The sequence below is a fragment of the Thalassospira sp. ABL2_045 genome (genome assembly GCF_056161285.1).
On the sequence record NZ_JBSWYV010000004.1, the window covers coordinates 57,672 to 114,219 of the forward strand.

Below are 56,548 nucleotides of genomic sequence, written 5' to 3' on the forward strand. Positions count from 1 at the left end.
CGTTTGCGCAAGCGGCTGATATAAAGCTCGACCGCATTGGCGCTGATATCGTCTTCAAACCCGGCAAGCTGATCGACAATCTGTTCCTTGCTGAGAACATGCCCCACCCGCATCAGCAGGATTTCAAGGATGTTAAGTTCTCTTTTTGGGATATCGACATCACTGCCATCAATCATCACCCGACGCGCCACAGTATCAAAACTGAGCTTGCCGCATTTAATCTGGGTGTTATGCGTCCCGGCATTGCGCCGCATCAGCGCCCTCACCCGTGCTTCAAGCTCCACAAGCTCGAACGGTTTTGCCAGATAATCGTCGGCACCAAGATCCAGTCCCTTGACGCGGTCTTCGATATCCCCGCGTGCAGTCAAAATAAGAACAGCACTTTCCGCTCCACGGTGCCGCAGTCGTTTGAGGATTTCCAGACCATCCAGTTTCGGCAGGTTCAGATCAAGCACCACAAGACCATATTCCTGGGTGCGCAATACGTCATCGGCTTCTTCGCCATCGGCAATCACATCAACCGCATAACCAGACTGGCGCAGGGAACCGGCAATGCCATCTGCCAGGGCCGCGTGATCTTCGACGACAAGGACTCTCATTGTTTGCGTAACTTTTCCCTGATAAACCTCGTCAGAGGCGTTTTGCGTGTCTCATTTTCCCGGCAAAGGCACGCGAGAACAAGCGATATCGTTGTTGCCGCCCCATATACCTATAACCATCCGTGACACAGAGTATTGCAGCATGAATTCGGGCCGTATCTGTATTGGTTTATGTGTCATCGCGCTTGCGATGCAAGTTTCTTCTGCCCTGGCCGAGGTTTTCACCTTTCGGGCTTTGCGTACAATACAGGCTTCCGACCCCGAACAATCCCTGCTGACCAACACGCAACCGACCGCCGTGATTTATGGTTCCGCTGATATCGGCGCCTTTGCCCCGGTGATCGAGGCATTTCAGGAAGACAACCCGTTTATCGCTGTCGATTACCATCAGCTGCAAACCCTTGAAATGTACGACATGACGCGAAGTCAGCGTAGCAATGGGGACGCGAATGCGGATCTGATCATCAGCTCTTCGATGGATCTGCAGATGAAGTTGGCCAATGACGGCTACGCCACATCGCATCAAAGTGCCGAGACCGATGCCCTGCCCCATTGGGCCCGCTGGCGCAACGAGGCCTTTGCGGTCACACAGGAACCCGCCGTCATTGCCTATAACAGGGCATTTTTCCGCGACAACGACCTTGAGCCGCCCAGAACCCGCGAGGACTTCATCGCCTTGCTGGCCCACCACGATGAATTACTGAGCGAGAAGGTCACGACCTATGATATCGAGCGCAGTGGGGTCGGTTTCCTGTTTCTGGCGCGCGATGAACGCTTTTTCCCCGGCATCTGGGATTTTGTCCGCACCCTTGGACAGGCAAAGGTGAAGCTCTATTCCAACACATCACCGATGCTTGAAAAGATCGCATCCGGCCAGGTAGTGTTGGGCTACAATCTTTTGGGATCCTACGCGGACACCTTTAATCAGCGAAATCCAAACCTTGGCGTCATCCTGCCCGACGATTTCATTGTCGTTTATTCGCGGATCGCCATCATTCCGCGCGGGGCACGCAACCCAGAGCTTGGCGGGCGTTTTCTTGATTTCATGCTCTCGATTAAGGGACAAAGCGTCCTGCAGAATGAAGGCAACTTCAACCCGGTGCGCGCGGATGTTCCGCCCAGCACATTCTCGTCGTTGGTTTTTGATCGATATGGCGAACGCGTGCGTTCCTTCCCGGTCGGTCCGGGGTTGCTGGTCTATCTTGATCAGGCCAAACGACAGCGCTTCTTGCGCCACTGGCAGGATGCGCTGCTGAACCGCAGATAACGCATCCTGCCCGTCTTGATCGAGTTAAAGGTTAGGACTTGGCGCTGTCAGGCACCGGGCGGCGATCCGGGCCGATATAGTTCCAGATCATTCGACGCGGGATTGGCCCTTTGTTCCGCCCACCCTGCTCGGTCTGTTCCCAGGCATGGGCAAGAATACCCACCGAACGCGACAGGCAGAAAAGCCCACGCGCCAGTTCGGCGGCAAAACCCAGTTCGGCATAAATCACAGCCGTCGCCCCATCAATATTCATCGGGATGCGCTTGCCCTTGCGCGCCAGTAGTTCCGCCTCAACTGCGCTTGCAATTTCACCAAAGCGCCCGGAAACGTGGCCTTCTTTGGCCGCATCGCTGACCAGTGCAAGCAACCGTGGCGCGCGCGGATCAACCGGATGGAACCGATGACCAAAGCCCGGAATATGTTTGCCATGTTCGGCAATCTGATGATCAAGCCCGTCTGAAACCGCCGCTGCCAGATCCTGACCGGCATCCATGCGCTTGGCAATATCGTGATAAAGGGCGACGGCCTGTTCACCGGCCCCACCATGTACATCACCAAGCACATTCACGGCACTGGCCATGGCATTGTTAAGACCCACACCGCAGGTCGCCGCCATACGGGCAATCGCAATACTGGGGGCTTGTGGGCCGTGATCAACGGCGGAAACAAGCGCTGCTTCAAGCAACTTGGCCTGCGGGGCCGATGGCAGTTCACCGCGCGTCATCAACCAGATCATGGTCGGAAAACTGATATTGCCGATCAGCTCTTCGATCGCGTATCCGCCGTAATGAATTTTGCCCGGCTCCATATCGATGATGCCGGTCTGCCACCAGTCGCGTACTTCGTTTTCAACGTCTTCAACGGTTTTTGAACTCACAGCACGCCCTCCTTGGCAAGGTTATCGATCTCGTCATTGGAAAAGCCCAGAGACGCCAGAATGTCATTATTGTCCTGACCCAGTTCGGGCGGCGGTGCATTCACCGACGGTGCATCGCCATCCATCTTGATCCCGGTTCGAAGAATTCGGATATCGCGATCAGCTCCCGGGACATTGTCAAATGATGCCATCATGCCCCGATCAGCAATCTGTGGCAGAGAAAGCGCCTGTGGCACGGTCAGAACCGCCCCGGCAGGAACCCCGACTGCATTCAGTTTTTCAACCCAGTAATCCGTTGGCTGCGTAACCAGCATTTCTTCCAGCAGCTCGGTCAGGCCGGATCTGTTTTCAAGCCGTTCCTTGCGGCTTACGAACCGTGCATCTTCCAAAAGCGGTTCAAGCCCAAGAACGCCACAAAGCGCTTCGAACTGTTCCTGCTTGTTGGCTGCGATATTGATCTGACCATCGGCCGTGGCGAACGCACCAGATGGCGACGAAGTGAAATTGTCATTGCCATTGGCCGTCGGTTCCTTGCCGGCAATCAGATAATTCGACACCACCCAGCCCATCGTGGCAATCACGGATTCCAGCATGGAGATATCAATGAAACTGCCCTTGGCGTCCGTGTTGCCCATCGCACGGCCCGCTAGTGCGGAGCTGATGGCAAAGGCCGCCGTCATGCCACCGATGGTATCCGCCATTGGATAGCCCACGCGATAGGTACCGGTATCTTCCTCGCCCGTGATGGTCATGATGCCCGAAAGACCCTGAACGATCTGATCATAGGCCGGGAGTTTCTTCATCGGACCGCTTTGACCAAAACCGGAAATCGCACAATAGACAAGCCCCGGATTGACCTTCGAAAGCACATCATAACCAAGCTCGAGCCGGTCCATCACACCGGGTCGGAAGTTCTCGACCAGCACATCTGCCTTCGCCACGAGTTTTTTAAGGATTTCCTTGCCGCGCGGATCTTTGAGGTTCAGCGTGATTGACCGTTTGCCGGCATTTTGCGCCATAAATGAAACGCCCATCAGCTTTTCATTGAGCTCCATATCCGCGCCCAATTGCCGCGCAAGGTCACCACGTCCTGGCGCTTCGACCTTGATGACGTCAGCCCCCATATGGGCCAGCTGATGACAGCAAAATGGTCCGGCCAAGACGTTGGTCAAGTCCAGAACCGTGATTCCGGAAAGAGAGTTTGGTCCGCTCATGGATATTTCCTAAATTCTGTCTAGTAGAATTATGTTCTATTATATAGAATTTCTGACTTCGGCAAAATGGTGTTCGCGCCGTTGCAATGTGCGCACATAAAACCAAAACGGATTTATCCATGTCAGAACAAAATGTTACGGCCGTCGAACGGGCCTTGGGAATTCTCGATGCCTTTACCGACCAGGACCCTGACTTGTCGCTGAAGGACCTGTCAGAACGCACCGGGATGTATAAAAGCACCATCTCCAGGCTGGCGGGAACGTTAGAGTCCTGTGGTTTCTTGATGGTCTCCGGGCGCGGCCGATATCGGCTTGGCCCTGCCCTTTGGCGTTTGGGGTCGATTTACCGGCGATCGTACCGCATGGATGACATTGTTCGCCCGCATCTCTCCATGCTGGTGTCAGAAAGCGGTGAAACCGCGTCTTTTTATGTGCCCGAAGGTCCGAACCGCCTGTGCCTGTTTCGTGAAAATTCACCCAGCAGCCTGCGCCATCACCTTGAAGAAGGTGCGATCCTGCCATGCGAATTCGGGGCTGCAGGCCACGTGATCCGGGCCTGGAGAGATGGTGTCGATGACAAGTCCCTGCAAGTTCTTGATGATGGATTCGCGCTGAGCGAAGGCGAACGTGACCCGGATATTTCAGCGATTGCCGTTCCGGTCCTTGATCGTCAGAACCATCTTCTGGGCGCACTGGCCCTGTCTGGTCCGATCAGTCGATTTACACCCAAAAAGAGACTCAAATGCTTGCAATCTCTACTTTCGCGTGCAGATGATTGCGGCAAACGCATGTCTTCCTGATCACAAGCGAACGCTTATTTTTGCCCTCAACGCATAAATCATGTGAACTTTTTTCACCCGATTTTTGCCGATGACAGGTTGGTGACAGGTTTGGCTGGTACCGTCCCGTCACTGCCGATCCGTGAGTCATAAATTGGCCCGGAACAAACAAGAATAATATTCGGCAAGGGAGGACAGTGAAAATTCCGGGGTCAGGCGGTCAGTTCCCTCTGAAAGCGGTATTCAGATTCCCCTTGCAGGATCTTTGTTCCTTACGGTCGGCTCGCCACCATTCGGGTGGCTGGGAAATTGCTTTAGTGTCTGGAGGAGACCCTGATGAACAAACTGTCGATGTTCTCGCGTCGCGGATTTATTGCAGCAGCCACGGCTGTTGCTGTTTCGACTGCTGCCTTTGGTGCAATGGATGCCAAAGCTGCAGAAATGGACGAAATTCACTTCGTCATTCCTGGCGGCGCAGGCGGCGGCTGGGATGGCACGGCACGTGGTACCGGTGAAGCCCTGACCAAATCGGGTCTGGTTGGCACCGCGTCCTACGAAAACATGTCTGGCGGCGGCGGCGGTAAAGCCATCGCCTACATGATCGAAGCTGCTGATCGTCTTGACAACACCCTGATGGTCAACTCCACCCCGATCATCGTGCGTTCGCTGACCGGTGTCTTCCCGCAGTCCTTCCGTGACCTGACCCCGATCGCAGCTGTTGTTGCCGAATATGCAGCATTCGCTGTTCCGGCTGACAGCCCGTATGAATCCTTCACCGATGTTGTCGAAGCGGTCAAAGCAGACCCGTCTTCGGTCAAGTTCGGTGGCGGTTCGGTTCGTGGTGGTATGGACCACATCGTTGCAGCCTACGCTGTTCAGAAAGGCGGCGGCGATGCCAAACAGGTTAAATACATTCCCTATGACGCAGGCGGCAAAGCAATCGCTGGCCTTCTGTCGGGTGAAACCAACGTTCTGTCGACCGGTCTGGGTGAACTGCTTGAACTTGCAAAAGCAGGTCAGGTTCGCATTCTGGCTGTAACCTCGAAAGAACGTGTTGAAGCTGCTCCGGACGTTCCGTCGCTTGGCGAGCTCGGCATTGATGCCGAATTCATCAACTGGCGCGGTTACTTCGGTTCGCCGGCCCTGTCGGCTGAAAAAGCTGATGCTTATGCTGCGATCCTCAAGGACGTTCAGGCAACCCCGGAATGGGAAACCGTTCGTACCCGCAATGGCTGGGAAAAAATCTACAAGCCGCGCGCCGAGTTTTCTGCCTTCATGGAAGAGCAGGAAAAAGTTGTCGGCGATCTGATGCGCGAACTTGGCTTCCTGAAATAAGCCACTGATACACAACTAAAAAGACCTCCGAAGGAAACCACGCCATGTCCATCAATCGCGACAAATTTGGCGCGCTGCTATTTCTTTGCCTCGCGCTGATTTATGGCTTTTATGTCGGTGACATTCCGCTGCTGTTTGGCGACGAGGATGCCCCGTTTAATGCCAGAACCCTCCCGAACGCCCTTGCATGGTTGCTTGGTGTGGTTTCCTTCCTTCAACTCGTACTGCCGACCAACAAAGAGGCCGGCAGTCTCGAACACGCGTTTCGTGGCCTTAAATGGAAACGCGTGATCATTCTTGCGGCTCTGATGGTTTTCTACGGCTTGACGATCCGCCAGATCGGCTTCCCGATTTCGACATCGCTCTTCCTGATGGGCGGTTTCTATACGCTTGGTGAGCGACGCCCGCTGGTTCTGATCCTGACGGCGGTTGGTGTCACGCTTGCCTTCTGGGGATTGCTTTATGCCATGGGCATCTACCTGACCCCGGGCGACTTCTTCTATTATCTCGGTTGGATGTCAAACGATGCTTGAGGGAATTTTCTCCGGTCTTTCGACCGCTGTCATGCCGGTCAACCTGTTGATGGTTGCTGTCGGCTGTTTCGCAGGCACCTTTATCGGGATGCTTCCCGGTCTTGGCCCAATCACCGCCATTGCCCTTATGATCCCGATCACCTATGGGTTTGATCCGTCCACCGGCCTGATTTTGATGGCGGGCGTGTATTACGGGGCCATCTTCGGCGGTTCAACTTCATCTATCCTGATCAACGCACCGGGTGTTGCCGGTACGGTTGCGACCGCCTTTGACGGCTATCCGATGGCGCAAAAAGGCCAGGCTGGCAAGGCTTTGGCCATTGCCGCCTACTCTTCTTTCTCTGGCGGTACGATTGCGGCGATCTTCCTGCTGGTTGCCGCCCCGGCACTGGCGTCCGTTTCACTTTCCTTCCAATCGGGTGATTACTTCGCCCTGATGGTACTTGGCCTGACAGCTGTGTCTGCCTTTGCGGGCAAGGGACAGGTTCTCAAAGCCATCACGATGACCCTGTTCGGGATCATGCTTTCGACCATCGGGACCGACCCGGCGGCTGGTGTGGCCCGCTTTACCTTTGGCAGCATGGATCTTGTTGATGGCATCAGCTTCCTTCTGCTGGCCATGTCGACCTTCGCCCTGTCCGAAGCCCTTCTTTCGATCCTGCGTCCAACCAAGGACACCCGCTCCGAAGAAGAAAAGGCGCTGAAAAGCCTGGGCTCGATGAAACTCTCGAAGGAAGAAGTAAAAACCATGGTACCGGTCATTGGCCGCTCCTCGGTTCTGGGCTTCTTCACCGGCGTTCTGCCAGGCGCTGGTGCGACCATCGCATCCTTCCTGGCATACGGCATGGAACGCAACATTGCGTCCGCCAAGGAAAAGCTTGGCTTCGGCAAGGGTTCGATCCGTGGGCTTTCAGCACCGGAAACCGCGAACAACGCAGCATGTTCCGGCTCGTTCGTGCCGCTTCTAACCCTTGGCATACCGGGTTCGGGGACGACAGCCGTCATGATGGGTGCGCTGATTTCCTATGGCGTACAGCCGGGACCTCGCCTGTTTGTTGAACAGCCCGATGTTTTCTGGTCGGTGATCATTTCGATGTATATCGGCAACATCGTGCTGCTGGTTCTAAACCTGCCGCTGATCCCGTATATCTCGCGTCTTCTCGCCCTGCCCCAGCAGCTTCTGGTTCCGTTTGTTCTGTTCTTCTCGCTGGTTGGTGTCTATCTGGTGACCTTTAACACCATGGACATCCACATGATGGTGATTGCAGCTGGCATCGCGATCGGCCTGCGTCTTCTGAACTATCCGATGGCACCGATGCTGCTTGGCTTCATTCTCGGCAAAATGATGGAAGAAAACCTGCGCCGCGCACTGGCCATCAGTGACGGTTCGATTTCCTTCCTGTGGGAACGCCCGATTACGCTGGTCATTCTGCTGCTGAGCCTGCTGTTCCTGTCAGCACCGCTGATTGCCAACCTGCGCAGCTGGTTGGCCAACCGCAAGGCAGCGGTTCCAAATGATGGTGAACTCTAAGCTCCGATATTGAGCGACGCGAAGGAAACTGGTTATGCGCTTTCTTGACAACCTCTCGATTGGTCCCAAAACCCTTTTGGTTCCGGTCTTCCTGATGATCGTCATCATCGCCATGGGGATTGCGACTGTCGCAACGCTTGAAAGCGAAAAGAACACACTTACCAGCCTTCGCGTTGAAGCCTATGAACGGCGATCCGATGCGCTAACGCTTAGCAACGCGCTGAACGAGGCGCACGGATCGCTGTTTCGCATTTTGACCTGGGATTCCAACGGCATTAATGCCGCCGTTGTCCCGGATCTCCGCGAAGAAGTCAGCAAACTTGAAGGCGAGCTGGCCCCGCTTGCTGAACGTCTTGCCACGGTTGGCGGTGACGCCTTCACCGAGAATTACGCCAATTACATGGAACAGGTCAGCCAGTTCCTTGTTGAAAGCGAAATGAACATCTATGGCGCGCTTGAAGTTATTGCGCAGGCCGATGAAACCTTTCAGGCCCTTCAAGCCCCGCTGAACGATATCCTTGCGCAATCCCAGGACATTGCCACCACATCATTTGCCGATGCCTATGCCCAGGCCGAAGCCCTGCAGCGCATCTTTGTGATTGTTGCCCTGATTGTCATTGTGGCAGCGGTCGCGGTTTCTGTGTTTGTATCGCGCCGTATTTCCCGCCCGATGACCGATCTTTCCGAACTGATCGAACAGATCTCCAATGGCGACCTTGATGTCGACATCCGGGGTGGCCAGCGCGGCGATGAAATTGGCAAAGTCGCGCGGTCTGTCACAGTCCTGCGCGATCAGTCCAAAGAAGCCGAAATGCTGCGTCAGGAACGCGAACGGGTGCGCGGCCTTGAAGGTCAGCGTCAGCAGAACCTGATTGATGCAACCCATCATTTCGAACGCGCGGTTCAGGAAGCACTATCGGGCTTTGATCAGGAATTCAGCTCGCTCAACGGCTCAGCCAGCGACATGGAACAGATTGCCACCCTGGCCAGCGAACGGTCCGCCGATGCCAATCAGCATTCCGAACAGGTCCTGCATCATATCGAAGCCGTATCGCAAACGACCGCCAGCCTGTCCGAAGCCATTGCTGAAATTGGCCAGCAGGCCCAGAATTCCGCCGAGGTTGCCGGTCGCGCCCGTACGGAAAGCGAACATTCCCGTGCCCTGTTTGAACAGCTGACCAACGCCACCCAGCGCATTGGGGATATCGTCGGCCTGATCGAAGAAATCGCAAGCCAGACCAACCTTCTGGCCCTGAATGCCACGATCGAGGCCGCGCGTGCTGGCGATGCTGGCAAGGGCTTTGCCGTTGTTGCCGGCGAGGTCAAAAACCTTGCCTCCCAGACGGCACGTGCGACCGAGGATATTGCAAATCAGGTCGAAGAAATCCGCGGGCTGACCGACAATGTTGTCAATGCCTTACAAGGTGTTGCCGATGTCATTGGCGAAGTCGATCAATCGGCTGCTGCCATCGCCGCTGCGGTTGAAGAACAACAGGCATCTACTGCGGGTATCTCTGACAGCATTCAGGATGCCAATGGCGGCATGCGTACCGTTGCCGAGGCCGTTGGCGCACTGGACGGTGAAACAGCACGCGTCCATAACGGATCTGCCAATGTGACGCGCGCCACAAGCACACTCAATACCGAGGCCACCAAACTGCGCAACGCGATTGATGGTTTCCTCGAGCAGATTGACAAGAACAAGGCCCAAGCATAATGACCAGAACACCGGACGATCCATCAAACAGCCGTTGGATCAATCAAATTTCCGGTGTTTTGACACCCCAGTTTTTCAAAAAACTGTCGGTCGCCTTGGGGATTGGCTTGATTGGCGGCCTGATTGCCCATTTCATCAATATGCCGCTTGCCTGGATGATGGGCCCGATGCTGGCAACCTTTGTCGCAAGCTTGCTTCGGGTTCCAATGGGCGTACCGATGCAGTTTCGCTCAGGTATTCTCGGCATTATCGGCATTTTTCTTGGCGCGTCCTTCACGCCCGACACACTTGATCAGGCGGCACGCTGGCCGATTAGCATGATCGCGGTGCTTCTTTATGTGCCGATCATTACCTTTGTCATTACCTGGTTCTATTCCCGCATCGCGCGCCTTGATCCTGCTACGGCTTTGTTTTCAGCTACACCCGGTGGCCTTACCCCGATGGTGGTTCTGGGTGCCGCCGCAGGCGGAAATGAACAGGAAATCGCCCTGACACAAGGGTTACGGGTTCTGTTACTGGTGATGTCAGCCCCTTTGATTGTTCTCATGATCACGGGTGTGGTCGCAAACGGACATGGCGACGGCGAAGCCGTTCAGATGACACTGGGCGAAGGTGTTTTGACGGCTGTCTGCGCCCTCCTCGCCGTTCTGGTATTTCGCAAGCTGCGCATCCCGGCGGCCTATATGACCGGCGCCATGGCTGCCAGCATGGTTTTGCATATATCGGGCGTGGTTGAGGGCAACCTGCCGGGCTGGTTGCTGGCAGGAAGTCTTTTAATCCTGGGGTCGGCGATTGGCAGCCGTTTTTCTGGGGTCAAGATGGCGGTTCTTGTTCGGCTTGCCGGCTATTCCGTGCTGGCGACCCTTGTGGTTCTGGCCTTTACCGGCGGTGTTGCGTGGTTCGTGTCGCAATGGCTTGATCTTGATTTTATCGCCGTTTTGCTGGCCTTTGCACCCGGTGGTGTGGCCGAGATGTCACTGATTGCACTTGCGCTCAATGTCGAACCAAGCTTTGTTGCCTTCCACCACATCGTGCGTATTTTCGAAATCGTCCTGCTGGCCCCGATCCTAGCCAAGTGGTTTCAGCGCCACATGCAAAAGAAAGCCGCCCAGCAGGATTTACACTAATCCTGCCGCGATCCCTTTGCCGGATCAGCCAAACATGTCCTTGGTGATCCCGTCATACCAGGCAATCGATTCCGCAAAAGTCTGCCTGCGGGTATCGGCACTTTCATCAGGCTGACTGATAAAGGACGATGTGCTGGCAATCGCGCCATCCACATTGGCATATTGCGCCCCCACCTTGATCCCGTCATTGGTTTCAACCAGGCTCCAGCAGGTATTAAGATAGCGTGCCGGGAACACCCGGGCATCGGTCAGGTCGCCCATGAGATGCATCACCACCACTTTCGCCTGACTGTTCGCTGCTGATCCCGACTTCGGCATGGCACCGGCAATAGATGCATCCCCGATGACGAAGATGTTTTCATCCAGTTTGGAGCGCATGGTTTCGGCGTCCACCGGGCAGAAACCACTGTCATCCGAAAGCCCTGCGCTGATGGCAATGCTCCCGGCCCGTTGGGCTGGAATGATGTTAAGCAACGCACCGCCAAAGGTATCAAAGTCGGTTTCAACAGTTCCGGCTTTAACATCCACACCCGTGATCCCGCCATGGATATTGGGGCCATACCATTCGACCATGCCCGGATAGTATTTTTCCCAACCGGCCGTAAAAAGCCCCTGTTTTGAAAACTTCTCCTTGGGGTCCAGAACCACGATCGTGCAGTCATTGAGCCCGCGGGCTTTCAGGGTATGGGCGATCATTGAAACACGTTCATACGGTCCCGGCGGGCAGCGATACGGATTGGGCGGCGCAACCATCACCACCTGATCCCCATTTTTAAGGCCATCAATCTTTGATTTCAGCAGCTGCGTTTGTGGTCCGGCCTGCCAGGCATGTGGTGCGATCTCGGCCAATTCCTTGGAATATCCCGGCACACTCTCGAAAATCAGATCAATACCGGGCGACAGGACCAATCGGTCATAGGGGATGGTTTCCCCGGTTGATGTGCGGACAGTCTGGGCCGCCCGGTCAATCTCCTCGGCCCGGGCGGTAATCTTGCGGATGCCATAATCATTGACCAGCCGGTCATAGCCATGTGTGATTGACGCAAAATCGCGGTAGCCGCCCAGATACAGGTTGGAAAAGAAGCAGGTCGTGTATTTTTCGGAATCCTCGATCAGGGTGATGTTAATGGCACCGCCTGCCTTTTCCGCCAGATGGCGTGCCACCGTCGCACCGCCTGCGCCGCCGCCGACAATCACGACATTCTTGCGGCCTTGCGCACGCAACAGCCCTGGCATCGCCATGGCGCCTGCACTGGCGCCAAGCAACTTGTTGAACGTTCTCCGTGTGACACTGCTCATTTTCTTGTTCCTGATCCGTTGATTAATGACGTTTCACAAACTCCAGATTCTAGTCCTTCGTCGAAAAATAGGTTGCCAGCGCAGAAAGCTCCTCCATGCCAAGGCTTGCCATAATGGCCTGCATCACAGAATTGTCGCGTAGACGATATTTGTATTCCAGCATCGCCTCGACAAAATACTCGCGTGGCAGCCCGTTGATCACCGGGATCGCATGGTTGGTTGAATGCTGCTGATGACATGTCACACATTCGCTCGCCAGATACGCGCCGTATTCCGCATCGCCCGGAATTGCCAACACCTGTCCGATGGCCGCGCCCAGCGGCATGTCGGGTATTGGCGGTTGCGCACCGGACTCAGCAAACGAAAAGTGCGGGATCACAAAGATCCCGCACGCTGCAAACAGCCCGATTTTATGAATACCCAACGCCCGAAAGCCGAGCGCCATGAAACTGCCGCCACCATCCGTTTCATAGTGTTTCCGGTAACAGCTCCGCATTAATCAATGCCCCCGGCACCACCTTCATCGTCGCCGTCGGGCGTCACGTCAAGAATACGCGCCCGCATCACGATTTCGGCCGGACCATCGCCACAGTTTTCCATGCAGGGTTCGACATTGGTCGCGAAATTGGCTTCTTCCAATCGATCATCGGGATAGAAGTTCTCTTCGTTGGGCAACGAAATCTCGTTAAAGGTTTCATTGGACAGCTCAAAATCTTCATCCGTTACAATATCGTTTAAATACAACAGATAAGCGGTGATTGCGTATGTCTGGTCCGCGTCCAGTGACCGGGCATTGCCAAACGGCATTGCCCGATGCACATAGTCGAAAATCGTCGATGCAAACGGCCAGTAGGATCCGATGGTTTTGACGGGGCGATCTGCTGTCAGGGTATCACCCCCCCCGGCCAAAACGGGCCAGCGCCCCTCGCCCTCACCAAAGACACCGTGACACACTGCGCAGTTTTCATCATACAGAACACCACCATCGGCAACAGTTCCACTACCAACCGGCAACCCGACACCATCCGGACGGACATCAATGTCCCATGCGGCCACTTCTTCAGGCAGTGCTTTACGACCAAGGTGATAAACACCATGTTCCGGGATCACGGCATCTGCGGCATTCACCGCCGGTGCCGTCGCGGTTTCAAGCGGCGCGGCTTCGCCACCTTCAACCGCTGCTGGTGCGGGTTCCGGTTCCGCTGACGCCTGCTCCGCATTTGTCGAGAAGGTCGCGAGATAGGCAATCACGTTGGCGATTTCGTCATCCTTTTTCAGGCCACCAAAGGCCATACGCGTCCCTTTGACGAAAGCACGCGGCTTCGCCAGATATTCGCTAAGACTATCGTGATCCCAGACCAATCCTTCCTTACCGGCTTTGACCATCGCCTTGGAATACTTGAAATCCTCATGCGAACCGGCAGTGCGGCCGAAAATTTCATTGAGCTCCGGGCCGACCTTGTTCTTGGCCCCGTCACCCACGGCATGACATGCCGCGCATTTGCGGAAAACCTTTTCCCCGGCATCGGCATCTTGCGCATTGGCATTGGTTGCCCATGCAGCACCAAGCAGAACGATGCTTGCGGTAAACTTAAGAAACTTCGACATTTTCCGCCTCTCCGTTCGACTTCAGGTACCAGGTCTGGATGCCATTATTGTGATAGATTGAGTTGTCACCACGTGCCGCGCGCAGCGCATCCTTGGTCGGCTGGACATAGCCATTTTCGTCAATCGCGCGCGATTGCAGATAAAGCGGTGATCCATCCCAGTTGAATTCGTAATAGAACCGATGCAATGACCGGCTCAGGCTTGGCCCATCAATCCGGGCATGCTGCCAGTTGCGACCACCATCAATCGACACATCGACACGCTTGATCTTGCCATGACCGGACCAGGCCACACCGGTAATGATTGTATGACCACGCCCATGGGGGATCGGGGCCTGCGGGCTTGGATTGGTGATGACCGATTTGACATCCATCGCCCAGGTGAACCGCCGTGCGCGGCCATCGGGCATCAGATCGGTATATTTCGACGTCTCCTCGCGCAGCTGCCATGGCTTGTCACCGACTTCGATCCGGCGCAGCCATTTCACCCACATATTGCCTTCCCAACCCGGCACACACAAACGTACCGGATATCCTTGTTCCGGACGAAGCGCCTCGCCATTCATCTTGAAGGCGACAAGGCAATCATCGAGTGCCTTTTCAATCGGGATTGAACGGCCCATCCCCGATGCATCGGCACCTTCGGCCAGGATCCACTTGCCAGATGGCTTAACGCCTGCTTCTTCCAGAAGCGTACGCAGGCGAACGCCGGTATACATCACGTTGTGCAGCATCCCATGCGTGAACTGACAGCCATTAAGCTGCGCACCACGCCATTCCATGCCAGAGTTCGCCGCACATTCCAGGAAATACACCCGGTTTTCACGCGGGAAACGCATCAGGTCCTGCATGGTGAAAACAAGCGGCTTATCCACCAAACCATTGATCATCAGCCGGTGTTCTGCCGGATCAACTTCGGCAACCCCACTGTGATGGCGCTCAAAGCAAAGACCGTTTGGCGTGATGATGCCGTCAAGCTCATGCAATGGCGTGAAATTGATCGACGATATCGGGTCGGCTGTCAGCCACGGCACATCACGGCGCACAACATGCGATTCAAACGGCGATGGAACGCCATACGGCGCTGCATCAACACCCGGACCGGAATACTGGTTCCAATCCTTGAGTTCAGTAATCGCCGGATCAGGTGTCCCGGCTGCCATCGCGGCACCGCCACCGATTGCAGCGACTGCCGCACCTCCGGCAGCTGTCAGCCCACCCTGAAGAAAACTGCGCCGGCTTGGCACAAAATTCTTATCTTTTTCTGGTTGTTGGGACATGGCTCCTGGTGTCCTCCCTACACATTCGATATTTTATATATATTGAGACGAAAAATGCCCTGCCCGGTGTTTGCAACCGGCCAGGTGATTTCGCCTAGTTCATCCCGATCACCTTCACAGTGTCATTGCGTGGAATATCAATGATCTTGTGACGGGTGATGTAGTTTTCCATAAGATCGTAAACCGCCGGACCTTCGACGCCCTCATTGACGGATGCCCAACCGGCAACGACATAACTGCGATCGGCTTCAATCGCTTCGCCGGTCTTGATCATGGTCATGTTTGAAATGCGATTGCCGATGCTTTCCTTCGGCGCGCAGCTATAAGCCATGCCGCCGACCCGAACCATGTCACCGCCCTGTTGGAAGAACGGATCCTTGTTAAACAGGTTGTCACAGACGTCTTCGAGGATTTCCTTGATCTGCGTACCGGTGAATTCCAGTCGATAAACCGAGGGGTAATTCATGCTGGTCTGGTTATACAGCTCATCAACCGTGATATCCCCACCCGGAAGTACCGTCGTGCCCCACCGGAAACCGGGGCTGAATGCCAGCTCGGCATCACGTTCTTCCATCATTCCCTGACAAATCAGATCATCCCAGGTGCCATTGAAATTCCCGCGGCGATACAGCAGATCCGATGTCTTACCCAGCACCCGATTGCACTCGGCCTCATAAGGTGCGCGAACCTCGTCAATCTTGGCGGCCATTTCCGGATCTGGTGCAATCACATCGGCAAACACCGGAATAAGCGTGGAATTATAATCCGTTACCCGACCATCTTTAACTTCCAGATCCACACGCCCAAGATACTTGCCGTGCGATCCCGACGACAAAAGCAACGTATTTCCGATCTTGATGGCCTCGGGCACGGCGTCATGGGTATGACCGGTCAGGATCACGTCAATGCCACTCACAACGGTTGCCAGTTTCTGGTCAACGTCAAATCCATTATGCGACAGCAGAACCACGACAGCAGCCCCGGCTTCGCGGGCCGCATCAACATTGGCCTGAATGACTTCGGGGCGAATGCCAAATGACCAGTTCGGGATCATCCAGCGCGGATTGGCAATCGGGGTATATGGCATCGCCTGCCCGATCACGGCCACCTTGTGCCCGCCGGTCTCATAGAACGCGGTATGTTCGAAAACCGGCTCATCCCATTCATTGTCAAAAATATTGCTGGCCAGGAACGGATAGCCAAGATCATCAACGATCTCCTTGACCCGGTCTTCGCCAAAGGTGAATTCCCAGTGCCCGACCATCGCATCGGGCTTGAGCAGTTTCATGCAATCGACCATGTCCTGCCCATTGGTCTTGAGCGACGTGTAGGAACCCTGCCAGGTGTCACCACCATCAAGGAACAGAACGTTGCTATCCCCGCGTTCGGCACGGATCGCCTTGACCAACGTTGCCGTTCGGTCCAGGCCACCAAGGCGGCCATAAGTGCGCGCCATATCCACGTAATCGACCATGGTGTGGGCATAGGCAAGCGGACTGCCGCGCTTGATGCCGAAGTGAGACAGGAACTCCTCACCGACAAGATGCGGCGGAATGCCTTCAAACGCCCCGACGCCATAGTTTTCCGAAGGCGGGCGGAAATAGACCGGCTTTAGCTGGGCATGAACATCTGTGAAGTGCAAAAGCGTAATCGTACCTTTGCTGTCAAACTTCAAAAGATCGTCCTGTGTCAGACGCTGTTGGGCGGCAACACGGGTCAAACTGCCCATATAGCCGGTTGCTGCGGTGGTCACAGCAGCCCATTGTAAAAATTCACGGCGCGAAAACATCTATTGGTGGCCTCCGGGCAATATTCACCTGTTCGGCAGCGCGGCCGAGGCATTTAAAGGAAAAAAGGCGGGGCAACCGGGAGGATAATCCAATCCCCCCTGTAGTAACTTTTGGGTCTTATTGGCGAACTGCCGGTGTCTCGACCGACAATCCGGTACCCCGCCAGGTCACATAAACCTCAAGCGCCATCAATTCGTCAGAGAACGCAGCAGGGTATTCCGCACGGGTATCGCGAATGCACCCACGGAAACGGTTATGCAGCGATATCAACTTGGCCTGTTTCAGGCGATAGGTCGGGAACCCGTTGACATTACCCTGGCTGAGATGGTCGGCCCGAATGTAATTGCCATTGTTCTGTTCATGGCAGGACGCACAGGACAGATTAAGTTGACCGGTCCGGGTGTAATAAAGCTCATTGCCCCGATCCCACCAGCTCTGCATGTGTCCTTCGGCAAGGTCGATGGCGACCGGGATTCCCAAAGACTGATGTTTGACATAGGCAGTCAGCGCCTTTTGCTCAGGCGCATCAAACTTGTAGGCCTCGGCACCCATCTCTTCGGTGCGGCATTTATTGATCTGAAGTTCCACATTGATCGGGCGGTTGGATGCTTCATCCCATTTCGGGAAGTTCGCCCCGACACCGGCCATGCTTTCCTCGGCATCACCATGACAGGATGCACAGGATTTGCCGGCCGTTCCATCGACTGTGTTCCACAGATCCGCACCATCTTCCACCTCAAGCATTCCGGGGTTTTCAAAGGTGTCGGTTTCGAGCATTCGCGTTTCATCCGTCCGGTACAGCCAGCCTGACCGAACTTCGTCAAGCGGGTGCCCCTCTGGCGGTGCAGCCCGCGTGATCATCTGGATTTCACCATCAATCACGAGTTCATCGTCAACAGGCCCACCGGCAAACGCAATCCCCGGAACCAGTGCGGTCATGGCAACCGCAGCAGCTTTGGCTATGATTTGGTTTCTCAAGACATTCCCTCCCGATACAGTGGCGGGCCCGTGATCACCTGACCAACGGACCCGTCCCGAATCATTTTATGGCGATCTTGTTTTCAGTCTCGTAGACAGAACCGTCATCATCCAACCAGCTGAACTTGAATGTTCCCGCTTCGGTAACCTTGGCGGAAAACTCGATATAGGGGTTGGCGGAAATTGCCGGCTCAAGGTCACAGGAAAACACCGGCTTGCCGTTGAATTCACAGGTGAACTTATTGATGATCTGGCGCGGGATGAGGTTCCCATCCTTGCCCTTGCGCAACCCTGATTCCATCGGATGGTTGATCAGGGTCTTGATGGTGATGACATCACCTGCCGATGCGGATTTCGGCACTTTTACACGTGGCTTGATATTATCCATTTGACTTGCTCCCGATCCGATCAGCCGCCGCAACCACCGATGGTCACTTTGACTTCTTTTTTATCCATGAAAACCTGCCCTTTGCTGGTCTTGGCGACGGCAACCACATTTTGGGTTTTCGCAAGACGCATGCGGGTTTTCGCTTCGGCTGCACCGCTCATCGGGGTGAAGTGAAAGACAACGACATCCGGATTGGGGTTGCCTTCGGCATAGATGACAACCGATTCAACGTAATCGTCATCCGTCATCGGGCTGGCCACGGATACTTCAACAGGAACCGTATTGCCGTTTTCAGCAATTTCCGGCGTGTTTAATGTTAGATCCCCACCCATGGCGGGATCTTTGCCACCGGCAAAGTTCTTGATGCTTTCGGCTGTGGCTTCCGGCGTGGCAGAGGCAGACAGCGAGAAGCCGAACACTCCGGCTGCAGCTGCACCGACCGATCCACAAAGCATTTGGCGTCGTGTGAGATTCATCTTGGTTCCTCGGTGTTTGTTATTCTTTGAGCGTCGCCAGATAGGCCACGACATCTTCAACTTCCTGAGCCGTCAGGATTGTTTTGCCGACCAGATCCTCGCGGACATTGACGCCGACATTCAGCGAATAGAAGCCCGGCATGACGGTTTCTTCGGAGAAGACCTGTTTGGCATCGGCAACGATTGCGCGGAGTTCACCCTCGCTCCAGCGATCGGCAGCACCGTCAAGAGGTGGGCCGACTTCGCCGTGGAACAGCTGTTCGATTTGATCTTTGACGGCGTGACATGCCAGACAGTTGCCAAGTTTACGATTGGCAAAGACCGAGCGGCCTTTTTCCGGATCCCCCGGCTGACTGGTCAATGGCTGAGAAACAGACATGTCATCATATTTGACGTCTGCGGGCGCAATGCCATCAGCTACAGCAAGGGCCGGAAGGCCAGCGATCAGGCACGCAAGAAAGGCTCTTGGTTTCCAAGACATGGCGTTATGTTTCCTCCTGTGACGATGTCCCTGCCCTCTGTGTGGCATGGGCGCATCCCCGGTCTGACATCTGGCTGCTCTAACGGCGCCTTTATTTAACGTTATTCAAACTCAACTTTTAATTCAACACATAAATATGATATTTTTAATGTGTTAAGTGCTGAATTCGCAATTCACAAGGATTTCCAAGCGTTTCCTACTGCCCCAGACGCCCCTCTTCTTGAAGCTGCCGAATGATGCGCGCATGGTATTTCTGGAAATGCTCGTCGGTTTCGTAGCCCTTCTCATTCACCCAACGAAACATGTTCAGAAACGTCCACTTGCCAAACGCACCGGGCATGGTCGCAACCGCCGCTTCTGCCGCACTCTTGCCGTCTTCCGGGGTTTCTTCAGGCAAAAAAACAAGGGTCGGCGTAAAGACATAGCCCCACTTGCGCGCCGCGGTTTTTTCGCTGAGCACCTCGCCATCAAGGTCGATCACTTCCTCATCGCCAAACATGTTGTACTGAACGACCTTGAAGTTCTCCTTGATGTAATCCGATACCTCCGGATCACTCAGAAGATCTGTGTGCATTTTGGCGCAATAGATGCAACCACGCTGCTCAAAGATCATCACCAGACGTTTGTTCTCATCACGGGCGGCGGCAATATCGTCGGCAATGTCGCGGAAGGTGATCGAAAACCAGTCCTGCTTGTGCAGTCCGTCTTCGCCCACGGATGCCGCCTGTGATCCGTGCGGCCAACTCACCACAAGCAAACCGACAACCAGATATTTTGCCAAAGGCACTCCACGCAGCAGATGACGCATATTCATCACACAACTCCTATCCAAGGGTCGAAAGCGAAGGAAAAGTATCAAGCAACCACTGGGCGATGGCTGACATCTGCCCTGTCATGAACAGAACACCGGTCAGCACGAGCAACAGCCCCATTGCCCGTTCAACAGTGTGCATGTGACGTTTGAATTTCCGCGACCAGCCAACGAACTGTCCGGCAAAAAGCCCCGCCAGCGCAAAGGGCAAGCCGATCCCAAGCGAATAGACCGCAAGCAACCCGGCGCCGCGCAACGCTGTGCTTTCTGCCCCGGCAACAAACAGAATCGCGGCCAGTGCCGGCCCCACACAGGGTGTCCAGCCAAACGCAAACGCAAGCCCCATCACATAAGCCCCGACCAATCCCGCTGGCTTGTTCGCGACATTGACCCGCGCATCGCGATACAACAGCGATATCCGGAAAACGCCCATGAAATGCAGGCCCATGACGGCAATCATGATCCCGGCAATGATCGATAGAATGTCAAAATAACTGGCCAGTGATTGACCAATGATGCTGGCCGTTGCGCCCAGTGCGACGAAGATCGTGCTGAACCCCGCCACAAAAGCCAGGGCGGTAAAGAACACCTGACGTGACTTCGCACTCGCAACTGCACGATCATCAAGATCCGCAACACTGACCCCCGCCAGATAGGCAAGGTATGGCGGGACAATCGGCAATACACATGGCGTAAAGAACGACAGCACCCCCGCAAGGAAGGCCGCGCCGAAACCGATATCAAGCAATTCATGTTCCTCCCGGCGCTGTGGGTAGCTGATTTTGCAATTTGTTTATCAGCGCCTTTTCAAAGCATAGTATTTTTCATATGTATAATTCAATCACAAGTTTATGTAGAATTTAAACACATGAAAAACCCGCACATTTCCGGCGTATTCCGGCTTGCTTTAACCATGCTTTTCGCAACTCAGATCGGGACCGGATCGGCGCTTGCGACCGAATTATTGATGCTCGAACAGCAGGGATGCGCATGGTGTATGCGTTGGCATCAGGAAATTGGCGAAGCCTACCCGAATACCGATCAGGGCAAACAGGCCCCTCTTCGTCGCGTCGATATCCATGAATGGCCTGAGGATCTTGATCACATCGCACGTGAGCGCGTTACACCCACTTTTGTCTTGATCGACAACAACCAGGAAGTCGCACGCCTTCGCGGTTATCCCGGCGATCATTTTTTCTGGCCCATGCTTGATGATATGTTCTCACAATTGCCGAACGATTAGGAAAACTGTATATTCGGTTTGAAGCACAGCAACGGATCGTGTATTGACCTAGATGTCCGTATAGGATGGACATTTAACGGCTTCGGCCCCTTCAACCAACGAGCAAAGCAAACGATGGCCCTACCACGTTTCAAGCAAGACATGGACTCGACCGAAGCCGAAGCCCTCCTCAAACAGGCGCGCAAGGCCAGCGAAATGCTCAAGGCGCTGTCGCATGAGACACGCTTGCTGATCCTTTGCATCCTGCAGGAAGGCGAAAAGTCGGTATCCGATCTCGAAGAAATTCTGTCCATGCCCCAAGCCGTTGTATCCCAGCAACTGGCCCGGCTTCGCATTGATGGTCTGGTCTCGGCGCGCCGCGAAGGTCGCATGATCTATTACCGCATTGTTGACACCGAAATGGCGACAATCATTGGCACGCTTTATGACCTGTTCTGTGCCCCGGTCCGCGACGAAGAAAAAGCTGCTGCTGAGTAAGCAGCAACCGCTGATCGAAAAACCTCTCTTGAATTAGAACAAAAAAAACGTCACGATTCCGCCGACGCCTTGGCAAAAAATTACAATCAACAAGGCGGGAGGAAAACGTCATGCTGGGTTTGGATAATCCCTGGGGCCTGCCGCTTGTCGGTATCTTGACCGGGATTGTGGTGGGATTTGTCGCACGCAGGCAACATTTCTGCACGATGGCTGCGCTTGAACGCTATTGGTTTGCTGCCAACAGCATCGGTCTGCGTGCCTGGGTGCTGGCGGCGATCACAGCATTGTTGTTTACCCAAACCTTTGTTGCGCTCGGCATTGTCGATCTTTCCAACAGTTTTTACATTGCCCCGACCCTGCCCCTTGCCGGCAGCATACTGGGCGGCCTTATGTTTGGTTTTGGCATGGCCTTTGTCGGCACGTGCGGATTTGGCGCCGTCATCCGTCTGGGCGGGGGCAATTTGCGTGCACTGGTCGTTCTGACCGGGATCGGACTGGCGGCCATCGCCGCACTGCGCGGTGTTACCGGACATTTTCGCGTTTGGTTTCTCGACCCGCTTTCCATTGAATTTACCTCAGCCGGATCGCAATCGATCGGCGCGGTCCTGTCAAAGGCCAGCGGACTGGATCTGCATTATCCGATCGCCCTGCTTGCCGGGGCTGTCGGACTTTGGTGGGTCTTTCGCAGTGCTGATTTCCGTGCAGAACGGGCCAAGGCGCTTGGCGCCATTGTGATTGGTGCCTGCATATCGCTTGGTTGGGTATGGACGACGACATTCGCCCAATATCGCTTCGTTGAAACCCAGATCGAAGCCGGATCCTTTGTCACCCCGGTCGGCGACACGATCATGCAGATCATTACCGTCACTGGAGTCCTGCCGGACTATGGTGTTGGGCTGGTGATCGGGGTATTTCTTGGCGCAGCACTGGCGGCATGGAAAAGCAACGATATGCGCTGGGAAGCCTGTGACGATGCCCGCGAACTTGGCCGTCATCTGCTGGGCGCATTTTTGATGGGGACCGGCGGCGTATTCGCGCTGGGCTGCACTATCGGCCAGGGTGTCAGCGCGTTTTCCACGCTGGCAATCTCTTCGCCGATTGTCATGATCTCGATTACGATCGGGGCACGGGTGGGCCTTGGTGTGCTTCTCGAAGGGTCACCGTTCGGGTTCCTGCGCGCGATATCCCTGCGCAAGCATGGCTAGGCCAAGGCCCGCAGCGCAATCATCCTGCCATGACAAACCGATACGCCGGACCGGCCCGCTCGACCGTGCCAAGCCCCGGATGAGGCATGTGAAAACCGATAATCCGCGATCTATCAACGGCAAGGCGGTCCAGCAACATCTTGCGTGTGGCAATGCCTTTTTCGGCATCCTGATCAGATCCGCTTGGCCATTCCGGATGGGCGAGCGAAATCGCAACATTGGTAATGGCATCGCCCACCACAAGCGCACTGTTTGATCCGTCATGGATCATAAAGGATGTATGACCCGGTGTGTGACCAGACGTATCAACGGCTTCAACGCCTGAAAGCACCTCCGCGCCATAATCGAACAACTCGATACGGTCTTCAAGGAACGCCATCCGATTGCGTGCCCCGACGACAAAGCTTTTCCGCGCTTCCGGCGTTTTTTCCAGGGTATCTTCCGCCCGCCAGTATTCCCACTCGATCCGGTTCATGTGATAGCGGGCATCTGTAAAGACCAGCTCGTCAAAATCATCGATCAGGCCCCACAGATGATCGGGATGCGCGTGGGTGAACACAACATCGGTAATTTCATCCGGGCTGACGCCAGCCTCATCAAGGTTGTCCATCAACTTGCCGGCTGACGGCATGAAATGCGACCCCGACCCGACATCAAACATCACCACCCGATCGCCATGGCGCAAAACCGTGATGTTGCAATCAGGCAGCAACGCATCGGTGGGCTGTCCTTCTGCTTTGAGGAACGCAATCAGTTCATCGCGTGAAACATCGGGGAAGGCAAAGGATAACGGCAACATCAGATTCCCATCCGATATGACCGTGATATCAGAGGCCCCCACTTTCAGCGATCCAACCGCCGATGCAGGCCCGGGAAACATCCCGGCGGCGCCAACACCGGCCAGTGCCAGCGAATATTTCAGAACGTCACGACGAGACCAAAAACTGTTTCCAGACATTGCATCCTCCACATATATGTTTTTTTGAATGAATGCACTCATGGTTGATTTGGTCAACCTAAAAACACATCATGTGGAGATAGTTGCATTCGAAAAGCCACGGATACTGCATCAATATCCGTGACGGAAAGCTTTGATAATGCGTCTGATTTTTTGTTTATTTACAGCCCACTGGGATAGACTTCAAAAGCGCTACGTTCAACGACGATCAGCGGCCTTTTCAACAATCACATCGTGATCAAGAACCGGGGCAACATCGATGTCGCTTGCATCCATCATGCCTGAAACACGCTGAAGCGCTGCGATCAGAAAAGTCTGTTCCCATTCTTCAAGACTGTTGAAATTCTCTGAAAACCGGTCATGAAGCGCCATCGGCGCACGATCCAGTATCGCCCTGCCCTGGTCGGTCAATCGGACAAATACTTTGCGTTTGTCGGTATCGCCACGTTCGCGGGTGACAAGCTGCATCGCCTGTAACTTGTCAACAAGTGCCGTGGTCGATGCCTGGGCCAGGTTCACCTTGGCAGCAATCTGGCCGACCGTCATCTCGCCGAATTCCTCAAGGGACTGCAAAACTAGAAGCTGTGAGGTTTTTAGCCCGGTCACCTTACCAAGCTTTTTTGCGTGGATATCACTCGCGCGCAGAATACGGCGGATGGAGATCAACGCTTCATGCAATTTATCCATTGTTATTTTCCGGGCATCTTCGGTTTCCAGTAGAAGACGCTGTTTTAGCCGTACAACCGCGACTGTGCAACGCTTTAAGACATTTTTATATCGAATTTCGATCATTTAATCCATCGGAAACCGATCCCTCAATGAAAGAATATTTCATCGAAGGAACATTATCCTCATCGAAGACCGATAGATCGTTCTTTCGTTTATTTTCAGTGCTTTGGTGCTTTTCACAGGAAAGTCACACAGAAGGGGTTGATTAATTTCTATCGGTGTTCTATATATCTGCCGCGACATAAATGATCGTGTATCGAAATAACAGAGCAGGCAGACCGATGAAAATTGCCAATACGAACGGCAATACCGGCCAGAAAGCCAACCTGATTATCCGTAAACCCAAGGCAACAGACGGTGCTGCGGTAAATACCCTTATCTCCGACTGTAAGCCGTTGGACGAAAACTCGATGTATTGCAATCTGCTGCAGTGCTCGCACTTTGCCGACACGTGCGCAATTGCCGAACTCAACGGTGAAGCCGTTGGTTTTGTTTCGGGTTACATCGTCCCGGACAAGCCCGAACAGCTTTTCATCTGGCAGGTTGCCGTTTCGCCCAAGGCCCGTGGCCTGCGTCTGGCGAAACGCCTGATCCTCGATATTCTGGATCGTCCGTCCTGCCATGACGTCTCGCAGCTGAACACGACGATTACGTCGACCAACGCCCCGTCGCAGGGTGTCTTCCGTTCTGTTGCACGCGAACTGGGCGCGGACGTCAAACGTAAAGTCCAGTTTGAACGTGAAACGCACTTCGAAGGTGCCGCTGCCAGCGAGATTCTGTGGCAGATCGGACCGTTCGAGCGCGAAGACGTCGAACGCGTCGCCGCCTGATCCGGCTGACCGAATTTTCCCACCTTTCATGCACAAAATGGCACGGCCAATTTTGGAACATCCGGCAAGCCGGAACGTTTGGCATGACAGGTGGACTTGATTTTTCCCAAAATGAAAAGAGGGAACCATGACTGTATTTGATCGCCTTGAATCGGAAGTTCAGAGCTATGCACGCTCCTTCCCTGTAACCTTTGAAAAGGCAGAAGGCGCCTGGCTGACCGACGATAACGGCAACCGTTATCTTGATTTCCTTGCTGGTGCCGGCAGCCTGAACTATGGCCACAATCATCCTGTCCTGCAGGAAAAGCTGATTGATTACATCCAATCAAACGGCGTGACCCACGGCCTGGACATGCACACCAAAGCCAAAGCAGCCTTCCTTGAAGCGCTCGAAGACAAAATCTTCAAGCCGCGCGACATGGAATACAAGGTTCAGTTTACCGGCCCGACCGGCACCAACGCCGTCGAAGCCGCACTGAAGCTCGCGCGCCGTGTCAAAGGCCGTGAAACCGTGATTTCATTCACCAACGGTTTCCACGGTTGTACCCTGGGTTCGCTTGCCATCACTGGTAACGAACATCACCGTGGCGCTGCTGGCGTATCGCTGGACAATGCTGTTGCCGTGCCGTTTGACGGCTATATGGGTGATGGTGCCGATACCACCGAATATCTGGACCGTGTCCTGTCGGACAATTCCAGTGGTGTTGCCCTGCCCGCAGCTGTCATCGTTGAAACCCTTCAGGGTGAAGGCGGCCTGAATGCTGCCGACTTCGGCTGGCTCAAGAACCTTGAACAGGTTTGCCGCAAGCATGACATCCTTCTGATTGTTGATGACATTCAGGCGGGCTGTGGCCGTACCGGTACGTTCTTCAGCTTCGAACCGGCCGGTATCAAGCCGGACATGATCACTCTGTCGAAATCGCTTTCGGCTTATGGTCTTCCGCTTGCTGTCCTGCTGATGAAGCCGGAACTTGATGTCTGGCATCCGGGCGAACATAACGGCACCTTCCGTGGTAACAACCACGCATTTGTGACCGCTGCAGCCGCCCTTGAGCACTTCTGGTCAGATGACAAGTTTGCCGCTGATGTCCGTGACAAGGCTGCATTCCTTGAGACGCGCCTTTCGGAGATCGTTGATCGTTACGGCGATGGCAAACTTTATCGCAAGGGCCGTGGCCTGATGCAGGGTATCTGCTTTGAAAGCGGTGACGTTGCATCCAAGGTCACCAAGGAATGCTTCAAGCATAACCTTGTTATCGAGACCAGTGGCCCGGAAGATGAAGTTGTCAAATGCCTGGTGCCTTTGATCATCTCCAAGCAGGATCTTGCACACGGCCTGGACATCCTTGAACTGGCAACCGCCAAAGCCATGGGCAAGGAAGTTTCCCCGGCCAAAGCAGCCGCTGAGTAACAACAAGTTGGGGCGACGCTTTGCTGCGTCGCCCTGCCCCACAACTTAATTAGATCAAAGAGTTAAAAATGATTGTTCGTACTCTGAAAGAATGTGAAGCATCCGGTCGCCGTGTGGTTTCGGATAACTGGGAAAGCACCCGTCTGTCGCTCGCCGAAGACGGTATGGGCTTCTCTTTCCACATCACCACCATCTATGCCGGCACCGAAACCGAGATCTGCTACGCCAACCATTTCGAGACGGTGTATTGCATCTCGGGCAATGGCGAAGTGGAAACTCTTGCGGACGGCAAGAAATACAAGATCGAGCCGGGCACGGTTTACATCCTCGACAAGCATGACCGACACTATCTGCGCGGCGGCACCGAGGACATGGTTGTCGCTTGTGCCTTCAACCCGCCGCTCAATGGTCGTGAAGTCCATGACGAGAACGGTGTCTACCCGCTCGATGGCGACGCACTCGCCAGCTAAACGCTTTTGTTCGGGGCGGACTTCATTCACCGCCCCGGACGCTCTTGAGCATATTTTTTAAAGGAAACGCCCCCAAAGGAGGCAACATGCTTTCAGCCCAGAAAAACAAGGACGCTGGGCATAGCGTTCACAAGATCGGTGGTACGTCGATGACCCAAGTTGATGCGGTCATGGACAACATTCTGGTCGGCAATCGCAGCGAAGACGAACTTTACAACCGTGTCTTTGTCGTTTCGGCATATGGCGGATTTACCGACCTTCTGCTTGAAAACAAAAAGACTGGCGAAGCAGGCGTCTATCAGCTTTACGCCGGTTCGGAAACCGATTGGGCGTGGGGCGATGCTCTGACCAAAGTTTCCGAAAAAATGTGTGCCATCAACGAAGAAATCTTTGGTGACGCGCCGGAACTGAAACTGGCCAACGCCTTTGTTCAGGAACGCATCGAAGGCACGCGCAGCTGCCTGATGGATCTCCATCGCCTATGCAGCTTCGGTCATTTCAAGCTTGAAAAGCATCTGCTGACCGTGCGCGAAATGCTTTCCGCCATTGGCGAAGCCCACAGTGCGCACAACACCATGCTGCTGCTCCGTGCAAAGGGCGTAAACGCCGTGTTCGCCGACCTTTCCGGCTGGCGCGAGCCAGAGGCATCCACCCTTGATGGTCGCATCAATAAGGTGTTCGAAGACATTGATCTGTCAAACCAGCTTGCAATTGCAACGGGTTATGCCCAGTGCAGCGAAGGTTTGATGAGCATCTATGGCCGTGGCTACAGTGAAGTGACCTTCTCGCGGATTGCCTGCCTGACCCAGGCGCGCGAAGCGATCATTCACAAGGAATTCCACCTGTCGAGTGCCGATCCGCGCATCGTCGGTGAAGACGCCGTGCGTCCGATTGGCCGCACCAGCTATGACGTGGCCGATCAACTTTCGAACATGGGCATGGAAGCCATCCACCCGCGTGCAGCCAAGGGCCTGCGTCAGAACGACATTCCGCTGCGGATTGCCAACACCTTTGAACCGGAACATCCGGGCACGGTGATTGATGATCATTGGGAACCGGAAAACAGCCGTGTTGAAATCGTGACCGGCGTTCCGACCGCGTTCGAGATTGAAGTCTTCAATCAGGACATGGTGGGTGTTCCAGGTGGTGAGGAAGCAATTCTGAACGTTCTGAAACGTTACAAGGTGCCGACTGTCACCAAGAACCTGAATGCCAACACAATTACGCATTATGTCTCGGCACCGCTGAAACAGATCCGTCGTTGTGTTGACGAGATCGAGGCAAATCAGCCCGAAGCAACCGTTCAGACCCGTAAGGTCGCGATCGTTTCGGTCATCGGCGCCAATATCGAACAGCCGGGTCTGTTTGCCCGTGCCGTCTCGATCCTGGATGAAGCCGGTGTTGAACTGGTGGCCTCCCACTATCCGAGCCGCCGCGTTGATCTGCAGTTTGTCGTTGCCGAAGGCGACTTCAACAAGGCGATTGTCGCCCTGCACCGCGGCCTCGTCGAAGGCAAGAAAGAGAAAGGCGCATCCTCCAAGGAAACCAAGGATGACAGCGCTACCACACAGGAAAAGCTCAAGGCTGCATAAGCCAAAAGGGCATCCAAACATCACCTCGAAACCCGCAAGTGCCAGTTTGGCCTTGCGGGTTTTGTTTTGCGCGCATCATCTTTCTTGTCAGTCGTACTGCAGCGCGATAGGAATCAAACAACAGCACTGGCAAAAACAGCAAACCGGACGGGACATGCACCATGACCACGCATAACAGCAAAGCCATCAACGACCTTCTCGACGTCATGGCAAAGCTGCGCAACCCGGATGGAGGTTGCCCGTGGGATCTGGAACAGGATTTCTCGACCATCGCGCCCTACACCATCGAAGAAGCCTACGAAGTTGCCGACGCGATTGCTGATAACGACATGCCCGAGCTCTGCAACGAGCTGGGGGATTTGCTTCTCCAGGTCGTATTCCACGCCCAGATGGCCAAGGAAGCCGGTCATTTCGAGTTCGAAGACGTCGCCAACAGCATCGTTTCAAAAATGATCAGCCGTCATCCGCACGTGTTTGGCGATGGTGATGCTACCACAACCGATGGCGTCAATCAGACCTGGGAAAAGATCAAGGCGGCTGAGCGCGCCCAAAAAGCCGAAGACAAGGGCCATGAACGCCACAGTGCCCTTGATGGCGTGGCAAGCGCCCTGCCCGCACTCATGCGCGCGGAAAAGCTCACCAAACGTGCCGCCCGCGTTGGTTTCGATTGGCCCAGCACCGATGAAGTCTTCGATAAGCTGCACGAGGAAATTGACGAACTCAAAGCCGAAATGACCGAAAAACCGGTCCCGGCACGTCTGCAGGATGAATTGGGCGACATGTTGTTTGTCATGGCCAATCTGGCGCGCAAGATCGGCGTCGATCCCGAAGTTGCCCTAAGGGGGGCAAACCACAAATTCACCAAACGCTTCCACTTCATCGAGGATGAACTCGCGCGTGATGGCCGAACGGCTGCGGATTCAGATCTGGAAGAGATGGATAATCTTTGGAACCTGGCGAAAAAGACCGAACGCGGTCAGGTGTGAATGAACACCTGACCTGGTCCAGTTTCCCTAACCTAGTTTTCCAGCGGCATATAGATCTCGGTTAGCAGTTCGGTTGGCGCAACTTCGCGCGGATTATTGAGATATTCCTCAAACACCGGCCCTTCGCGCGCCTCTTCGCCCCACTGCGGCAACCATTTGCCAAACAGCCACAAATAGGCCGCCTTCATATCGGCATAAGGGCCCTTATAGTGCAAGCAAGCATATCTTCCTGCCGCCACGCTTGTTCTCTCAACCGGTGCTTCCAGTTTGATCTCCGAATTGCTTGAAAGCAACGCGCCGGCCTTGGAAAACAGGTCCTCTTCACGATGGCTATCAGGGTCGGTGTGATACACCCCAATTAGCCTCACATCAGGCGCAATCAAATCACGCACGGCCAGCCATCCGAACAACCTGTCAAACGCCTCGCCGATCTGCATGAATGATCCATGATGCTCAATCGTCAGAAGCGACATTTCCGGCACTTCACGAATTTCGACGTCCCAAGGCCCGCTGATCACAGCCCCTTGATCTTCAAGGGCGCTCTGGAACTTCGCATGGCTGCCTTCTTTGCGATATCGCGCGGGTGGCATGCCATAACAATCCGAAAAGATCCGCGTAAAGGATTGCAGGTTCGGATACCCGCACCGTTTGCCGATTTCCTCAATCGCGATGGCGCTATTTGCCAGCATTCCGGCTGCCGTATGAAGGCGCACACGCTTCACTGTCGCGGCAATGGTCTCCTCAAACACGCCGTGATAGATGCGATGCCAATGAGTTGGCGACATGCAGGCGATTTCGGCCAGCTTGTTCAGATCAAGCTCTTCGTCAAGATGATCATGGATATAGCCCTGCACCCGGGCAAGACGTTCCTGATAGGACTTCTGGGCATGCAATTTGTTCATCGTTCTCTCGTGCAGTTTGTTGTGCAGTTCGAAAACGCTAGCACGCGTCGATTTGACAAATCTTGCGGACTTGCGACCGCTCGTTACGCCGGAAAGAGCGGCATCAAGATTTCATTAATCTCGGCCCAGAGTTCTTCGGAACTCGCGCACAGAAGCCCTGCCGCCGTGGCATTGGCATTATATTCGTTATCTTTATCTGCGGTGATATAGCGCGCATGACCGCCCGCTTCGCGCACCAGAAGCGTCCCCGGTGCATGGTCCCACGGCTTGAGTGTGCGATAGGCACAGAAATCAAACGCCCCGCGCGCCATTTCTTCATACTCCGCCCCGCAGCAGGAATAATGGGCAACATCGGCAAAGAAATCGAGATGACCGTAATGCTTGCGGATGCGGTCCCGGGCATATGAAATCAGAAAGCCCTTGGCATCCGATGCCTTGGTAATGTTGGATCGCACTGAAACCGGCTGATCCTGATAACGTGTGCCTGATCCCAGTTCCGCGACAGTCGCCGCCCCTTCAATCGGATCGACAATCCAGGCGGCAACAGTTTCCCCGCCCGCATAAAGCCCGACCATGCAGCGAAATGGCTGTCTGTGATGGGCAAAATTCTTGGTACCATCGACCGGATCAATGATCCAGAACGGGTCATCTGCGGCAAAAATGCGTTCCTGAAGGCTCGGGTCTTCGTGGGCGGCTTCTTCGCCAAGCGCACGACTTCCGGGCAAAAGATCGGTCAGACGGCCGGTCAGAACCCGCTCTGCTTCGGTATCGGCGATGGTGACAAGATCCATCGCATGGGTCTTGGTGTCGATATCCGCATCATCAAGTTGGCCGAAACGCGGGGCGATTTCAACTGCCGACACTTCCCGAATGATCTCGGTTACCTTGTCCATATCGACTTTGATCGCCACGCGCTTTCTCCCTATCACACCAGATGAATATCAAGCCCGGCCTTGGCACACCAATCTTCGAACCGGCCGACACGGGTTGCATCGACACGGACCTGAACTGAAATACCGTCCTGCCCCTCATTGCGTTTGAGAACTTCGCCCTGCTCATAAAGCCGCGCAAGTGACTTCCCATCAGCATACGGCACGCAAAGCTCAAAGATCGGCATATCTTCGGTCAGGCGATCTTCGATCAGATCAAGCAACGCCTCGCAATTCGTGCCCTTGAAGGCCGAAATCGCAATGGTGTTGTCATGGCGCGCGGCATATTCAGACACCGCCTGCAAGTCTTCGCCTTCAAGCTGATCGATCTTGTTCAGTGCCTCGACCAGCTCTTCGCCGTCAATTGCCTTCTGAAGCCCAAGTTCCTTGAGAACTTCGAGCACATCAAGCTTCTGTTCTTCGGTTTCAGGCGAAGACGCATCGCGCACATGGACGATAAGATCCGCTTCCAGCACTTCCTCAAGGGTAGCGCGGAAGGCCGCGACAAGATCGTGCGGAAGATCGGAAACAAAGCCCACAGTATCAGACAGAATAACCTTGCGACCGCTTGGTAGAACCAGACCACGCATGGTCGGATCCAGCGTCGCAAACAGCATGTCCTCGGCAAACACCTCAGACAAGGTCAGTTGGTTAAACAACGTCGATTTACCGGCGTTGGTGTAACCGACAAGGGCGACAATCGGGTAAGGCACCCGACGGCGCGCTTCGCGGTGCAGTTCACGCGTCCGTTTGACTTCCTCAAGCTCGCGACGGAGTTTGGCCAGCTTGTCACCGATAAGACGGCGATCAATCTCGATCTGGCGTTCACCAGGACCGGCAAGGAAGCCACGACCACCACGCTGACGTTCAAGGTGCGTCCAGGTGCGCACAAGGCGGGATCGCTGATAGCTCAGCAATGCCAACTGCACCTGCAAACGACCTTCACGGGTCCGCGCGCGATCGGCAAAGATTTCAAGAATCAGACCGGTTCGATCAATGACCTTGCATTTCCATTCCCGCTCCAGGTTACGCTGCTGGATCGGGGTAAGAATGCCATTGATCATCACAATGTCGGCTTCTTCGGCCTTGATTTGCAAACCAAGCCGTTCGGTCACGCCCTTGCCAAACAAGGTGGAAGGCCGCAGCTTTGCGATGGGCACAATTTCTGCGCCCACCACTTCAAATTCAAGTGCACCCGTCAAACTGATCGCTTCTTCCAGACGTGACGAAGCGTCGCGCCAAGTCCCGGTCGGGTCTGCGCGTTTTAGTTCAGGGTGGAAAACCAGGACCCGGGGAGATTCCGGCGTATCGCCGCTCCCCGAAGTCAGAGACTCCTCAGCTATTTTCTTCTTCCGTCGCAGGCTGGCTCGGATCAAACAGCTTGATCGGGGTCGTCGGCATTACCGTCGAAATCGCGTGTTTGTACACGAGCTGGGTATGAGCATCGCGCCGCAGCAAAACAGAGAAATTGTCAAACCAGGTAATGATCCCCTGCAATTTGACTCCGTTGACCAGAAACACGGTAACCGGCGTTTTGTTTTTACGGCAATAGTTCAGAAAGACGTCCTGAACATTTTGTGATTTTTCCGCCATTGGTTAGACCTAGCCTTCTTTTATGAGCGTTTTTTTGGTTTCGGGCGGCCAAGGAAAATGTGGAACCGTCGACTTTTCAGGTCAGTCACGATTCCGGCCCCATTTTTAATGACCTTCATGAACTATAAGACGTTCGAGAAGCCTTTTACAACCCTTACAAGCGCCTCGCAATCGGCGAAATGCCAATCAGGCCTGAGAGTCGCAGAATTCTGCGTGTCGCCGTGACCGGTAATTTCATCACCAATCAGGATTGCCGTCGCCCCGACATTGCGCGCGCACTGAATATCGACCACGCTGTCGCCTACAAACCACAGATTCTCATATTGCGATGCCGAAGAGTCGCCCATCGCCATATGTACCGGATCGGCTGCCGGTTTATCCTTGGCTGCATCCGTCGCACCGACGATCTTGCCAAAAAAAGGCGTCCATTCAAGATGATCGGCTTCCTTGCGCAGGAAGTCGCCGTTCTTGTTGCTCACGACACCGATATAGGTCCCATTATCACGCAACGCACATAAAAGGTCATGCGCCCCGTCAAGCGGCTTCAGTGTTTGAAGGTGGATGGACTGGAAATGACCATAGAAGCTGTCTTTGGCATCTTCCCAACGATCTTCGCCAAACAGGATGGGGAAACTGTCGCGCATGGAGCGCGCAACCCGCTGCTTGGTCTGATCAAGCGACCATTGCTCCAGTCCAAACTCCTCAAACGTCATGTTAAGGGCGGCCTGAATGGTGCCCCAGCTATCAACAAGGGTATTATCCCAGTCGAAAATGACGGCTTTGGGCGGATGGGGCAATTGGTCAGACATTTGAAATTCCGGTGGCTGGCTGGGTGTTATTTTGTATGAGGATTTAAAACGCCGCCTGCCCGATCAGAAATATTCCAGGCGAACAGCGAACATCTTTTCAACCTTCTTGATCTGCTCGGACCCTGCAAATACCACAATCCGGTCATTGGCCTCGATCACGGTTGCGGCGCGCGGCATCACAACTTCGCCATTGCGCAGGATGGCGCCAAACACCACACCGGCCGGCATCGAGATATCCTTGATCGCCTTGCCAACGATTGGTGCAGTTTCAAGCGCCTCTGCCTCAAGAACCTCGCCAAAGCCTTCTGAGAGGCTGTGTACAGCCCGGATACGCCCACGGCGTACATGATGCAGGATGGTCGACACCGTCGTCATACGCGGGCTGATCACCACATCCACGCCCAGTTCGGACACCAGCGAATTATAAGTGCTTTTGTTAATCAGGGTCAGCGCGCGTGGGCAGCCGTAACGCTTGGCCAGAAGTGATGCCAGAATGTTGGTCTCATCATCATTGGTCAGGGCCACAACTGCTTCGGCATTACCGACATTGGCTTCTTCCAGCAGTTCCGGATCCAGAACGTCACCACGCAGAACAACGCTTTTCTTCGGCAACTTCTGGGCAACAAAACGCGCGCGCTCCGGATCGGCTTCGACCAGTCGGGTGGTGACACCCGGGAAGTTCTTGTTAATTTCTTCAGCCAGGAACAGAGCGATGTTACCGCCGCCAAAGATCACGATCCGGCGCGCTTCCGGGTCTTCATGGCCGAATGCCGACATGGCGCGATCCACCTGATCACTCGATACCGCCAGATAGACAAGGTCACCGGCTAGCATCTGATCATCGCCCTTGGGATAAACCGCCTTGTCGCCACGGATCATGCCAAGGATCGAGATATTGAGATCCGGGAAAAGCTGATGAAGCTGACGCAGCGGCGTGTTGATCACCGGGCAATCGTCGCTACACCGAATGCCAAGGATTTTGACCTTGTCATCGGCAAACGGGATCATGTCAAACGCACCGGGCGCCTGCAGACGACGCGCAACCGCACGCGCAACTTCCATTTCCGGCGAAATCACCACATCGATCGGAAGCTTTTCACGGCCAAACAGGCTGGCCCATTCCGGCTGCAGATAGGTCTGGCTGCGGATACGCGCGATTTTGGTCGGCACATTAAACAGCGAATGCGCCACCTGGCAGGCCGTCATGTTGACTTCATCGGCAAAGGTCACGGCGATCAGCATGTCGGCTTCTTCTGCGCCGGCCTGCTGCAGCACGTCCGGGTGGGAGCCGAACCCGATAATGCCCTTGACCTCAAGCGTATCGGAAATTTTGCGCACCAGTTCTTCGGACTGGTCGATCACGGTTACATCATTGTTTTCGGCAGACAGATATTTGGCAATGTGGAAGCCCACCTGCCCGGCGCCGCAAATGATGACCTTCATCTCGAGTTCTCCCGTTCACAACAGTCCGTGGTGATCTTGGGCTTATTGCCCGTTGACACCAAGGCTTTTCAGCTTGCGGTGCAATGCTGAACGTTCCATGCCGACAAAGCTGGCCGTTTTGGAGATGTTTCCGCCAAAACGATCAATCTGTGTCTGGAGATATTCTTTTTCAAACATCTCACGTGCTTCGCGGAGCGGCAATGCCATGATTTCACTGGTCTTGTCAAAACTTAGCGACGTCGGCACGTCAGAAAACAGCTCGGATGGCAGCATTTTGCCGCTGATCAGATCAACCTTGTCTTCGTCGCCAGGCGCCATGATCATCAGCCTTTCGATCACATTACGCAATTGGCGCACATTGCCCGGCCAGTCATAGGCATGCAGCGTTGCCATTGCCTCAGGCGAAAGCTTTCTTTTCGGAAGACCCGTCGCATCCGCATATCGATCAAGGAACATTTCTGCCAAAACTGGGATGTCATCACGGCGTTGCTGCAACGATGGCACCTCAAGCGGAACCACATTGAGCCGGTAATACAGATCTTGCCGGAATTTCTGTTCTTCAATCCGCTGTTCGAGATCACGTGCAGTCGTTGCGATCACACGCACATCTACATTAACCGGCCCGGAACCGCCAACACGTTCAAACGTCTGGTCTTGCAACACCCGGACAATCTTGCCCTGGGTTTCAAGCGGCATATCGGCAACTTCGTCCAGCAACAAGGTCCCGCCATGGGCCAATTCAAGGACGCCGGTGCGGGCTTCACGATCTGCGGTCGCAACCGCCCCGAAAAGGGATTCTTCCATGGTATCGGGTGAAATATTCGCGCAGTTCAGCACAACAAACGGCGCCTCGGCGCGTGCTGATTTCTGATGGATCAGGCGGGCGACAACTTCCTTGCCCGACCCTGCCGGACCATGGATCAAAATGCGGCTTCCCGTGCGCGCCACCCGCTCCGCCGATTGGCGCAGATTGTTCAGGATCGATGATTTGCCGACAAGCTCGGTATCGCCGCCTGCCTTAAGGGTCAGTTCGCGGTTCTCACGGCGCAAACGCGCATCATCAATCGCGCGCTCCACCACCATCAACAGGCGATCGGTATTGAACGGCTTTTCAATAAAGTCGTAGGCCCCGATCCGCGACGCTTCAAGCGCGGTCTCGATATTGCCGTGACCGGAAATCATGACTACCGGGACTTCGCTATGCTCGCGCTTGATCAGCTTGAGCGTCTCGATGCCATCATGGTCGCTTTCATCCATCCAGATATCAAGCACCACAAGGCTCGGCCGACGGGCAGCAACCTCGGACAAGGCGCCCTGACTTGATCCTGCTTGGCGGGTTGTATAGCCCTCGTCTTCGAGGATGCCGGAAATCAGAGCCCGGATATCTTCTTCATCGTCGACAATAAGAATGTCGTGCGCCATGTCGTGACCAAATCAATCTTTTTCTTGTTACGATTTTGACAATTAAATCAATTGCCTGAGGAGTTTGCGTTCGAAGCAACGCCATCGGTTTCGGGTTCAACAACCTTCGGAAAAGATAGCGTAATCGTCGCTCCGCTTTCAACGCCGTCAGAGAGTATAAGCTCTCCGCCATGGTCTTCCATGATTTTCTTTACGATGGCCAAGCCAAGCCCGGTTCCCTTGGATCGCGTAGTGACATACGGCTCGGTCAAGCGTTCGCGATGTTCGGCCGGAAGCCCTTTTCCGTTATCCGACACGGCTACGAAAACACGCTGATTATCGGGCGACGTCGCGACCGAAATCTCAATCCGGCCTTTCGGCAGTTCGCCATCTTCGGGCTTTTCACGACCTTCAATCGCCTCGGCTGCGTTTTTCAGCGTGTTGGTAAGGCACTGGTTGACCTGATGGGCATCACAGGAAATCTGGAGATTTTCGATCCCGCTGCGATCAAAGTCATAGGTGATGTGGCTATGGGCCTGTTTTTGCAGAAACACAGCACTTTTCACCAGTTCACCGATATTTTCCAGGCGCATCGTCGGGGTTGGCATGCGGGCAAAGCTGGAAAACTCATCAACCATCCGTCCAATATCGGAAACCTGTCGAATGATGGTATCGGTACAGGTCGTAAATACTTCCTGATCATCATTGATCTGCTTGAGGTAACGGCGTTTGAGCCGCTCTGCCGAAAGCTGGATCGGTGTCAGCGGGTTCTTGATTTCATGGGCAATACGACGTGCCACGTCCGCCCAGGCCGCCATGCGCTGTGCGGTCTGAAGTTCTGTGACATCATCAAATGTCACCACATAGCCAAACACCGTGCCGTCATCCGCCCACTCGGCCGTCACACGTGACATCAGGGTTCGACTGACACCATCACGGCGAATTTCAACCTGGCGGGGTTTGCTGCGCTCGCCATCACGGCCAAAGTCATCAAACAGCGGCTGGAATTCCGGAATAACTTCCGTCAGTTCCTGAGACAGGTAATCTTCAAGGTCGACACCAAGCAAATCCGACGCACTGCGGTTAGGCAGATCAATGTTGCGGTTCGGATCAAGGCCGATCACCCCCGCGGTCACACCCCCAAGGATCGCCTCGGTAAAACGGCGACGTTCATCATTTAACCGGTTGGCGGCAATCAGTTCATTGCGCTGGGTTTCAAGCTGCGCGGTCATGCGGTTAAACGCACGGCTCAGCGCTTCAAGCTCATCACCCTGCCCGTCAAGCGGCACCCGGAAGGACAAATCCCCGTCACGGACACGTTCAGCACCGGTAATCAGTTGCGAAACCGGCTGCACCAGACGGGTTGCCACCATCAAGCCAAGCGTGACTGCGGCGAGCAACAACACAACCGAAATCAGAACAAAGATCATGACAAAGGTGATTACGATCCCAGATCGTTCACCTTCGAGGCTTTCATAGGCATCAACGGCGCGCCGCGCCTTGTCGATACGATCCAGAACATTTGGGTCAACAAAGCGCCCGACCAGCAGGAAGGCATCAATAAGACTTGGAATCTTGGCGATGGCCCGGATGCGGTTGTCACTTGCGCCCACCATCAGAACCACATCTTTCTGGCGTGCTTCATCAAACACTTCTTCGGGCACAGACGCCTGATTAACGTCGTAGGAAAAACTGTATTCCGACTGGGCGATGATCCTGCCCGACCCGTCGACCATCATGACTTCTGGCAAACCACGCGCAAGCGCCTGATCGGTCAGGATGCTGGAAATGCGGTCCGGATTGGTTGAAAAATTGACGCCAAAGCGCTGCAAATCGCTGGTGGTTGCCAAGGCATCGGCGCGGATCAGTTCCTGGTGTTCGCGCAAATAGGCATCCGCAATCACCATACTTTCCTCAACCGCGGTTCGGATGCGGTCGCTAAACCAGCCCTGAATACCGAAATGCAGAAAGAGTGCAGAGAAAATGGCGACCACAATCGCTGGCGTCACTGCCACCAGCGAGAACATCAAAACCATTCGGGTGTGAAGCTTGGCCCCTGCCACCCCGCGCCGACGTTCCACCCAGATCTGGACAAGCTTGCGCGCCACCAGTGTGGCCAGAAGCAACACCAGCACCAGATCGATGTTGAGTAACAGCAAAATAAGCCGCGGGTCAGGACGGAACGGTGCCGTCCCCGTCATGGCCAGATAGGTCGCCGTGACCGAAATCAGGGCCGCTGTAACCACACTGAACGCAAAGCGCCGTGACTGGCCCAACCGCCCCAGAAACCGTACAAAGCCCGACCGCAGGAACCGGTTGGAGATCGAACGGTCGGTATTGTTCATTTCGTGCCCCTGACGACTTCCAGTCCAAGATCACGGATTTTCTTGCGCAACGTATTGCGGTTAAGGCCCAGAACCTCTGCCGCCTTGACCTGATTGCCGCGCGTGGCTTCAAGCGTCACATTCAAAAGCGGACGTTCCATTTCACGCAGGATGCGATCATAAAGCCCGTTGGCCGGCAGATCATCATCATGGGCATCGAAATACTCACGCACATGGCGTTCGATGGATTCAGAAAGCGACTGCGGCTCGGCACTTGGAGCTGCTTCGCTGACATTGTTTTCGGAAAACTCGGTCTCGATGACATCCACACCGATGACATCATGCGAATACAGGGCCGTCAGACGCCGCACCATGTTTTCCAGTTCGCGGATATTGCCCGGCCAGCGATGTGCTTTCAAACGTGCCATCGCTTCATTGGACAGTGTCTTGCGCGGCAGGCCCTCTTCACTGGCCTGCATCAGGAAGTGATTAACCAGTTCGGGAATGTCTTCAAGACGTTCACGCAACGACGGCAAACGGATCGGCACGACATTGAGGCGATAGAACAGGTCTTCGCGGAATGTGCCTTCGCGGATCAGCTTGCGCAAATCACGGTGGGTGGCGGCGACAATACGAACATTGACGCGGATCGGGGTACGGCCGCCGACACGGGTATACTCACCTTCCTGCAAAACGCGCAGCAAGCGCGTCTGCGCCTCAAGCGGCATGTCGCCGATTTCATCAAGGAACAGCGTGCCGCCTTCGGCCTGTTCGAACCGGCCAACCTTGCGCTCGTTCGCACCGGTAAAGGCACCCTTTTCATGACCGAAGAGCTCGCTTTCGATCAGTTCACGCGGGATAGCGGCCATGTTGATGGCAACGAACGGCCCATGACGACGCCCGCCATATTCGTGCAGTGCACGCGCAACAAGCTCCTTGCCGGTACCACTTTCGCCGGTGACCATCACGGTCAGATCGGTATTCATCAGGCGCGCCAGCGCCCGATAGATTTCCTGCATGGCCGGCGAACGACCAATCAGCGGCAGGCGATCGTCGCCCTCTTCGTCCTCTTCCTCGCCCTTTTCGCTTTCCTGCGGAGTTTCAAGCGCACGATCAACAATCCCCATCAACTCATTGAGGTCAAAGGGTTTTGGCAGGTATTCGAACGCACCACGCTGGGCTGCTTTCACAGCGGTCATCAGGGTATTCTGGGCACTCATGACAATCACGCGCAGGTCCGGGCGCAGCTTGCGAATGCGCGGCACCATATCCAGCCCGTTCTCGTCAGGCATCATGACGTCGGTAATCACAAGATCTCCGTCCCCATCGGCGATCCAGTCCCACAGCGTGCGGCCATGGCCGGTGCTGCGGACTTCATGCCCCTGACGTGACAATGCCTGCGTCAGGACAGTGCGAATGGCCCGATCATCGTCGGCGACCAGAATTCTCGCAGGGCTGGTAGTCATGCGGTTTCTTCCCTGTTTTTGATTATGACCGGGTCAGATGCCCCTTCGGCCAGTGCCCGATTGTATATCGGCAGCATGATTTGAAACTCTGCACCTCCCCCGGGCACATCTTTGACTTCAATCACACCGCCATGGTCATTGATAATTTTCGCCACCAGCGCAAGGCCAAGCCCCGAACCGGTCGGCTTCGTTGTAACAAACGGATCAAACAGGCTTTCACGCATGTCTTGCGGAATGCCCGGTCCATTGTCACGTACCGACACCACCAACGGCAGGTGAACGCGCGCGTCACCGCCAGCAACCGCCAAGCGGATACCATGCTGATAGCGGGTCGAAATGGTGATTTTGCCATCCTTGGGATCGACGGCCTCGCCGGCATTCTTGATCAGATTCAAGAACACCTGAACAAGCTGATCACGATTGCCAAACACCGGCGGCAAGGACGGATCATAGATTTCCTCGAATGCCAGGTTCTTGCCAAACCCGTTTTCCGCCAAACGACGGACATGCTCGAGAACTGTATGAATGTTGACGGCCCCACGCTCAAGCGGCTTGTCTGAAAAGATTTCCATGCGATCAACAAGCTCGACAATCCGGTCGGCCTCATCACAAATCAGGCGCGTCAAAACGCGATCATCTTCATTGCTGGTTTGTTCAAGCAGCTGCGCAGCCCCGCGAATACCTGACAGCGGGTTCTTGATCTCGTGGGCCAGAATGGCTGCCATCGCACTGACGGACCGTGCCGAGTTTCGGCTGAGCAACTGGTTATCGATCTTTTGCGCGATTGATCGCGGCTCAAATGTCAGTACCGCACAATCGCTGTCATCTGGCATGGACCCCACGGTCAGGTTGACCGTGTGTTTGCCGATTTTGGGGCTTTCGATCAGGAGATTGTGGTCGGCAACCAGTGTTGCTTCGTCGATGGCCTGTTTGATCAGCGAGAAAACCGGGCTGTCTGCCGGGATGAAGTCCGTCAGGTCGCTGCGGCACAACACGCTGGAGCTTGTGTTAAACAGCTGCTCTGTCGCCTGATTGACAAACTTGATCTTGCCATCGCGATTGGCGACGACAACAGCGCTGGCAATGGCGTTCAGAACGCCGGTGGGATCAACCCCATTGCCTTTTCCAAATCCCAGTCTCATGCATATCTTCCCCGACGACGCATTTTTGACGGCCGCCATATTATTGTTATGAAGCGATCAGGCTGCTTCCTGATCCAGTTTGATTTCGGCTTCGATCAACGGTTCATAGAATGACCGAATTTGATTTTTAACTTCGCGCGGATCGTCCAACACATTGACAACACGCCGAAATTCCGTCGCATTGCGCAAGCTGTTGCAATACCACGCCAGATGCTTGCGCGCGATACGCACACCCTGGCGGCCATGATGATCAATCATCGCATCATAGTGGCGCAGGATGGTATCAAGTTGAATTTCCAGACCAGGTGCGGCAAGCTTTTGACCGGTTTTGAGATAATGCGAAACCTGGGCAAGGAACCACGGGCGCCCTTGCGCACCACGGCCGACCATGACGCCGTCGGCACCGGATCGGTCCAAAAGTTCCTTGGCGTCTTCTTCACTGTTCACATCGCCATTGCCGAGAACCGGAATGGATACCGCGTCCTTGACCAGCGCAATCGCATCCCAATCGGCCTCGCCTTTGTAGAACTGGCAGCGCGTGCGCCCATGAATGGTCAGCATCGCAATACCAAGATCCTCGGCAATACGGGCCAGTGTGGGGGCATTACGGTTATCATCATCCCAGCCCAAACGCATCTTAAGCGTCACCGGAACCGATACCGCATCAACGGTCGCCTTGATGATGTCAGCTGCCAGCTTTTCATCACGCATCAGTGCTGATCCGGCATAGCCTTTGGTGACCTTTTTGGCCGGGCAGCCCATATTGATATCAATGATCATGGCGCCGCGCGCCTCGTTCATCTTTGCCGCCTCGGCCATTTCTTCGGGCTCGGTACCGGCAAGCTGAACCGAAAGCGGGCTTTCGGCGGCGCAATCCCCGTTCATTTTACGGACTTCCTTTTCATGCCGCTGGATGCGGGTCATGGCGTCTGACGCAATCATTTCGGACACAACAAGATGCCCGCCAAAATGGCGGACCTGTTGCCGAAACGGAAGGTCAGTCACACCTGACATCGGTGCCAGCACAACATTCTCTGGCACATGCACAGAACCGATCTGCAATGACATGAAGGTTTTCCAATTGCCTAAAACTTGGGCAGATTAATAAAACTGGCCACGACATGCAACAACTCTCGGCGCATCGACGCAAATATCGTGACGTCAAACCTGATAATTCAAAGAAAAAACCGTGGAAAATTCAAATCCCCCGCCCCCGAGCTGTGCGTGGCGAAGGGTAAACCACCCGGGTGAATGACTAGCAATTATGCATACGGCGTCAAAATGATCGTAAAAATTGGGCAACAGCTGTGTGTATTACCCATTTTTCGGGCTAGCCGATAATAAAGCCAGTCACCAGCCGAACACCGGGGAATGCAAGGGTCAGTAGCAACCAGGCCCCCAGAACAAACCGCACAGCCATGCGCCCACGCAAGGTTGATCGTTCGTGGATAAAGATCAGGATACAGATGGTTGCAAAACCCAGCAGGGTCAGGAGCATCTTGTGGTCAATTTCCCACAGGCTTTGGCCTTCGACGTAGCGCAAAGCAAAGCCTGATATGATCCCGACAATCAACACCCAGGCCGACCATTTCAAAAAGCCGACCAGCATGTATTCACTGTCACGCAATGGCGGCAGACGGCGGCTCCAACGGGTCGGTTTGCGCTTCTTAAGGGCGTATTCCTGAACCACATAGGCCATCGCGGCAATCGCTGCCAACGTCACCAACGCATAGGTAATCAACGAACTGCCGATATGTGCCCACAGCCAACCGGAATAGAGTGCCGGACCATTGACCACTTCCGGATCACTATTGCCAAACAGACGGAAGATCGCGGCAAGAACGGCAAACAAAAGCAGATAACCGCCAATATAGCCGGCCAAACGCCAGACCTGATGTGGTCCCTTGCAGATCACCAACCCGCCAAAGATCATAATGACGGTGAGTTCCGACCAATGCAAAGCGGCCGCAAAACCGCGTGACTGGACTTCCTCGCCGGTAACACCAAGCAACACCATCGTGCCCAATGCCGCCAAACAGATCGATGCATATAACCATACGTCACGACGCGGTTCAGCACGCATGATCTGCCCCGTCAGGGGCAACAGCGCAAGGATATGGATATAGGCAGCAAGCATCTTGGAACCCATCTTGATCTTCAGAACCGCAAACGATCCCGATATTGCATTTGCCGACTTGGCAAAACCTCCGCAGAAAGATAGCCTGCGGCGCAATTCAGACAAGCCATGGCATTACGTTTATGACCCAAAAAACAGGCGTTGTCATCGTTGCTGCCGGCAGCGGTAGCAGATTTGGCGACCCAATACCAAAACAATATCACATGCTTGGCGGCAAAAGCATTCTGGCGCATTGCATCGAATGTTTTGCACGACATACCGACCCAAACCTTATTCAGGTGGTCTATAACCCTGCCCATCAGGACTGGTATGATAGCGCAACCGCATCCTTGCGCGATACCGTATCGCTCCCGGCACCGGTCGCGGGTGGCGAGACCCGTCAACAATCCGTCCTGAACGGTTTACGGGCCCTGGCAACACGCGCGCCAAACAGCGTCCTGATCCATGACGCCGCGCGCCCGGGCATTTCCGATGATGTGATTGAACGGGTCATGGCAGCCCTTGAAACGCATTCTGGTGCGATCCCCACCCTGCCCGTGGCGGATACCATCAAGCAGACAGATAGCAATGGCGTTATCAACCGAACCATTCCGCGTGAAAGCCTTCAACGGGCGCAAACGCCGCAAGGATTTGATTTCAAGACCATTCTTGATGCGCATCAGAAATTCGAAGGTCAGGAATTCACCGATGATGCCGCCCTGCTTGAAGCCATCGGACTTGATGTAATCTGCGTGGCTGGCACCACCAACAATGACAAGATCACCCATCGTGATGACTTTGGCCGCGCGCAAAGCTGGGCGGATACGAATAACAAGGAAACAGCGCACATGTCGCAAGAAGAATACCGGGCTGGCACCGGATTTGATGTTCACCGCTTTGCCCCAGGCGATCATTGCATCCTGTGCGGGGTCAAAGTACCGCATACCGCACGGCTTGAAGGCCATTCCGATGCCGATGTCGGCCTGCACACGCTGACCGACGCCATACTGGGCGCGATCGGTGCCGGTGACATTGGCCAGCACTTCCCGCCAAGCGACATGCAATGGAAAGGTGCCGCATCCGACATTTTCCTTAAACATGCCGCCGACCTTGTGCACGAGCGCGGCGGACGGATTGTGAATGTCGATGTGACGCTGATCTGTGAACGCCCGAAGATTGGCCCACACACGCCTGCAATGCGTGAAAAGGTCTCTGAAATCCTCGAGATTGATGTTGATCGGGTGAATGTCAAAGCCACCACCACCGAACGGCTTGGCTTTACAGGGCGTGAAGAAGGCATTGCGGCTCAGGCCGCGGTCAGTGTTGCCCTGCCGGTCCGCTGATCATAGCCGAGCATCAACGCACAAAGGGCAGGATTTTGATCCTGCCCTTTTGCATGTTACCGGTACTTACGCGGAGCTGAAGTCCTAAGACGCCGTTTCGCTGCTCTCTTCTTCTGGCAACTGATGTTTCATCAGAACCGGCACCTGTGCCATGCCAAACACCATGGTGATCGGCATGATGCCCCAGACTTTGAAGGCCACCCAGGTATCGGTCGAGAAATTGCGCCAGACAAGTTCATTGACCACAGCCAGAAACACAAAGAAGAAAGCCCAGCGCCAGGTCAGGATCCGCCAGCCCTCATCGGTTGCCTTGAATGCGCTTTCGAGAACAAGCTTCAGAAACAGCTTACCAGCAGCCAAGCCGCCAAACAGGATGCCTGCAAACAGCAGGTTCACAATGGTCGGCTTGATCTTGATGAACAGTTCATCATCAAGATACAGCGTCAAACCACCAAACACGATGACGAAAACCCCGCCAATCAGGGGCATGACCGGAATGGTCCGCGCCAAGGCATAGGACGTGGCAAGGGCGACAACTGTTGCGGCCACAAAAACCGCCGTCGCTGTCATCAGATTGGTCGTGGCGTTGACTGCGAAAAACAGGATCAACGGCCCCATCTCGAGGGCCATTTTGGTAAGCTGATTCATTAACTCGTATCATCCAAGGACTAAAATTTGCGCCATCCTAGGGGCCAAGGCCCACAGATGCAATCACATCAGCCGTGATCTTGATCCCAGCTGGCTTTGAAGCCACGACACATAATCATGATTTCCCCTCCCCAATGGCAGCTCCAGGATGCAGGGAACTTCATAAGGATGGTGATCTTCCACCCATTGCGCCAGCTCGATGGCGGTTGTTTTCGATGTTTTCAGAATAACAACAATCTCGGTTTCTTCTTCGACATCCCCGTCCCACTCATAAATAGCGGTCATTTGGGGCAACACGTTTGCACAGGCTGCGAGTTTCTCGCGGATCGCACCACCAGCAATCACGCGTGCGATTTCCATATCCGGAACCGTCACATACAGAAATGACATCTCGCTTGGCTGAAACTCTTCTGGCGTCATTGCGATTGCTCCTTGGTTGATTATCCGTCACACTGACCAACATCCGATGTTTGTATCACCAATCATATCATAACGGTGCGGGGAGTACCGATGGCGGGGAAAAAACATTCGAAACCCACAGAAGTACAGCTTGAATGGCTACGTCGCGGCCTAAGCCAGCCGGGCGGGAAACTGCCGTTATTTGACGGAAACGGCAAACAGATCAGCGAAAAAACGGTTCGGAGCTGCATTGATCATGGCTGGGCGGCACCATGGTTCGAAAACCCGGTCAAACCGGACTGGTTGATCTGCAAACTGACCGACGAAGGACGCCGCGTCGCAAGTGCCGGCATCTGACGCCGGGTAAGCCTGAGATTCCCCCAACCGATCCCATCAGGTTCACTGACTTTCTGATCCAAAAGCACCATTCAACGGTATCAGACTTAATCTTCCTGTGCATGAAAGATGGGTAAGGCTGATGTCGATATCGCTCAGAAATATGTTCCGTGCCCTGTGTGTTTTGGGCGTGCTGGCCCTTTCCTCGCACCCCGCGAACGCCAGTGAAGACGCATGGCCGATTTGGAAGCAAGATGGCGTTCACGCCTTGATGCGGCATGCCATTGCACCGGGCACGGGCGACCCCGCAAGATTCACGCTTGGTGACTGCACAACCCAACGCAATCTAGATGAAACTGGCCGTGAACAGGCGCGCGATACCGGAAATGCCATTCGCGCCAAAGGCATAAAACTCACCGCTGTACTGACAAGCCAGTGGTGTCGATGCGTTGATACGGCAGATCTGCTTGAGGTCGGCCCGGTTTACGAAGAACCCACGCTGAATTCGTTTTTCCGGGACCGCTCGACGGAAGGCGCCCAAACGCGCCAGATCAAACAGAAAATGGCAGGCCTGTCGGACACGGAAAAAGTATTACTGGTGACCCATCAGGTAAACATCACCGCCCTGACGGGGATTTTCCCGCGATCTGGTGAAATCATTCTGTTCCGACTGTCGGAAAACAGTGATGACATAGACGTACTGGCCCGCTTGATGCCCTAGCATCCCGGGACGCGAACGAAGAAATGTGATCAAGGGAGAGATAATTGGTCGGAGCGAGAGGATTCGAACCTCCGACCCCCTGCACCCCATGCAGGTGCGCTACCAGGCTGCGCCACGCTCCGACCGTAGAGATGCGCCGTTTGGCGCGGCTCGATAAATAGCGGCGCCACGCCAAAGACGCAAATGGTTTTTACGGATTTTTTTTGGCGTCCTGCAGGCCTGTGCGCAGGATCGCCTGAAGTTCTTCAAGTTCGCCCAAAACAGCTTTTAACGCCGCCTTGTCCGGACCAGAACCACCGGCCTCAACCGGTGCAGCAGTACTTGGCGCCACATCGGAAGCAGCCAAGTCTGTGTCTTGTCCGACAACCGCGATTTCAGAGGGCAGCTTGCCCTTATTCTGATCAAGAAGCTTTTGAACTCCTTTGATCGTGAACCCCTGATCGTGCAGAAGGGTTCGAATATGGGCAAGGAAATCAATATCTTCGGGACGGTAGTAGCGCCGTCCCCCTGCCCGTTTCATCGGCTGGATCTGGGGAAATTTGGATTCCCAGAACCGCAAAACATGCTGCTGGAGACCAAGCTCCTTTGCAGCTTCACTAATTGTGCGAAAAGCAGAGTCAGACTTTGCTGTCCGGCGGGAATTCCCCGCCGCAGCCCCCAAATTCGTTTTCATGAGTTCTTTTTCTTAAGCGTTAATGCGGGCTTTCAGGACCTGTGACGGCCGGAAGACAAGCACTTTGCGCGGAAGGATCGGCACTTCCTCACCCGTTTTCGGGTTTCGGCCGATGCGCTGTCCTTTCTGACGAACCGAGAAACTTCCGAACGAGGAAATTTTCACGACTTCGTCCTTGATCAAGGCAGACGAAATTTCATCAAGAACAGTTTCCAGCAGCTGGGCGGACTCGTTCCGCGACAGACCTACCTCCTGGTAAACGGCTTCAGCGAGATCCGCACGGGTAATCGTTGTTTCCGACATGACAGGCCGCCTCCTAATTACGGGACTTAATTTACAAGGCTATATCTGGTAGCGAAATCAGTCAATATCAACAGGATACACTGCTTTTTGACAGAATGTTGTGAAAATTAAGAATTTCACGTGTTTTTCGGCCGTTCGACGCAACTGCCAACCTGATTACCAGCGCACCAGCGACGCACCCCATGTGAAACCGCCGCCCATGGCTTCAAGCACGACGATATCACCACGCTGGACACGTCCGTCATGAACGGCCTCGGCCAGGGCCAGCGGGATCGATGCAGCAGAAGTATTGGCATGCCGATCAACCGTCACAACGACTTTGTCTTTGGAGATACCAAATTTGCGTGCGGTACTATCAAGAATGCGCTGGTTGGCCTGATGCGGAACAAGCCAATCGATATCCGTCGGCTCAAGGCCCGTATCGGCCAGAACTTCGCGGATCACGCTGGCAAGGTTGGTTACAGCATGGCGGAAGACTTCCTGACCTTCCATGCGCAGATGTCCAACGGTTTGGGTCGCGGACGGCCCGCCATCAACATAAAGAAGTTCGTATTTGCTGCCATCGGAATGCAAACGGTTGGCGAGAATGCCAACGTCATCCATGGTGCCATTGCCTTCGACACCCTGAACCACAACCGCGCCCGCACCGTCACCAAACAGCACGCAGGTCCGGCGATCTTCCCAATCAAGAATGCGCGAAAATGTCTCGGCCCCGATGACAAGGGCCGTTTTGGCCTGACCATTGCGGATATACATATCGGCAGTCGTCAGGGCATAGATAAAGCCGGAGCAAACAGCCTGCACGTCAAAGGCAAACCCTTTGACCCCAAGACGGTTTTGCACCTTGGTTGCGGTTGCCGGGAAGGTATTGTCCGGTGTCGCCGTCGCGACAATGATCAGGTCGATGTCTTCTGCGGTGACACCGGCATGTTCCATTGCGCCTTTGGCTGCGGCGAACGCCAGATCACTGGTGGTTTCCCCCTCGGCAGCGATGTGGCGCTGACGGATACCGGTCCGCGCGACGATCCAGTCATCTGACGTATCGACGCGCTTGGCCAGATCATCATTGGTTACAACGTTTGCAGGTAGATATGAACCGCAACCAATAATGCGAGAACGAATTGTCATGATTTGGGAACCGCCGGCTTTCTGTTTTCTGGTGGGTTAATCAGTTGGCTTGACCAACAGGAACGGCAACGTCTTCTTGTTCAGCATTTTCAAGGCCGCTCATGGCCTGTTCAAACACTTCAAGTTCATGCTTGATGCTGTCATTGAGGTTATTGACGATCAAGTCATGGCACACGCCGATGGCATTGGAAAAACCAAGCGCATCCGTGCCGCCATGGCTTTTGACCGCAATACCGTTCAAGCCTAGCAGCATCGCACCATTGTAACGGCGCGGGTCCATGCGGTCGCGGAAACGCTGAAGCGAACGACGGGCAAGCAGATAGCCGATCTTGGCAAAGAACGAACTTTTGAAGGTTTCACGCAGGAAATGCACCAACAGGCGTGCTGTGCCTTCTGCGGTTTTCAGCGCGACGTTGCCGGTAAAGCCATCGGTCACGATGACATCAACGGTCCCCTTGGCAAGGTCATCGCCCTCGACAAAGCCCTCAAAACGGATCGGCAGATCAATCTCGCGCAGGATTGCAGCGGCTTTCTTGACCGATTCATTACCCTTGAGTTCTTCGATACCGACATTGAGAAGACCGACAGACGGCTTTTCAAGGCCAAACAGAATGCGGGTAAACACCTCACCCATCAGGGCGAACTGAACAAGGTTGTGTTCGTCGCATTCGATATTTGCACCAAGATCAAGCATGACCGTTTCGCCGCGCTGCGTCGGCATATAGGTCGCGATCGCCGGACGATCGATGCCGCGCACGGTTTTAAGGACAAACTTGGCCATGGCCATCAGCGCGCCGGTATTCCCGGCAGAGACAACCCCCTGCGCATCGCCCTCTTTGACGGCATTGATGGCAAGACGCATGCTGGAATCACGGCGCTGGCGCAGTGCGACGGAAGGCTTATCCTCCATCGAGACTTCCTGGGACGCATGGCGGATGTCGCTCACGGCTTCTAGGGATGGATACTTGGCCAGCAGCGGTTTGAGCTGCGCTTCATCACCAAACATCATGAACTTGAGATGGGGCAACCGCTTGAGAGCAATTTCGGCACCTGCCAAAACCATCTCAGGCGCGTGGTCTCCTCCCATCGCGTCAAGTGATATGCAAACCTGTTCAGGCAACGTATTCTCTTATGGTTGTTCTAAAATCTCTGAACCGGATACCCGGCAGACAAGCCAATAGGCAATAGCCGTCATTCATAGGCCGGAAGGCCCGTAATTACCGGAAATCTCGACCAGATACAAGGTAAAGCCTATTCCGGTGACCCGCAGCATGACAGCTTAAACCCAGCCATCGTGCCGTACAAAAGTGAAATGCCGGTAAATACCGGCATATTCATCAGGTCTAATCATCAGACGTTCCCGCCCGAATGACCACTATTTTTTCTTTTCAAGCTGTTCTTTAAGGCCAGCAAGCTGCGCAAACGGATTGGGTTTGTCAGCTTCGGCCTCTTCTTCAGACTGGATCGATTCCGGCATTTCCGCATCGTCCTTGCGCGGGTACGGGTCCATCGCAACAGCCAGGAACTGGGCGACAACTTCACCGAGATCAATCATGCCATCAACCAGCGGCTCTGGCTGTTCAAGCAACGCCATCAGTTCTTCTTCCGACAGATCGTCAAGGTCATCGGGGTTTGACGGCATGTCTTCCTCGGACACATGCGGGGAGAACAGAACTTCGACGGTATCCTCGACGGTTTCGGGCACAGGCTCGAGCGTCGCGACACAGCGCTGAACAATATCAGCACTCATCGGACCAAGAACCGTCACCTCGCCGTTCGATGCGGTTCTGATTTCAAGCTCCGCGCGCAGGCTGTTGATGGCAACCAGCTCGAACCGTTCAGCAAGGGCTGCGCGTTCTTTTTCATTGGCTTCGACGACAAGTTTCTCTTTGCCACTGACCATTTCGTCGGTTTTGACAATTCGGGAAAACTCGGGGGTAAATTTATCAGACATCAGGTCTTTCTTTCTATTGCGGGTCAGTCACGGCGACGTCGGGCACTTCGGGGAAATGCACGGCACCGTTCTGCATTTGCAAAATGGTTTGATTTTCAAGTTTGGCCAGTGCGTCATGCACATAGCCAACCATCGCCATCAATTGTGCGTCGCTGACGTCACAATCAGCAAAAAGGTTGCGGTCCAGTGCGGCGGCAAGCTCGGCTGCGCCCGACTGAACACCTTCTTCATAGGCAACAATGCGTCCGTGATAGGATTCAGACATTTTCCGGATCCTTTTGAGGATACCGACATCGCCAACCCCCATTTCACGCATGTTCTGATCAAGGTCGGCAAACATCACATCAAAGATGTGCTGGGCAAGATCACGGTCCCCGTCATCCGCCTTGAGACGCCGGAACAGGATGAAGGCATGCACGAGGATAAGGTCAAAACGCGCTTCCATCGTGTCGGGTACACCGAGCTTTGTATAAAAGCCGGGTTGGCGCGCCTGGGTTACCATTGCCGTGTAAAGTTCGAACGCAGCAGTTTGCTTGCGGTCCTTTTTCTTTAGCCATCCAAACAACAGTAACACTCCTTCGTTGACATTCCTGTCATGGCACGCAGAATGCCGTAAATCTCATTGGGGCATGTCTGCCCCAGTCATTGCCCGGCAATATCATGCGCCTCGCGCAGAAACTCAAGGCAATTCCGGTTTGGCTTCAACAAGAGGGTCGCTCAGGTGAGCTTCATGCATAATAAAACTACCCGCATTCCCCTGATCATGCTGGCAGGGCTGGCTGTTGCCTTTGTCACAGCCTGCAGCCCCAGAATTGCGACCCGCGGCAACGCGCCGGAACCAGAACAGCTTGAACAGATCTCTGTCGGAGAATCGACCAAGGGTGATGTCACCAACATTCTGGGCTCCCCGTCCTCGGTTGCTGCCTTTGACGAAAATGTCTGGCTTTACATTTCCAGCGTCACCGAAACCGTTGCTTTCTTTGAACCGGAAACGGTCGAACAAAAGGTCGTCCTGATCAGCTTCGATGCCGCCAACCGCGTTGAAATCCTCAGCGAATATGATCTTGAGGACGGCAAACCGGTGATCCCGACGGACCGTGTTACTCCGACGGCGGGTCGTGAAATCACGATCCTACAGCAGCTCTTTGGCAACCTTGGCCGGTTCAGCGAAGGCCAATAAGCCCGCCGCACCGATCAAACTCCTTGCCGTTATTTGAAATGGTCGAACCCGCCTTCTGCGAGTTCGGCCATTTTTCCATCCGCCCCGACCAGCGACACAATGCCGGCTTCATCGGTCACAGCGCCGATCACCGTCACCATATCGCCAAGCGATGCAATATCGTCTGGTGATCCGGTAATCAGAAGTTCGTAATCATCGCCCCCGGCAAGAACGCGTTCCCACTGGGGCTCGTCGCCATCTACAACGGCCTTTGCCGCCGCGGATAGCGGGATCGCATCGCGGTTGATCACAAGCCCGACATTCGATGCCGTGCAAATCTTGCGACAATCCCCGGAAAGCCCGTCAGAGACATCCATGGCAGCCAGTCTCATTCCTGTGCCAACAAAGCGTTCAGCTTCCGGCATGCGCGGCTGTGGCAGCCAATAGCGGTCTTTCAAGAAATCAGCCAAATCCGATGAAAGATCGGGAAATTCCCCGTTCAACACAGCAAGCCCCAAGGCCGCGTCGCCAAGCGTCCCGGTCACTGCCAGAACATCGCCGGGCTTTGCCTGATCACGTTTAAGGGCACGCCCGGTTGGCACATAGCCAAAGGCCGTCAGGCTGAAAAATGTCGGGCCCGGGGTCGCAACAGTGTCACCGCCCCAAAGCGAGACACCAAAGGATTTGCAATCCTGAGCAAACCCCTTGGCAAATTGCGCAACCCACTCATCGGAAAGATCGCGGTTATAGCCGGCACTGAGCACCACCCCACCCGGCTTGGCCCCCATGGCAGCCAAATCAGACAGGTTCACACGCAGAACCTTCTTTGCAATCAGGTCGGGTTCATCGATGCTTCGGAAATGGACATCGGCCACCAGCGCATCGGTTGTGACAACAACTTCATGCCCGGCAGGTGGTGAAAATACAGCCGCATCATCCTTAAGGGACAATGCGGCCGGATCACTTTGCGCGATGGGCGCAAAATGGCGCGCGATCAGTTCAAATTCGCCGGATCGCGCTGCCATATCAATTCTGTCCGGTTTCACCGGGACGCAGGGTTTTCCCGATACGATCCAGCACCGCGTTGACGAGCTTCGGTTCGTTCTCATCAAAGAACGAATGCGCGGCATCAACATATTCGGTGATGACAACGCGCATCGGCACGTCTTCCCGCGCAATCAGCTCATAGGTGCCTGCACGCAGGATGCTGCGCAGAACCGTCTCAAGACGCTGCGTGGTCCAGCCCTTTTCAAGTGCACCATCAATCAACGCATCGATATCGACCATCCGTGCCGCGACACCTTGCACCAGATCGGCGAAAAAGCCGCGATCCGGATCAATCAGGTCTTCGTTCGGCACATCAAGATCACGACCACCCGTGCCATCAAGGCGGAAGTCGGAATATTCGCGCACGATATCGGCAGCTGACAGTTGCGACAGCTCTGCCTGATAAAGTGCCTGAATGGCGGCAAAGCGCGCTGCGCTACGCCGCTGTGCGGCTGATGCCTTTGTTTTATCGGTCATTACTTGTGATGTATTCCAAAATGGTTTTGAACTTCGATCTGACGCAGAACAGCCTTGGCAGCCTCGCCGCCCTTGTTCTTTTCGTCAGCTTTGGCCCGTGCAAGTGCCTGCGCCTCGTTCTCGACAGTCAGAATGCCATTGCCGATTGCGAGCTTGTATTCAAGGCAAAGCTGCATCAGCGCCCGGTTGGCTTCTTCGCAGATGTGATCATAGTGCGAGGTTTCGCCGCGAATCACACAGCCCAGCGCAAGATAGCCATCATAACGCGGACCGGTTGCCAGCTCTTCCATCGACTGCACAGCATATCGGATGGTGATCGGCACCTCAAACGCACCCGAAACCGAAATCCGGTCCCATGTTGCGCCACCAGCTTCCAGCGTCGATGCAGCCCCTTTCACAAGGTCCTCGACGATATGCGTGTAATAGGGCGCATCCACAATCAGAATGTGGGGGGCGTTGCTCATGATTTTATTCCTCCGAGACGACAAGCGGACGCTGATCAACCAGATTTAGGCCGAAGCCGTCAAGTCCTACAATGTGGCGTTTGGTATTTGAAAGCAGAATCATGTCGCGAATGCCAAGATCATGCAAGATTTGCGCGCCAACACCGTAATCACGCAAATCACCATCGCCATTTTCATCAGCCAGTTCCTGACGGAGGGCTGAACCATCACCACCATTTAGCTCAATCAGCTTGGCAATCGATGATGAAAGCGTATTGGGGCGCGGTTCACGGATCAGAACGACGACGCCACGGCCCTCCTCGCCAATCTGGCGCATGGCCGCGGCAAGCTGGCCTTGATGACCGTCCTGGGTGTCACCCAGAACATCTTCAATCACGTTAAGCGCATGCACACGGGTCAATACGGGTGCGTCGTCGGAAATATCACCTTTGACCAGTGCGATATGTTCGGCATAGGTGACGTTATTGACATAAAGATGCATGTCAAATTCGCCGCCATTGATACTTTTGATCTTGGTCGTCGCCTTGCGCTGAACGACCTTTTCATGCTTGCGGCGATAGCGGATCAAATCAGCAATCTGTGCGATTTTCAGATCATGCTTCTTGGCAAACTCGACCAGTTCCGGCAGGCGTGCCATTTCACCCGAATCACTCATGATCTCGCAAATCACACCCGACGGGTTCAAACCCGCCAAGCGTGCGATATCCACCGATGCCTCAGTATGACCAGCACGCACCAAAACCCCGCCCGGACGGGCGCGCAGCGGGAAAACATGCCCCGGTGTCACGATGTCGTGGCGTCCGGCATTGGGATCGATCGCGACCGCGACGGTACGCGCGCGATCCGGCGCCGAAATACCGGTGGTAACGCCGGTCTTGGCTTCGATTGAAACAGTAAAGGCGGTTTCGTGGCGGGTGCCGTTATGGGCACTCATCATCGTCAGGCCGAGTTCATCGCACCGCTCGGACTCAAGCGTCAGACAAATCAGGCCGCGGCCATGGGTCGCCATGAAATTGATCGCATCCGGGGTCGCCATCCGGGCCGGAATAACAAGATCGCCTTCGTTTTCGCGGTCCTCGTCATCGACAAGGATAAACATCCGGCCGTTACGGGCCTCTTCAATGACGTCTTCAATCGGCGAAAGGTAATTGTGCGGCATTGTTGATCAATCCTTGCCCAGCATACGCGCGACATAGCGTGCCAGCATGTCGATTTCAAAATTGATCCGGTCACCCGGATGCTTTGAACCCAAGGTGGTTTCGGTTTGGGTATGAGGTATCAGATTGATACCGAATGTGTTGCCGTCAACCTCATTGACGGTCAATGACACGCCTTCAAGCGTCACAGACCCTTTGGATGCGATATATTTTGCGAATTCTTCCGGGACTTCAAAGGTCAGACGCAAAGAGTCGCCTTCCGGTACCCGTTTGATCAGGATTGCGACCCCGTCGACATGGCCCGATACGATATGACCGCCAAGCTCATCGCCAACGCGGGTGGCCTGCTCAAGGTTGACCTTCGATCCGACGGCAAGGTCACCCAGCGTCGTGCGCGACAGGCTTTCTGCCGAAGCTTCGATGGCAAACCAGTCATCACCGGTTTCAATCACGGTCATGCAGGCACCATTACAGGCGATGGAGGCGCCCAGAACGATCTTTGAGGTATCAAAAGATGTGGTGAACTCAAACCGAGTGTCGCCGGTTTTTTCGATTGCACGAACGGTTGCGATATCGGTGATGATGCCAGTAAACATTCACTTATTCCGTTATTTTATCGTAGGT

Annotated in this window: 61 protein-coding genes and 1 tRNA gene (2 of these 62 only partly in view); 19 read left to right on the top strand and 43 right to left on the bottom strand. The window is 54.7% G+C overall.

The genetic code is table 11. The annotated features are described in order from the left end of the window. Nucleotides 1–599, bottom strand: the 5' portion of a protein-coding gene (locus tag ACXAIA_RS07870; protein ID WP_475348860.1) for a response regulator. The gene continues 67 nt to the left of window position 1, outside the view; 599 of the gene's 666 nt are visible here — the first part of the coding sequence; the start codon lies at nt 597–599; its stop codon lies off the left edge, out of view. Nucleotides 600–741: 142 nt separating this feature from the next. Between ACXAIA_RS07870 and ACXAIA_RS07875 the strand changes: the two genes are divergently transcribed. Then, a complete protein-coding gene (locus ACXAIA_RS07875) occupies nt 742–1,866 on the top strand; it encodes an ABC transporter substrate-binding protein (RefSeq protein WP_475348861.1) in 1,125 nt (374 codons plus the stop codon). A 31-nt stretch (nt 1,867–1,897) separates the two neighbouring features. Here ACXAIA_RS07875 and ACXAIA_RS07880 read toward each other — a convergent pair whose 3' ends face one another. Both ACXAIA_RS07880 and ACXAIA_RS07885 read right to left on the bottom strand, forming a co-directional pair. Then, nucleotides 1,898–2,743, bottom strand: a complete 846-nt coding sequence (locus ACXAIA_RS07880; RefSeq protein WP_475348862.1) for a citryl-CoA lyase — start codon at nt 2,741–2,743, stop codon at nt 1,898–1,900. Next, nucleotides 2,740–3,957, bottom strand: a complete 1,218-nt coding sequence (locus tag ACXAIA_RS07885; RefSeq protein WP_475348863.1) for a CaiB/BaiF CoA transferase family protein — start codon at nt 3,955–3,957, stop codon at nt 2,740–2,742. The genes ACXAIA_RS07880 and ACXAIA_RS07885 overlap by 4 nt, the downstream gene beginning before the upstream one ends. Before the next feature lie 119 nt (nt 3,958–4,076). On the opposite strand from ACXAIA_RS07885, the gene ACXAIA_RS07890 reads away from it, so the two are divergent. From ACXAIA_RS07890 to ACXAIA_RS07915, 6 genes are all read left to right on the top strand, one after another. Next, nucleotides 4,077–4,757 carry an IclR family transcriptional regulator gene (locus ACXAIA_RS07890; protein ID WP_475348864.1) on the top strand — a complete coding sequence of 227 codons (681 nt, stop codon included), beginning with the start codon at nt 4,077–4,079 and terminating at the stop codon, nt 4,755–4,757. Nucleotides 4,758–5,072: 315 nt separating this feature from the next. Beyond that, nucleotides 5,073–6,071 carry a tripartite tricarboxylate transporter substrate binding protein gene (locus tag ACXAIA_RS07895; RefSeq protein ID WP_475345976.1) on the top strand — a complete coding sequence of 333 codons (999 nt, stop codon included), beginning with the start codon at nt 5,073–5,075 and terminating at the stop codon, nt 6,069–6,071. A 44-nt stretch (nt 6,072–6,115) separates the two neighbouring features. Continuing rightward, the gene (locus ACXAIA_RS07900) at nt 6,116–6,604 is read left to right on the top strand and encodes a tripartite tricarboxylate transporter TctB family protein (RefSeq protein WP_475345975.1); all 489 of its coding nucleotides are present in this window, start codon (nt 6,116–6,118) and stop codon (nt 6,602–6,604) included. Continuing rightward, nucleotides 6,597–8,135: a tripartite tricarboxylate transporter permease gene (locus tag ACXAIA_RS07905; protein WP_475345974.1), complete on the top strand. Its 1,539-nt coding sequence runs from the start codon at nt 6,597–6,599 to the stop codon at nt 8,133–8,135. Before ACXAIA_RS07900 ends, ACXAIA_RS07905 begins: the two co-directional genes overlap by 8 nt. Nucleotides 8,136–8,169: 34 nt before the next feature. Then, nucleotides 8,170–9,852: a methyl-accepting chemotaxis protein gene (locus tag ACXAIA_RS07910; RefSeq protein WP_475348865.1), complete on the top strand. Its 1,683-nt coding sequence runs from the start codon at nt 8,170–8,172 to the stop codon at nt 9,850–9,852. Beyond that, complete coding sequence (locus ACXAIA_RS07915; protein ID WP_475348866.1) at nt 9,852–10,979, top strand: AbrB family transcriptional regulator; 1,128 nt, start codon at nt 9,852–9,854, stop codon at nt 10,977–10,979. Before ACXAIA_RS07910 ends, ACXAIA_RS07915 begins: the two co-directional genes overlap by 1 nt. A 24-nt stretch (nt 10,980–11,003) precedes the next feature. Here ACXAIA_RS07915 and ACXAIA_RS07920 read toward each other — a convergent pair whose 3' ends face one another. The 11 genes from ACXAIA_RS07920 to ACXAIA_RS07970 form a co-directional block, all read right to left on the bottom strand. After that, entirely contained in the window at nt 11,004–12,278 is a 1,275-nt protein-coding gene (locus tag ACXAIA_RS07920) for an NAD(P)/FAD-dependent oxidoreductase (protein ID WP_475348867.1), read from the bottom strand. Nucleotides 12,279–12,327: 49 nt separating this feature from the next. Beyond that, entirely contained in the window at nt 12,328–12,723 is a 396-nt protein-coding gene (locus ACXAIA_RS07925; protein WP_475348868.1) for a c-type cytochrome, read from the bottom strand. Between the two features lie 50 nt (nt 12,724–12,773). Further along, entirely contained in the window at nt 12,774–13,886 is a 1,113-nt protein-coding gene (locus tag ACXAIA_RS07930; RefSeq protein WP_475348869.1) for a c-type cytochrome, read from the bottom strand. After that, the gene (soxC, locus tag ACXAIA_RS07935; RefSeq protein ID WP_475348870.1) at nt 13,870–15,165 is read right to left on the bottom strand and encodes a sulfite dehydrogenase; all 1,296 of its coding nucleotides are present in this window, start codon (nt 15,163–15,165) and stop codon (nt 13,870–13,872) included. Before soxC ends, ACXAIA_RS07930 begins: the two co-directional genes overlap by 17 nt. Before the next feature lie 94 nt (nt 15,166–15,259). Next, nucleotides 15,260–16,954, bottom strand: coding sequence for a thiosulfohydrolase SoxB (soxB, locus tag ACXAIA_RS07940; RefSeq protein WP_475348871.1), 1,695 nt, complete (start codon nt 16,952–16,954; stop codon nt 15,260–15,262). Between the two features lie 118 nt (nt 16,955–17,072). Next, complete coding sequence (gene soxA / locus ACXAIA_RS07945; protein WP_475348872.1) at nt 17,073–17,933, bottom strand: sulfur oxidation c-type cytochrome SoxA; 861 nt, start codon at nt 17,931–17,933, stop codon at nt 17,073–17,075. A 61-nt stretch (nt 17,934–17,994) separates the two neighbouring features. Then, a complete protein-coding gene (gene soxZ, locus ACXAIA_RS07950) occupies nt 17,995–18,321 on the bottom strand; it encodes a thiosulfate oxidation carrier complex protein SoxZ (RefSeq protein WP_167718180.1) in 327 nt (108 codons plus the stop codon). A 20-nt stretch (nt 18,322–18,341) separates the two neighbouring features. Continuing rightward, nucleotides 18,342–18,797, bottom strand: coding sequence for a thiosulfate oxidation carrier protein SoxY (gene soxY / locus ACXAIA_RS07955; protein ID WP_475345965.1), 456 nt, complete (start codon nt 18,795–18,797; stop codon nt 18,342–18,344). 19 nt (nt 18,798–18,816) lie between these two features. Then, nucleotides 18,817–19,278, bottom strand: a complete 462-nt coding sequence (gene soxX / locus ACXAIA_RS07960; protein WP_475348873.1) for a sulfur oxidation c-type cytochrome SoxX — start codon at nt 19,276–19,278, stop codon at nt 18,817–18,819. Between the two features lie 196 nt (nt 19,279–19,474). Then, nucleotides 19,475–20,092, bottom strand: a complete 618-nt coding sequence (locus ACXAIA_RS07965) for a SoxW family protein (protein ID WP_475348874.1) — start codon at nt 20,090–20,092, stop codon at nt 19,475–19,477. 10 nt (nt 20,093–20,102) lie between these two features. After that, nucleotides 20,103–20,837 (bottom strand): cytochrome c biogenesis CcdA family protein, encoded by a 735-nt coding sequence (locus tag ACXAIA_RS07970; RefSeq protein WP_475348875.1) that lies wholly within the window; start codon nt 20,835–20,837, stop codon nt 20,103–20,105. A 3-nt stretch (nt 20,838–20,840) separates the two neighbouring features. On the opposite strand from ACXAIA_RS07970, the gene ACXAIA_RS07975 reads away from it, so the two are divergent. The 3 genes from ACXAIA_RS07975 to ACXAIA_RS07985 all read left to right on the top strand — a co-directional run bounded on the left by ACXAIA_RS07975 (nt 20,841) and on the right by ACXAIA_RS07985 (nt 23,014). Next, the gene (locus ACXAIA_RS07975) at nt 20,841–21,332 is read left to right on the top strand and encodes a thioredoxin domain-containing protein (protein ID WP_475348876.1); all 492 of its coding nucleotides are present in this window, start codon (nt 20,841–20,843) and stop codon (nt 21,330–21,332) included. Nucleotides 21,333–21,446: 114 nt separating this feature from the next. Continuing rightward, the gene (locus tag ACXAIA_RS07980) at nt 21,447–21,809 is read left to right on the top strand and encodes an ArsR/SmtB family transcription factor (RefSeq protein ID WP_475345960.1); all 363 of its coding nucleotides are present in this window, start codon (nt 21,447–21,449) and stop codon (nt 21,807–21,809) included. 110 nt (nt 21,810–21,919) lie between these two features. After that, nucleotides 21,920–23,014 (top strand): YeeE/YedE family protein, encoded by a 1,095-nt coding sequence (locus ACXAIA_RS07985; RefSeq protein WP_475348877.1) that lies wholly within the window; start codon nt 21,920–21,922, stop codon nt 23,012–23,014. Between the two features lie 19 nt (nt 23,015–23,033). Here the strand turns inward: ACXAIA_RS07985 and ACXAIA_RS07990 are convergent, their stop codons facing one another. Beyond that, nucleotides 23,034–23,972 carry an MBL fold metallo-hydrolase gene (locus ACXAIA_RS07990; RefSeq protein WP_475348878.1) on the bottom strand — a complete coding sequence of 313 codons (939 nt, stop codon included), beginning with the start codon at nt 23,970–23,972 and terminating at the stop codon, nt 23,034–23,036. A gap of 198 nt (nt 23,973–24,170) precedes the next feature. Beyond that, complete coding sequence (locus ACXAIA_RS07995) at nt 24,171–24,659, bottom strand: MarR family winged helix-turn-helix transcriptional regulator (protein ID WP_475348879.1); 489 nt, start codon at nt 24,657–24,659, stop codon at nt 24,171–24,173. A gap of 323 nt (nt 24,660–24,982) precedes the next feature. On the opposite strand from ACXAIA_RS07995, the gene ectA reads away from it, so the two are divergent. The 5 genes from ectA to mazG all read left to right on the top strand — a co-directional run bounded on the left by ectA (nt 24,983) and on the right by mazG (nt 29,990). Then, nucleotides 24,983–25,531, top strand: a complete 549-nt coding sequence (gene ectA / locus ACXAIA_RS08000) for a diaminobutyrate acetyltransferase (RefSeq protein WP_475345956.1) — start codon at nt 24,983–24,985, stop codon at nt 25,529–25,531. A 127-nt stretch (nt 25,532–25,658) separates the two neighbouring features. After that, entirely contained in the window at nt 25,659–26,942 is a 1,284-nt protein-coding gene (gene ectB, locus ACXAIA_RS08005) for a diaminobutyrate--2-oxoglutarate transaminase (protein ID WP_475348880.1), read from the top strand. A gap of 68 nt (nt 26,943–27,010) precedes the next feature. Then, complete coding sequence (locus tag ACXAIA_RS08010; RefSeq protein WP_033069696.1) at nt 27,011–27,412, top strand: ectoine synthase; 402 nt, start codon at nt 27,011–27,013, stop codon at nt 27,410–27,412. A gap of 86 nt (nt 27,413–27,498) precedes the next feature. Further along, complete coding sequence (locus ACXAIA_RS08015; protein ID WP_475345954.1) at nt 27,499–29,004, top strand: aspartate kinase; 1,506 nt, start codon at nt 27,499–27,501, stop codon at nt 29,002–29,004. A gap of 161 nt (nt 29,005–29,165) precedes the next feature. Then, nucleotides 29,166–29,990, top strand: coding sequence for a nucleoside triphosphate pyrophosphohydrolase (gene mazG / locus ACXAIA_RS08020; protein ID WP_475348881.1), 825 nt, complete (start codon nt 29,166–29,168; stop codon nt 29,988–29,990). Between the two features lie 32 nt (nt 29,991–30,022). Here the strand turns inward: mazG and ACXAIA_RS08025 are convergent, their stop codons facing one another. From ACXAIA_RS08025 to ccsA, 12 genes are all read right to left on the bottom strand, one after another. After that, nucleotides 30,023–30,892, bottom strand: coding sequence for an AraC family transcriptional regulator (locus ACXAIA_RS08025; protein ID WP_475348882.1), 870 nt, complete (start codon nt 30,890–30,892; stop codon nt 30,023–30,025). An 83-nt stretch (nt 30,893–30,975) separates the two neighbouring features. Next, nucleotides 30,976–31,803, bottom strand: a complete 828-nt coding sequence (locus ACXAIA_RS08030; protein WP_475348883.1) for an inositol monophosphatase family protein — start codon at nt 31,801–31,803, stop codon at nt 30,976–30,978. Nucleotides 31,804–31,817: 14 nt separating this feature from the next. Beyond that, nucleotides 31,818–33,149, bottom strand: coding sequence for a GTPase HflX (gene hflX / locus ACXAIA_RS08035; RefSeq protein ID WP_475349058.1), 1,332 nt, complete (start codon nt 33,147–33,149; stop codon nt 31,818–31,820). Nucleotides 33,150–33,156: 7 nt separating this feature from the next. Beyond that, entirely contained in the window at nt 33,157–33,414 is a 258-nt protein-coding gene (gene hfq, locus ACXAIA_RS08040) for an RNA chaperone Hfq (RefSeq protein ID WP_008891082.1), read from the bottom strand. A gap of 122 nt (nt 33,415–33,536) precedes the next feature. After that, nucleotides 33,537–34,223 (bottom strand): HAD family hydrolase, encoded by a 687-nt coding sequence (locus ACXAIA_RS08045; protein ID WP_475348884.1) that lies wholly within the window; start codon nt 34,221–34,223, stop codon nt 33,537–33,539. 63 nt (nt 34,224–34,286) lie between these two features. Beyond that, nucleotides 34,287–35,666 carry a Trk system potassium transporter TrkA gene (gene trkA / locus ACXAIA_RS08050; protein ID WP_475348885.1) on the bottom strand — a complete coding sequence of 460 codons (1,380 nt, stop codon included), beginning with the start codon at nt 35,664–35,666 and terminating at the stop codon, nt 34,287–34,289. A gap of 42 nt (nt 35,667–35,708) precedes the next feature. Further along, nucleotides 35,709–37,088, bottom strand: a complete 1,380-nt coding sequence (gene ntrX, locus ACXAIA_RS08055) for a nitrogen assimilation response regulator NtrX (RefSeq protein ID WP_475348886.1) — start codon at nt 37,086–37,088, stop codon at nt 35,709–35,711. A 47-nt stretch (nt 37,089–37,135) separates the two neighbouring features. Then, entirely contained in the window at nt 37,136–39,412 is a 2,277-nt protein-coding gene (locus tag ACXAIA_RS08060) for a sensor histidine kinase NtrY-like (protein WP_475348887.1), read from the bottom strand. After that, the gene (ntrC, locus tag ACXAIA_RS08065) at nt 39,409–40,857 is read right to left on the bottom strand and encodes a nitrogen regulation protein NR(I) (RefSeq protein ID WP_475348888.1); all 1,449 of its coding nucleotides are present in this window, start codon (nt 40,855–40,857) and stop codon (nt 39,409–39,411) included. The genes ACXAIA_RS08060 and ntrC overlap by 4 nt, the downstream gene beginning before the upstream one ends. Beyond that, nucleotides 40,854–41,999 (bottom strand): two-component system sensor histidine kinase NtrB, encoded by a 1,146-nt coding sequence (locus ACXAIA_RS08070; RefSeq protein ID WP_475348889.1) that lies wholly within the window; start codon nt 41,997–41,999, stop codon nt 40,854–40,856. The genes ntrC and ACXAIA_RS08070 overlap by 4 nt, the downstream gene beginning before the upstream one ends. Nucleotides 42,000–42,056: 57 nt before the next feature. Next, the gene (gene dusB, locus ACXAIA_RS08075) at nt 42,057–43,067 is read right to left on the bottom strand and encodes a tRNA dihydrouridine synthase DusB (protein ID WP_475348890.1); all 1,011 of its coding nucleotides are present in this window, start codon (nt 43,065–43,067) and stop codon (nt 42,057–42,059) included. A gap of 262 nt (nt 43,068–43,329) precedes the next feature. After that, on the bottom strand, nt 43,330–44,148 hold the full coding sequence (ccsA, locus tag ACXAIA_RS08080; protein WP_475348891.1) for a cytochrome c biogenesis protein CcsA: 819 nt from the start codon (nt 44,146–44,148) through the stop codon (nt 43,330–43,332). 110 nt (nt 44,149–44,258) lie between these two features. Between ccsA and ACXAIA_RS08085 the strand changes: the two genes are divergently transcribed. Continuing rightward, complete coding sequence (locus tag ACXAIA_RS08085) at nt 44,259–45,458, top strand: bifunctional 2-C-methyl-D-erythritol 4-phosphate cytidylyltransferase/2-C-methyl-D-erythritol 2,4-cyclodiphosphate synthase (protein ID WP_475348892.1); 1,200 nt, start codon at nt 44,259–44,261, stop codon at nt 45,456–45,458. Nucleotides 45,459–45,542: 84 nt separating this feature from the next. On the opposite strand, the gene ACXAIA_RS08090 is transcribed toward ACXAIA_RS08085, so the two are convergent. After that, the gene (locus tag ACXAIA_RS08090; protein WP_475348893.1) at nt 45,543–46,106 is read right to left on the bottom strand and encodes a septation protein A; all 564 of its coding nucleotides are present in this window, start codon (nt 46,104–46,106) and stop codon (nt 45,543–45,545) included. Between the two features lie 63 nt (nt 46,107–46,169). Then, on the bottom strand, nt 46,170–46,526 hold the full coding sequence (gene cutA / locus ACXAIA_RS08095) for a divalent-cation tolerance protein CutA (RefSeq protein WP_475348894.1): 357 nt from the start codon (nt 46,524–46,526) through the stop codon (nt 46,170–46,172). Nucleotides 46,527–46,616: 90 nt separating this feature from the next. Between cutA and ACXAIA_RS08100 the strand changes: the two genes are divergently transcribed. Both ACXAIA_RS08100 and ACXAIA_RS08105 read left to right on the top strand, forming a co-directional pair. Next, entirely contained in the window at nt 46,617–46,862 is a 246-nt protein-coding gene (locus ACXAIA_RS08100) for a hypothetical protein (RefSeq protein ID WP_475348895.1), read from the top strand. Between the two features lie 121 nt (nt 46,863–46,983). After that, nucleotides 46,984–47,562, top strand: coding sequence for a histidine phosphatase family protein (locus ACXAIA_RS08105; RefSeq protein ID WP_475348896.1), 579 nt, complete (start codon nt 46,984–46,986; stop codon nt 47,560–47,562). A 45-nt stretch (nt 47,563–47,607) separates the two neighbouring features. On the opposite strand, the gene ACXAIA_RS08110 is transcribed toward ACXAIA_RS08105, so the two are convergent. From ACXAIA_RS08110 to ACXAIA_RS08140, 7 genes are all read right to left on the bottom strand, one after another. Continuing rightward, a tRNA-Pro gene (locus tag ACXAIA_RS08110) sits at nt 47,608–47,684 on the bottom strand. A gap of 68 nt (nt 47,685–47,752) precedes the next feature. Continuing rightward, entirely contained in the window at nt 47,753–48,235 is a 483-nt protein-coding gene (locus ACXAIA_RS08115) for a MerR family transcriptional regulator (protein WP_475348897.1), read from the bottom strand. Between the two features lie 12 nt (nt 48,236–48,247). Then, complete coding sequence (locus ACXAIA_RS08120; protein ID WP_008891097.1) at nt 48,248–48,538, bottom strand: integration host factor subunit alpha; 291 nt, start codon at nt 48,536–48,538, stop codon at nt 48,248–48,250. A 156-nt stretch (nt 48,539–48,694) separates the two neighbouring features. Next, nucleotides 48,695–49,666: a beta-ketoacyl-ACP synthase III gene (locus ACXAIA_RS08125; protein ID WP_475348898.1), complete on the bottom strand. Its 972-nt coding sequence runs from the start codon at nt 49,664–49,666 to the stop codon at nt 48,695–48,697. A gap of 40 nt (nt 49,667–49,706) precedes the next feature. Next, complete coding sequence (gene plsX / locus ACXAIA_RS08130) at nt 49,707–50,786, bottom strand: phosphate acyltransferase PlsX (RefSeq protein WP_475348899.1); 1,080 nt, start codon at nt 50,784–50,786, stop codon at nt 49,707–49,709. Between the two features lie 255 nt (nt 50,787–51,041). Next, complete coding sequence (locus tag ACXAIA_RS08135) at nt 51,042–51,620, bottom strand: YceD family protein (protein WP_475348900.1); 579 nt, start codon at nt 51,618–51,620, stop codon at nt 51,042–51,044. A gap of 13 nt (nt 51,621–51,633) precedes the next feature. Continuing rightward, complete coding sequence (locus tag ACXAIA_RS08140; protein WP_475348901.1) at nt 51,634–52,194, bottom strand: ubiquinol-cytochrome C chaperone family protein; 561 nt, start codon at nt 52,192–52,194, stop codon at nt 51,634–51,636. A gap of 156 nt (nt 52,195–52,350) precedes the next feature. Between ACXAIA_RS08140 and ACXAIA_RS08145 the strand changes: the two genes are divergently transcribed. Next, a complete protein-coding gene (locus ACXAIA_RS08145) occupies nt 52,351–52,800 on the top strand; it encodes an outer membrane protein assembly factor BamE (protein ID WP_167718113.1) in 450 nt (149 codons plus the stop codon). A gap of 29 nt (nt 52,801–52,829) precedes the next feature. Here the strand turns inward: ACXAIA_RS08145 and thiL are convergent, their stop codons facing one another. The 6 genes in view from thiL to ribD are tightly spaced (at most 6 nt apart) and all read right to left on the bottom strand, a layout consistent with a single transcriptional unit that may run on beyond the window. After that, nucleotides 52,830–53,804 (bottom strand): thiamine-phosphate kinase, encoded by a 975-nt coding sequence (gene thiL, locus ACXAIA_RS08150; protein ID WP_475348902.1) that lies wholly within the window; start codon nt 53,802–53,804, stop codon nt 52,830–52,832. Between the two features lies 1 nt (nt 53,805). After that, a complete protein-coding gene (nusB, locus tag ACXAIA_RS08155; RefSeq protein ID WP_475345931.1) occupies nt 53,806–54,303 on the bottom strand; it encodes a transcription antitermination factor NusB in 498 nt (165 codons plus the stop codon). After that, on the bottom strand, nt 54,303–54,767 hold the full coding sequence (gene ribH, locus ACXAIA_RS08160) for a 6,7-dimethyl-8-ribityllumazine synthase (RefSeq protein WP_475345930.1): 465 nt from the start codon (nt 54,765–54,767) through the stop codon (nt 54,303–54,305). Before ribH ends, nusB begins: the two co-directional genes overlap by 1 nt. 4 nt (nt 54,768–54,771) lie before the next feature. Continuing rightward, on the bottom strand, nt 54,772–55,926 hold the full coding sequence (gene ribB / locus ACXAIA_RS08165; RefSeq protein ID WP_475348903.1) for a 3,4-dihydroxy-2-butanone-4-phosphate synthase: 1,155 nt from the start codon (nt 55,924–55,926) through the stop codon (nt 54,772–54,774). Nucleotides 55,927–55,932: 6 nt separating this feature from the next. After that, nucleotides 55,933–56,520: a riboflavin synthase gene (locus tag ACXAIA_RS08170; RefSeq protein WP_475348904.1), complete on the bottom strand. Its 588-nt coding sequence runs from the start codon at nt 56,518–56,520 to the stop codon at nt 55,933–55,935. Nucleotides 56,521–56,524: 4 nt separating this feature from the next. After that, nucleotides 56,525–56,548 carry the 3' end of a bifunctional diaminohydroxyphosphoribosylaminopyrimidine deaminase/5-amino-6-(5-phosphoribosylamino)uracil reductase RibD gene (ribD, locus tag ACXAIA_RS08175; protein ID WP_475348905.1) on the bottom strand. It continues 1,098 nt past the right edge of the window, so the window shows 24 of its 1,122 coding nt (coding positions 1,099–1,122); the start codon falls outside the window, past its right edge — the gene reads right to left on this strand; it ends in the stop codon at nt 56,525–56,527.

Coding starts and splice junctions, on each gene's coding strand:
- soxZ (WP_167718180.1), bottom strand. CDS start 18,321: ATGGATAATATCAAGCCACGTGTAAAAGTGCCGAAATCCGCATCGGCA.
- trkA (WP_475348885.1), bottom strand. CDS start 35,666: ATGAAGGTCATCATTTGCGGCGCCGGGCAGGTGGGCTTCCACATTGCC.
- ACXAIA_RS07895 (WP_475345976.1), top strand. CDS start 5,073: ATGAACAAACTGTCGATGTTCTCGCGTCGCGGATTTATTGCAGCAGCC.
- ribH (WP_475345930.1), bottom strand. CDS start 54,767: ATGAGCAACGCCCCCCACATTCTGATTGTGGATGCGCCCTATTACACG.
- ACXAIA_RS07990 (WP_475348878.1), bottom strand. CDS start 23,972: ATGTCTGGAAACAGTTTTTGGTCTCGTCGTGACGTTCTGAAATATTCG.
- soxC (WP_475348870.1), bottom strand. CDS start 15,165: ATGTCCCAACAACCAGAAAAAGATAAGAATTTTGTGCCAAGCCGGCGC.
- thiL (WP_475348902.1), bottom strand. CDS start 53,804: ATGGCAGCGCGATCCGGCGAATTTGAACTGATCGCGCGCCATTTTGCG.
- ACXAIA_RS08100 (WP_475348895.1), top strand. CDS start 46,617: ATGGCGGGGAAAAAACATTCGAAACCCACAGAAGTACAGCTTGAATGG.
- ACXAIA_RS07985 (WP_475348877.1), top strand. CDS start 21,920: ATGCTGGGTTTGGATAATCCCTGGGGCCTGCCGCTTGTCGGTATCTTG.
- ACXAIA_RS07930 (WP_475348869.1), bottom strand. CDS start 13,886: ATGTCGAAGTTTCTTAAGTTTACCGCAAGCATCGTTCTGCTTGGTGCT.
- ACXAIA_RS08145 (WP_167718113.1), top strand. CDS start 52,351: ATGCATAATAAAACTACCCGCATTCCCCTGATCATGCTGGCAGGGCTG.
- ntrX (WP_475348886.1), bottom strand. CDS start 37,088: ATGGCGCACGACATTCTTATTGTCGACGATGAAGAAGATATCCGGGCT.
- ACXAIA_RS08010 (WP_033069696.1), top strand. CDS start 27,011: ATGATTGTTCGTACTCTGAAAGAATGTGAAGCATCCGGTCGCCGTGTG.
- ACXAIA_RS07900 (WP_475345975.1), top strand. CDS start 6,116: ATGTCCATCAATCGCGACAAATTTGGCGCGCTGCTATTTCTTTGCCTC.
- ACXAIA_RS08115 (WP_475348897.1), bottom strand. CDS start 48,235: ATGAAAACGAATTTGGGGGCTGCGGCGGGGAATTCCCGCCGGACAGCA.
- hfq (WP_008891082.1), bottom strand. CDS start 33,414: ATGGCGGAAAAATCACAAAATGTTCAGGACGTCTTTCTGAACTATTGC.
- ACXAIA_RS07980 (WP_475345960.1), top strand. CDS start 21,447: ATGGCCCTACCACGTTTCAAGCAAGACATGGACTCGACCGAAGCCGAA.
- ACXAIA_RS07905 (WP_475345974.1), top strand. CDS start 6,597: ATGCTTGAGGGAATTTTCTCCGGTCTTTCGACCGCTGTCATGCCGGTC.
- ACXAIA_RS08060 (WP_475348887.1), bottom strand. CDS start 39,412: ATGAACAATACCGACCGTTCGATCTCCAACCGGTTCCTGCGGTCGGGC.
- ACXAIA_RS07890 (WP_475348864.1), top strand. CDS start 4,077: ATGTCAGAACAAAATGTTACGGCCGTCGAACGGGCCTTGGGAATTCTC.
- cutA (WP_475348894.1), bottom strand. CDS start 46,526: ATGACGCCAGAAGAGTTTCAGCCAAGCGAGATGTCATTTCTGTATGTG.
- nusB (WP_475345931.1), bottom strand. CDS start 54,303: ATGACCGATAAAACAAAGGCATCAGCCGCACAGCGGCGTAGCGCAGCG.
- ACXAIA_RS07920 (WP_475348867.1), bottom strand. CDS start 12,278: ATGAGCAGTGTCACACGGAGAACGTTCAACAAGTTGCTTGGCGCCAGT.
- ACXAIA_RS07975 (WP_475348876.1), top strand. CDS start 20,841: ATGTTCCTCCCGGCGCTGTGGGTAGCTGATTTTGCAATTTGTTTATCA.
- ACXAIA_RS07995 (WP_475348879.1), bottom strand. CDS start 24,659: ATGGATAAATTGCATGAAGCGTTGATCTCCATCCGCCGTATTCTGCGC.
- soxB (WP_475348871.1), bottom strand. CDS start 16,954: ATGTTTTCGCGCCGTGAATTTTTACAATGGGCTGCTGTGACCACCGCA.
- ectB (WP_475348880.1), top strand. CDS start 25,659: ATGACTGTATTTGATCGCCTTGAATCGGAAGTTCAGAGCTATGCACGC.
- ACXAIA_RS07910 (WP_475348865.1), top strand. CDS start 8,170: ATGCGCTTTCTTGACAACCTCTCGATTGGTCCCAAAACCCTTTTGGTT.
- ribB (WP_475348903.1), bottom strand. CDS start 55,926: ATGCCGCACAATTACCTTTCGCCGATTGAAGACGTCATTGAAGAGGCC.
- ACXAIA_RS08125 (WP_475348898.1), bottom strand. CDS start 49,666: ATGACAATTCGTTCTCGCATTATTGGTTGCGGTTCATATCTACCTGCA.
- ACXAIA_RS07915 (WP_475348866.1), top strand. CDS start 9,852: ATGACCAGAACACCGGACGATCCATCAAACAGCCGTTGGATCAATCAA.
- mazG (WP_475348881.1), top strand. CDS start 29,166: ATGACCACGCATAACAGCAAAGCCATCAACGACCTTCTCGACGTCATG.
- ACXAIA_RS08170 (WP_475348904.1), bottom strand. CDS start 56,520: ATGTTTACTGGCATCATCACCGATATCGCAACCGTTCGTGCAATCGAA.
- dusB (WP_475348890.1), bottom strand. CDS start 43,067: ATGTCATTGCAGATCGGTTCTGTGCATGTGCCAGAGAATGTTGTGCTG.
- ectA (WP_475345956.1), top strand. CDS start 24,983: ATGAAAATTGCCAATACGAACGGCAATACCGGCCAGAAAGCCAACCTG.
- soxY (WP_475345965.1), bottom strand. CDS start 18,797: ATGAATCTCACACGACGCCAAATGCTTTGTGGATCGGTCGGTGCAGCT.
- soxX (WP_475348873.1), bottom strand. CDS start 19,278: ATGTCTTGGAAACCAAGAGCCTTTCTTGCGTGCCTGATCGCTGGCCTT.
- ACXAIA_RS08120 (WP_008891097.1), bottom strand. CDS start 48,538: ATGTCGGAAACAACGATTACCCGTGCGGATCTCGCTGAAGCCGTTTAC.
- ntrC (WP_475348888.1), bottom strand. CDS start 40,857: ATGACTACCAGCCCTGCGAGAATTCTGGTCGCCGACGATGATCGGGCC.
- ACXAIA_RS07875 (WP_475348861.1), top strand. CDS start 742: ATGAATTCGGGCCGTATCTGTATTGGTTTATGTGTCATCGCGCTTGCG.
- ACXAIA_RS08045 (WP_475348884.1), bottom strand. CDS start 34,223: ATGTCTGACCAATTGCCCCATCCGCCCAAAGCCGTCATTTTCGACTGG.
- ACXAIA_RS08090 (WP_475348893.1), bottom strand. CDS start 46,106: ATGAATCAGCTTACCAAAATGGCCCTCGAGATGGGGCCGTTGATCCTG.
- ACXAIA_RS08105 (WP_475348896.1), top strand. CDS start 46,984: ATGTCGATATCGCTCAGAAATATGTTCCGTGCCCTGTGTGTTTTGGGC.
- ACXAIA_RS08025 (WP_475348882.1), bottom strand. CDS start 30,892: ATGAACAAATTGCATGCCCAGAAGTCCTATCAGGAACGTCTTGCCCGG.
- ACXAIA_RS08015 (WP_475345954.1), top strand. CDS start 27,499: ATGCTTTCAGCCCAGAAAAACAAGGACGCTGGGCATAGCGTTCACAAG.
- ACXAIA_RS07965 (WP_475348874.1), bottom strand. CDS start 20,092: ATGAATATGCGTCATCTGCTGCGTGGAGTGCCTTTGGCAAAATATCTG.
- ccsA (WP_475348891.1), bottom strand. CDS start 44,148: ATGGGTTCCAAGATGCTTGCTGCCTATATCCATATCCTTGCGCTGTTG.
- ACXAIA_RS08135 (WP_475348900.1), bottom strand. CDS start 51,620: ATGTCTGATAAATTTACCCCCGAGTTTTCCCGAATTGTCAAAACCGAC.
- ACXAIA_RS07885 (WP_475348863.1), bottom strand. CDS start 3,957: ATGAGCGGACCAAACTCTCTTTCCGGAATCACGGTTCTGGACTTGACC.
- ACXAIA_RS08085 (WP_475348892.1), top strand. CDS start 44,259: ATGACCCAAAAAACAGGCGTTGTCATCGTTGCTGCCGGCAGCGGTAGC.
- ACXAIA_RS08070 (WP_475348889.1), bottom strand. CDS start 41,999: ATGAGACTGGGATTTGGAAAAGGCAATGGGGTTGATCCCACCGGCGTT.
- ACXAIA_RS07925 (WP_475348868.1), bottom strand. CDS start 12,723: ATGGCGCTCGGCTTTCGGGCGTTGGGTATTCATAAAATCGGGCTGTTT.